The organism is Xanthomonas arboricola pv. guizotiae, assembly GCF_002940205.1.
GTDB lineage: Bacteria > Pseudomonadota > Gammaproteobacteria > Xanthomonadales > Xanthomonadaceae > Xanthomonas > Xanthomonas arboricola_C.
The window spans coordinates 1-56,711 of the sequence record NZ_MDSK01000007.1 but is presented as its reverse complement, the minus strand read 5'-3'; the positions used below and the strand labels follow the sequence as shown (position 1 = coordinate 56,711).

At 65.3% G+C, this 56,711-nt stretch carries 49 protein-coding genes, 1 tRNA gene and 2 pseudogenes (1 of these 52 running past the window's edge); 27 read left to right on the top strand and 25 right to left on the bottom strand.

Annotated features, from left to right (window positions below):
- The 8 genes from XarbCFBP7408_RS06035 to asnS form a co-directional block, all read right to left on the bottom strand.
- A protein-coding gene (locus XarbCFBP7408_RS06035) for an FUSC family protein (protein ID WP_104562174.1) crosses the window boundary here: on the bottom strand, positions 1-691 show its 5' end (the start). The gene continues 1,451 nt to the left of window position 1, outside the view; the window shows 691 of its 2,142 coding nt (coding positions 1-691); its start codon is at positions 689-691; its stop codon lies beyond the left edge, outside the window.
- Between the two features lie 199 nt (positions 692-890).
- A complete protein-coding gene (locus XarbCFBP7408_RS06025) occupies positions 891-1,421 on the bottom strand; it encodes a 3-hydroxyanthranilate 3,4-dioxygenase (RefSeq protein ID WP_104562172.1) in 531 nt (176 codons plus the stop codon).
- 85 nt (positions 1,422-1,506) lie between these two features.
- Positions 1,507-2,169, bottom strand: a complete 663-nt coding sequence (gene can, locus XarbCFBP7408_RS06020) for a carbonate dehydratase (RefSeq protein WP_016902447.1) — start codon at positions 2,167-2,169, stop codon at positions 1,507-1,509.
- Between the two features lie 91 nt (positions 2,170-2,260).
- Positions 2,261-2,899, bottom strand: coding sequence for an FMN-binding negative transcriptional regulator (locus XarbCFBP7408_RS06015; protein WP_104562171.1), 639 nt, complete (start codon positions 2,897-2,899; stop codon positions 2,261-2,263).
- Position 2,900: 1 nt separating this feature from the next.
- Complete coding sequence (locus tag XarbCFBP7408_RS06010; RefSeq protein WP_104562170.1) at positions 2,901-3,227, bottom strand: hypothetical protein; 327 nt, start codon at positions 3,225-3,227, stop codon at positions 2,901-2,903.
- On the bottom strand, positions 3,224-3,529 hold the full coding sequence (locus XarbCFBP7408_RS06005; RefSeq protein WP_104562169.1) for a hypothetical protein: 306 nt from the start codon (positions 3,527-3,529) through the stop codon (positions 3,224-3,226). Before XarbCFBP7408_RS06005 ends, XarbCFBP7408_RS06010 begins: the two co-directional genes overlap by 4 nt.
- The gene (locus XarbCFBP7408_RS06000) at positions 3,526-3,948 is read right to left on the bottom strand and encodes an ADP-ribosylation/crystallin J1 (protein ID WP_104562168.1); all 423 of its coding nucleotides are present in this window, start codon (positions 3,946-3,948) and stop codon (positions 3,526-3,528) included. The genes XarbCFBP7408_RS06005 and XarbCFBP7408_RS06000 overlap by 4 nt, the downstream gene beginning before the upstream one ends.
- A complete protein-coding gene (gene asnS, locus XarbCFBP7408_RS05995) occupies positions 3,905-5,299 on the bottom strand; it encodes an asparagine--tRNA ligase (RefSeq protein ID WP_104562167.1) in 1,395 nt (464 codons plus the stop codon). Before asnS ends, XarbCFBP7408_RS06000 begins: the two co-directional genes overlap by 44 nt.
- Positions 5,300-5,503: 204 nt before the next feature.
- Here asnS and XarbCFBP7408_RS05985 point away from each other — a divergent pair, with 204 nt between their 5' ends.
- The 7 genes from XarbCFBP7408_RS05985 (at position 5,504) to XarbCFBP7408_RS05955 (ending at position 12,522) form a co-directional block, all read left to right on the top strand.
- Positions 5,504-5,842 carry a HesB/IscA family protein gene (locus XarbCFBP7408_RS05985; RefSeq protein ID WP_104562165.1) on the top strand — a complete coding sequence of 113 codons (339 nt, stop codon included), beginning with the start codon at positions 5,504-5,506 and terminating at the stop codon, positions 5,840-5,842.
- A 393-nt stretch (positions 5,843-6,235) separates the two neighbouring features.
- Positions 6,236-6,670 (top strand): 30S ribosomal protein S6, encoded by a 435-nt coding sequence (gene rpsF, locus XarbCFBP7408_RS05980; protein ID WP_006451585.1) that lies wholly within the window; start codon positions 6,236-6,238, stop codon positions 6,668-6,670.
- 11 nt (positions 6,671-6,681) lie between these two features.
- Entirely contained in the window at positions 6,682-6,912 is a 231-nt protein-coding gene (rpsR, locus tag XarbCFBP7408_RS05975; protein ID WP_005991243.1) for a 30S ribosomal protein S18, read from the top strand.
- 270 nt (positions 6,913-7,182) lie between these two features.
- A complete protein-coding gene (gene rplI, locus XarbCFBP7408_RS05970) occupies positions 7,183-7,632 on the top strand; it encodes a 50S ribosomal protein L9 (RefSeq protein WP_104562164.1) in 450 nt (149 codons plus the stop codon).
- Between the two features lie 208 nt (positions 7,633-7,840).
- A complete protein-coding gene (gene smc, locus XarbCFBP7408_RS05965; protein WP_104562163.1) occupies positions 7,841-11,344 on the top strand; it encodes a chromosome segregation protein SMC in 3,504 nt (1,167 codons plus the stop codon).
- Between the two features lie 56 nt (positions 11,345-11,400).
- Positions 11,401-12,132, top strand: coding sequence for a cell division protein ZipA (gene zipA, locus XarbCFBP7408_RS05960; RefSeq protein ID WP_104562162.1), 732 nt, complete (start codon positions 11,401-11,403; stop codon positions 12,130-12,132).
- A 6-nt stretch (positions 12,133-12,138) separates the two neighbouring features.
- On the top strand, positions 12,139-12,522 hold the full coding sequence (locus XarbCFBP7408_RS05955; RefSeq protein ID WP_104562161.1) for a hypothetical protein: 384 nt from the start codon (positions 12,139-12,141) through the stop codon (positions 12,520-12,522).
- Positions 12,523-12,905: 383 nt separating this feature from the next.
- Here XarbCFBP7408_RS05955 and XarbCFBP7408_RS05945 read toward each other — a convergent pair whose 3' ends face one another.
- Entirely contained in the window at positions 12,906-14,030 is a 1,125-nt protein-coding gene (locus XarbCFBP7408_RS05945; protein ID WP_104562160.1) for a pyridoxal phosphate-dependent aminotransferase, read from the bottom strand.
- A gap of 178 nt (positions 14,031-14,208) precedes the next feature.
- Here XarbCFBP7408_RS05945 and ligA point away from each other — a divergent pair, with 178 nt between their 5' ends.
- The 6 genes and pseudogenes from ligA to XarbCFBP7408_RS05915 all read left to right on the top strand — a co-directional run bounded on the left by ligA (position 14,209) and on the right by XarbCFBP7408_RS05915 (position 25,485).
- A complete protein-coding gene (gene ligA, locus XarbCFBP7408_RS05940; protein WP_104562159.1) occupies positions 14,209-16,710 on the top strand; it encodes an NAD-dependent DNA ligase LigA in 2,502 nt (833 codons plus the stop codon).
- Positions 16,707-17,669, top strand: a complete 963-nt coding sequence (gene epmA / locus XarbCFBP7408_RS05935) for an EF-P lysine aminoacylase EpmA (protein ID WP_104562158.1) — start codon at positions 16,707-16,709, stop codon at positions 17,667-17,669. Before ligA ends, epmA begins: the two co-directional genes overlap by 4 nt.
- A 156-nt stretch (positions 17,670-17,825) precedes the next feature.
- A complete protein-coding gene (locus XarbCFBP7408_RS05930; RefSeq protein ID WP_104562157.1) occupies positions 17,826-18,512 on the top strand; it encodes a DUF3011 domain-containing protein in 687 nt (228 codons plus the stop codon).
- A 287-nt stretch (positions 18,513-18,799) separates the two neighbouring features.
- A complete protein-coding gene (gene mtnA, locus XarbCFBP7408_RS05925) occupies positions 18,800-19,864 on the top strand; it encodes an S-methyl-5-thioribose-1-phosphate isomerase (protein WP_104562156.1) in 1,065 nt (354 codons plus the stop codon).
- A 209-nt stretch (positions 19,865-20,073) separates the two neighbouring features.
- Positions 20,074-22,773 carry a DNA gyrase subunit A gene (gyrA, locus tag XarbCFBP7408_RS05920; RefSeq protein WP_104562155.1) on the top strand — a complete coding sequence of 900 codons (2,700 nt, stop codon included), beginning with the start codon at positions 20,074-20,076 and terminating at the stop codon, positions 22,771-22,773.
- Positions 22,774-22,998: 225 nt separating this feature from the next.
- Positions 22,999-25,485: pseudogene (locus XarbCFBP7408_RS05915) on the top strand (membrane-bound PQQ-dependent dehydrogenase, glucose/quinate/shikimate family).
- A gap of 254 nt (positions 25,486-25,739) precedes the next feature.
- On the opposite strand, the gene XarbCFBP7408_RS05910 reads toward XarbCFBP7408_RS05915, so the two are convergent.
- Positions 25,740-26,468 (bottom strand): hypothetical protein, encoded by a 729-nt coding sequence (locus XarbCFBP7408_RS05910; protein ID WP_104562154.1) that lies wholly within the window; start codon positions 26,466-26,468, stop codon positions 25,740-25,742.
- Here XarbCFBP7408_RS05910 and XarbCFBP7408_RS05905 point away from each other — a divergent pair.
- On the top strand, positions 26,467-26,793 hold the full coding sequence (locus tag XarbCFBP7408_RS05905) for a hypothetical protein (RefSeq protein WP_104562153.1): 327 nt from the start codon (positions 26,467-26,469) through the stop codon (positions 26,791-26,793). The genes XarbCFBP7408_RS05910 and XarbCFBP7408_RS05905 overlap by 2 nt on opposite strands.
- A 151-nt stretch (positions 26,794-26,944) precedes the next feature.
- Here the strand turns inward: XarbCFBP7408_RS05905 and hutU are convergent, their stop codons facing one another.
- The 4 genes from hutU to hutI form a co-directional block, all read right to left on the bottom strand.
- A complete protein-coding gene (hutU, locus tag XarbCFBP7408_RS05900) occupies positions 26,945-28,612 on the bottom strand; it encodes a urocanate hydratase (protein ID WP_104562152.1) in 1,668 nt (555 codons plus the stop codon).
- Positions 28,613-28,628: 16 nt separating this feature from the next.
- The gene (gene hutG, locus XarbCFBP7408_RS05895; RefSeq protein ID WP_104562151.1) at positions 28,629-29,489 is read right to left on the bottom strand and encodes an N-formylglutamate deformylase; all 861 of its coding nucleotides are present in this window, start codon (positions 29,487-29,489) and stop codon (positions 28,629-28,631) included.
- A 232-nt stretch (positions 29,490-29,721) separates the two neighbouring features.
- The gene (gene hutH, locus XarbCFBP7408_RS05890; protein WP_104562150.1) at positions 29,722-31,263 is read right to left on the bottom strand and encodes a histidine ammonia-lyase; all 1,542 of its coding nucleotides are present in this window, start codon (positions 31,261-31,263) and stop codon (positions 29,722-29,724) included.
- Between the two features lie 13 nt (positions 31,264-31,276).
- Entirely contained in the window at positions 31,277-32,482 is a 1,206-nt protein-coding gene (hutI, locus tag XarbCFBP7408_RS05885) for an imidazolonepropionase (protein ID WP_104562149.1), read from the bottom strand.
- A 60-nt stretch (positions 32,483-32,542) separates the two neighbouring features.
- Here hutI and XarbCFBP7408_RS05880 point away from each other — a divergent pair, with 60 nt between their 5' ends.
- Together XarbCFBP7408_RS05880 and hutC are read left to right on the top strand one after the other, a co-directional pair.
- Positions 32,543-33,913 (top strand): formimidoylglutamate deiminase, encoded by a 1,371-nt coding sequence (locus tag XarbCFBP7408_RS05880; RefSeq protein ID WP_181106306.1) that lies wholly within the window; start codon positions 32,543-32,545, stop codon positions 33,911-33,913.
- Between the two features lie 40 nt (positions 33,914-33,953).
- Positions 33,954-34,691: a histidine utilization repressor gene (gene hutC, locus XarbCFBP7408_RS05875; protein ID WP_429001374.1), complete on the top strand. Its 738-nt coding sequence runs from the start codon at positions 33,954-33,956 to the stop codon at positions 34,689-34,691.
- A 41-nt stretch (positions 34,692-34,732) separates the two neighbouring features.
- Here the strand turns inward: hutC and XarbCFBP7408_RS05870 are convergent, their stop codons facing one another.
- From XarbCFBP7408_RS05870 to XarbCFBP7408_RS05860, 3 genes are all read right to left on the bottom strand, one after another.
- A complete protein-coding gene (locus tag XarbCFBP7408_RS05870) occupies positions 34,733-35,737 on the bottom strand; it encodes a restriction endonuclease (RefSeq protein ID WP_181106302.1) in 1,005 nt (334 codons plus the stop codon).
- 232 nt (positions 35,738-35,969) lie between these two features.
- Positions 35,970-36,524 carry a phasin family protein gene (locus tag XarbCFBP7408_RS05865; RefSeq protein WP_104562148.1) on the bottom strand — a complete coding sequence of 185 codons (555 nt, stop codon included), beginning with the start codon at positions 36,522-36,524 and terminating at the stop codon, positions 35,970-35,972.
- Positions 36,525-36,705: 181 nt separating this feature from the next.
- The gene (locus XarbCFBP7408_RS05860; RefSeq protein WP_104562260.1) at positions 36,706-36,981 is read right to left on the bottom strand and encodes a polyhydroxyalkanoic acid system family protein; all 276 of its coding nucleotides are present in this window, start codon (positions 36,979-36,981) and stop codon (positions 36,706-36,708) included.
- A 171-nt stretch (positions 36,982-37,152) separates the two neighbouring features.
- Here XarbCFBP7408_RS05860 and XarbCFBP7408_RS05855 point away from each other — a divergent pair, with 171 nt between their 5' ends.
- Entirely contained in the window at positions 37,153-37,962 is an 810-nt protein-coding gene (locus tag XarbCFBP7408_RS05855) for an FHA domain-containing protein (protein WP_104562147.1), read from the top strand.
- Here the strand turns inward: XarbCFBP7408_RS05855 and msrQ are convergent.
- Together msrQ and msrP are read right to left on the bottom strand one after the other, a co-directional pair.
- A complete protein-coding gene (gene msrQ, locus XarbCFBP7408_RS05850) occupies positions 37,904-38,560 on the bottom strand; it encodes a protein-methionine-sulfoxide reductase heme-binding subunit MsrQ (RefSeq protein WP_104562146.1) in 657 nt (218 codons plus the stop codon). The genes XarbCFBP7408_RS05855 and msrQ overlap by 59 nt on opposite strands.
- A 131-nt stretch (positions 38,561-38,691) precedes the next feature.
- Positions 38,692-39,660, bottom strand: coding sequence for a protein-methionine-sulfoxide reductase catalytic subunit MsrP (gene msrP / locus XarbCFBP7408_RS05845; protein WP_104562145.1), 969 nt, complete (start codon positions 39,658-39,660; stop codon positions 38,692-38,694).
- A gap of 178 nt (positions 39,661-39,838) precedes the next feature.
- Here msrP and serC point away from each other — a divergent pair, with 178 nt between their 5' ends.
- From serC to aroA, 3 genes are all read left to right on the top strand, one after another.
- Entirely contained in the window at positions 39,839-40,924 is a 1,086-nt protein-coding gene (serC, locus tag XarbCFBP7408_RS05840; protein ID WP_104562144.1) for a 3-phosphoserine/phosphohydroxythreonine transaminase, read from the top strand.
- 67 nt (positions 40,925-40,991) lie between these two features.
- Entirely contained in the window at positions 40,992-42,194 is a 1,203-nt protein-coding gene (gene pheA, locus XarbCFBP7408_RS05835; protein WP_104562259.1) for a prephenate dehydratase, read from the top strand.
- 127 nt (positions 42,195-42,321) lie between these two features.
- The gene (aroA, locus tag XarbCFBP7408_RS05830) at positions 42,322-43,635 is read left to right on the top strand and encodes a 3-phosphoshikimate 1-carboxyvinyltransferase (protein ID WP_104562143.1); all 1,314 of its coding nucleotides are present in this window, start codon (positions 42,322-42,324) and stop codon (positions 43,633-43,635) included.
- A gap of 171 nt (positions 43,636-43,806) precedes the next feature.
- Here aroA and XarbCFBP7408_RS05825 read toward each other — a convergent pair whose 3' ends face one another.
- Both XarbCFBP7408_RS05825 and XarbCFBP7408_RS05820 read right to left on the bottom strand, forming a co-directional pair.
- Positions 43,807-44,274, bottom strand: coding sequence for an energy transducer TonB (locus XarbCFBP7408_RS05825; RefSeq protein WP_104562258.1), 468 nt, complete (start codon positions 44,272-44,274; stop codon positions 43,807-43,809).
- Positions 44,275-44,622: 348 nt separating this feature from the next.
- Positions 44,623-45,285, bottom strand: a complete 663-nt coding sequence (locus tag XarbCFBP7408_RS05820; RefSeq protein WP_181106300.1) for an energy transducer TonB — start codon at positions 45,283-45,285, stop codon at positions 44,623-44,625.
- A gap of 111 nt (positions 45,286-45,396) precedes the next feature.
- Between XarbCFBP7408_RS05820 and serS the strand changes: the two genes are divergently transcribed.
- The 6 genes and pseudogenes from serS (at position 45,397) to XarbCFBP7408_RS22315 (ending at position 51,991) form a co-directional block, all read left to right on the top strand.
- Entirely contained in the window at positions 45,397-46,677 is a 1,281-nt protein-coding gene (gene serS, locus XarbCFBP7408_RS05815) for a serine--tRNA ligase (RefSeq protein ID WP_104562141.1), read from the top strand.
- A 471-nt stretch (positions 46,678-47,148) separates the two neighbouring features.
- Complete coding sequence (locus XarbCFBP7408_RS05810) at positions 47,149-48,165, top strand: LysR family transcriptional regulator (protein ID WP_016903391.1); 1,017 nt, start codon at positions 47,149-47,151, stop codon at positions 48,163-48,165.
- A 313-nt stretch (positions 48,166-48,478) separates the two neighbouring features.
- Positions 48,479-48,568 (top strand) — tRNA-Ser (locus tag XarbCFBP7408_RS05805).
- Positions 48,569-48,652: 84 nt separating this feature from the next.
- Complete coding sequence (locus XarbCFBP7408_RS05800; RefSeq protein WP_181106298.1) at positions 48,653-50,122, top strand: site-specific integrase; 1,470 nt, start codon at positions 48,653-48,655, stop codon at positions 50,120-50,122.
- Between the two features lie 5 nt (positions 50,123-50,127).
- Positions 50,128-50,922: pseudogene (locus XarbCFBP7408_RS05795) on the top strand (site-specific integrase); the annotation flags it as partial.
- A 79-nt stretch (positions 50,923-51,001) separates the two neighbouring features.
- Positions 51,002-51,991 carry a hypothetical protein gene (locus tag XarbCFBP7408_RS22315; RefSeq protein ID WP_219820259.1) on the top strand — a complete coding sequence of 330 codons (990 nt, stop codon included), beginning with the start codon at positions 51,002-51,004 and terminating at the stop codon, positions 51,989-51,991.
- Between the two features lie 545 nt (positions 51,992-52,536).
- On the opposite strand, the gene XarbCFBP7408_RS05785 is transcribed toward XarbCFBP7408_RS22315, so the two are convergent.
- From XarbCFBP7408_RS05785 to XarbCFBP7408_RS05775, 3 genes are read right to left on the bottom strand one after another with little or no spacing between them, the layout of a single operon-like run.
- Positions 52,537-52,914 carry a hypothetical protein gene (locus tag XarbCFBP7408_RS05785; RefSeq protein WP_181107117.1) on the bottom strand — a complete coding sequence of 126 codons (378 nt, stop codon included), beginning with the start codon at positions 52,912-52,914 and terminating at the stop codon, positions 52,537-52,539.
- Positions 52,911-53,225 carry a hypothetical protein gene (locus XarbCFBP7408_RS05780; protein ID WP_104562138.1) on the bottom strand — a complete coding sequence of 105 codons (315 nt, stop codon included), beginning with the start codon at positions 53,223-53,225 and terminating at the stop codon, positions 52,911-52,913. Before XarbCFBP7408_RS05780 ends, XarbCFBP7408_RS05785 begins: the two co-directional genes overlap by 4 nt.
- Before the next feature lie 54 nt (positions 53,226-53,279).
- Positions 53,280-54,041: a hypothetical protein gene (locus XarbCFBP7408_RS05775; RefSeq protein ID WP_104562256.1), complete on the bottom strand. Its 762-nt coding sequence runs from the start codon at positions 54,039-54,041 to the stop codon at positions 53,280-53,282.
- A gap of 44 nt (positions 54,042-54,085) precedes the next feature.
- On the opposite strand from XarbCFBP7408_RS05775, the gene XarbCFBP7408_RS05770 reads away from it, so the two are divergent.
- Complete coding sequence (locus XarbCFBP7408_RS05770) at positions 54,086-54,490, top strand: helix-turn-helix domain-containing protein (protein ID WP_324292676.1); 405 nt, start codon at positions 54,086-54,088, stop codon at positions 54,488-54,490.
- 115 nt (positions 54,491-54,605) lie between these two features.
- Here the strand turns inward: XarbCFBP7408_RS05770 and XarbCFBP7408_RS05765 are convergent, their stop codons facing one another.
- Positions 54,606-56,456 (bottom strand): UvrD-helicase domain-containing protein, encoded by a 1,851-nt coding sequence (locus XarbCFBP7408_RS05765; RefSeq protein WP_104562137.1) that lies wholly within the window; start codon positions 56,454-56,456, stop codon positions 54,606-54,608.
- Between the last annotated feature and the right edge of the window lie 255 nt (positions 56,457-56,711).

Below are 56,711 nucleotides of genomic sequence, written 5' to 3'. Positions count from 1 at the left end.
CCAGCCGCACGCGCTCGCACAGCTCGGCGATGATGCGGAAGCTCTGCACGGCGATCGCGCGCGAGCGATGCTCGCCATGCAGCATCACCATCGCATCGAGCACCTCCTGGGTGGCCGGTGGCGGGGCGCTGGCTTCCGGACGCTGGCGCGCGATGCCGGCCAGTTGACGCATCAGGTCGGCCAGCGCGAAGCGCTCCGGGCGATAGCGTTGCAGTGGCCAGGCCGCCAGTGCCAGCACCACCTGGAGCAGGCCGCCGGCGAAGATCAACGCCGCCACGCCCGCAGCCTGCTGCACCGGCAGGCGCATGTCGGCGCTGACCACCAGCAGGATCATGCTGGTCAGCCCCACCCGCGCTGCCACCGGGCCCAGTGCCACCAGCAAGCCGCCGCCAAGGCCGAGCAGCAGCCCGGCGATCACCAATGCCGGCGTATTGTGGCCGACCCAGATGCCGAGCAACGCGGCCAGGCCCGCTGCCAGCGCGGCCATCAGCATGCGCTGCAGGCGCGCGCGGTACGGGCCGGGCTGGTCGGTGAACATGGTGTTGAGCGCGCCGGTACACACGGCCAGACCGGCGGCGACATGCCCGGTGGCCACGCCGACCGCCAGCGGCAGCACCACCGCGGCGGTGTTGCGCAACGCAACGCGCAATGGCACGTCGCGCGGCTTGAGGTCGATCAGCGTGCGCAGCATGGCATGGAGTTCAACGCGGGCGCACAGCGCAGCTGCGGCGCGTGCACACGCTCGACACACGGCGCGCTGCGCACAGCTGCATCGTCATTGCGTTGCGCGGCATTGCGAGGGCGCGGCGGCGCGCCGATGGCCACCGCCAAGCGAATGCGCTCGAAGACCTGCGCGACGCGTGCCTGGAATTGCCTCGGCCATCGCCCACTCATGCCTCGACAGTGGCATAGCGCTCCGGCGCAGGGTGCAGATGCCCGCACTGGCTGCAGGTGCGCAGCGCGAGCGAACGATAGAAATGATCGAACACCGGCGGAAAATCGGTTTCGATGTCCTGCAGCGGAAACATCGCCTCGTACAGTTTGTGATTGCACTGCGGGCAATACCACTGCAGCCCGTCCTGCTCGTTGGGCAAGCGTTCGCGTTCGATCACCAGGCCGATCGAGCCGGCCGCGCGTTGCGGCGAATGCGGCACCTTCGGCGGCAGCAGGAAGATCTCGCCGGCGCGGATCGGGATGTCGCGTGCCACGCCTTCTTCCTGCACCTTCAGCACCATCTCGCCTTCGAGCTGGAAGAACCACTCCGGGCCTTCGTCGTAGTGATAGTCGGTGCGCGCATTCGGCCCACCGACGATCATGATGATGAAGCCGTCCTGCTGGATGCATTTGTTGCCCACCGGTGGCTTGAGCAGGTGGCGGTGTTGCTCGATCCAGGCTTGCAGGTTGATCGGCGGGACCAGCATCGACGTTCCTCGGCAAAGAAGACGTCCAGCATAGCCAACCGACGGCGCCGATGGGCGCCGCGGCTGGATGGCGTGCGGGTACGGCTCAGCGTTCGGCGTGATCGGCCTGGATGCGCGCCAGTGCGGCGTCGTAGCGTTCCTGCAGCAGCTCCGGGCGGTCGATCGACATGCCCAGGTCGTGCGCACGTCCGTCGCGCAGGCTGTAGACCCAGCCATGCACCTGCAGTGCCTGGCCGCGGTCCCAGGCGTCGCGCACGATGGTGGTGCGGCACACATTGACCACCTGCTCGAGCACGTTGAGCTCGCACAGGCGCGCGTGCTGCACCGGCAGGTCGCCCGCGTCGTGCAGGCAGGCCTCGTGCTTGTCGGCCACATCGGTGACGTGGCGGATCCAGTTGTCGACCAGGCCCATGCGCTTCTGGGTCAGGCTGGCGAACACGCCGCCGCAGCCGTAATGGCCGACCACCAGGATGTGCTTGACCTTGAGCACGTCGACGGCGAACTGGATCACCGACAGGCAGTTCAGGTCGGTATGCACCACCACGTTGGCGATGTTGCGGTGGACGAACACCTCGCCCGGGGCCATGTCGATGATCTGGTTGGCCGGCACGCGCGAGTCCGAGCAGCCGATCCACAGGTACTCGGGCGTCTGCTGGGTGGACAGCTTGGAGAAGAATTCCGGGTCCTCGCGGCGGATGCGCTCGGACCAGGCACGGTTGTTTTCAAGCAAATGGTTGAGCTCGTTCATGCGCGCAGTATTCCAGAGGGAGGAGAACAGTGTGTGATCGACAGATGAGCGATCACGCGGTGTTGCGGAAATCGATGCCGTACCGCACCGCTCAGACCGCGCGGTCGCGTGCAAGCAGGGCATCGCGCATCAGCGACGCCACCTCGCGGGAGTCGGCCGACGCCCGTCGTTGTAGTGCATCGCTCACCGCGGTCACATTAGCGGCCGGGTGGTTCTGGCTGAGCTTGAAGCTCAGCTCGATGCGGCTGGGAACGAAGCGGAAGCCGACCAGGCCGCGTAACTGGTGGCGGTGGCTGTCGCGCTGCATCTCGAACAGCCAGTCGCTGCCGACGCGCTGTTCGAAGTGCGTGCTCATGCGGCCGATCAACTCGCCCAGCGCCGCTTCGTCGCTTACATGCTCGCAGCGTCCATGCAGATGCGCCACGGCGTAGTTCCAGGTCGGCACGCGTGCGGCCGCTTCCTTGTCCGGATACCAGCTCGGCGACACATAGGCGTGCGGACCCTGCACCACCAGGACCGCATCGCCTGGGCTGCGTGCCTGCGGATTGGGGCGCGCCCAGTGGCCTTCGATGACCACGGATTGCGCATCGCGTCGGTACAGCACCGGCAGATGCGAGATTGCCGGCTGCCCGTCCTCGCCATGGCTGATCAGGGTAACGAACGGGTCGCGCGCGATCAGCCAGTCCAGCAGTGCCAGATCGGTCTGCGCGAACGCGCGTGGGGCGTACATGTCAGGCGCGACCGCCCAGGGTCAGCACCATGCGTTCTCGCAGGTCCGCATCGTCGTCGCCACGCGGCGGCGACACCTCATCGAGCGAGAAGCCACGCATCAGCGCGTCTTCTTCGTCGAGGCCGTCGAGCGCGACGAATTCGGCATCGAACAAGGCCGCGCGGGCGCTGTCTTCGCTGTCGTAGGGCAGGATCTTGCCGTCGCTGTCCAGGACCTCGGCGGTACCGGCCTGCTTGACGCGCAGGCGCGCCCAGATCAGCGTGCGGCCGATCGTGGCCAGCCACCACGAATCGTGGTCGTCATGGGGGGGGGGTTGCGGTGTATTCATGGCATTACCCTGGAAAGCAGGCCGAGCAGGGCCGCCATGCCCAGGCCGAAAAAGATGGTGAGCAGCGATAGCCAGGCGGGGGTGGCCAGGCCGGACAGCGCGCTGTCGCGGTGGCTGCGGTAACGGCGCGCCAGCAGCCAGCGCAACGCTACGGGACTGATGAAGGCCGGCTCGCCGAAGCTGGCCAGCGCGTCCGGGTGGCGGTCGCGCAGATGCACCAGGGTCAGCGGCCAGAAGATCAGCAGCGCAGTCAGACCGGCAACGGCGACACCGACAAAACACAGTGCGAAGAACAGCGTCATGCCTCGTGCTCCGTGGGCGGGGCATCGAACCGGCCGATGATGTCGATCAGGCCAACGATATTGTCGTTCAACGCATCCAACTCTTCGGCAGGGATCCACCACTCGGTGTGGTGCGCGCCGCCGACTTTTTGGATGGCGTAGTCTTCGACGAACGCTGCGCGCACCTCGAACTGCGCAACATAGCCAACCCCGCTGTCCTTGACGTTCCAGCGTGACGCGATGTCCTCGGCGTAGCGCTGATTGGTGACCGGGTAAAAGATCGGTTGCTCCGGCAACCGTGGCGGCCAGCGGCGTAAGCCGGCCTCGCGCACCAACGCGTATTGCTCCGGCCCCAGCGGGCGGTACATGGTGACCGTGGCCGCCGCGGTCGTCACCTCAGAACTCCGCGCTGCCCGGCGCGCGCGGGTAGGGAATCGCATCGCGGATGTTGCTCAGCCCGCACACGTACACCACCAGGCGCTCGAACCCCAGGCCGAAGCCGGCATGCGGCACCGAGCCGTAGCGACGGAAATCGCGGTACCAGCTGTAGTGCTCCTTATCCAGGCCGAACTGGGCCATGCGCGCGTCCAGCACATCCAGGCGCTCTTCGCGCTGGCTGCCGCCGATGATTTCGCCGATGCCCGGTGCCAGCACGTCCATCGCCGCGACGGTCTTGCCGTCGTCGTTCAGGCGCATGTAAAAGGCCTTGATGTGCTCGGGGTAGTTGGTCACCACCACCGGGCGGCCGATGTGTTCTTCGGTCAGCCAGCGCTCGTGCTCGGTCTGCAGGTCCAGGCCCCATTCGACCGGGAAGTCGAAGGTCTTGCCCGAGTTCTGCAACAGTTTCACCGCCTCGCTGTAGTCGATCTGCTCGAACGGTGCGTTGATGAAGGCTTCGAGCTTGGCGATCGCATTCTTGTCCACGCGCTCGGCCAGGAACGCCAGGTCGTCGCCACGCTCGTCCAGCACCGCGCGGAACAGGTACTTGAGGAACTGCTCGGCCAGGCGCGCGTCTTCGGCCAGATCGGCAAAGGCGATTTCCGGTTCGATCATCCAGAATTCGGCCAGGTGGCGCGTGGTGTGGCTGTTCTCGGCGCGGAAGGTCGGGCCGAAGGTGTAGACCTTGCTCAGCGCCAGGCAGTAGGCCTCCACGTTGAGCTGGCCGGACACGGTCAGGAAGGTTTCCTTGCCGAAGAAGTCGCGGCTGAAATCCACGTTGCCCTTGGCATCGCGCGGCAGGTTGACCATGTCCAGCGTGGAGACGCGGAACATCTGCCCGGCGCCTTCGGCGTCGGAGGTGGTGATGATCGGGGTGCTGATCCAGTTGAAGCCATTCTGGTGGAAGAAGCGGTGCACCGCCTGCGCCAGGCAGTTGCGGATGCGGGTGACCGCGCCGAACAGGTTGGTGCGCGGGCGCAGGTGCGCCACTTCGCGCAGGAACTCCGGCGACATCGGCTTGGGCTGGATCGGGTAGGTCAGCGGGTCCTCGACCCAGCCGACGATCTCCACGCCGCTGGCCTGGATCTCGAACGACTGGCCCTTGCCCTGCGACTTCACCAGCACGCCCTTGGCGATCATCGAACAACCGCTGGTCAGGCGCTTGATCTCGTCGAAGTTGGGCAGGGTGTCGTTGGCCACCACCTGGATCGGAGCGAAGCAGGAGCCATCGGTCACGTTGATGAAGGCCAGTCCGGCAGATCCGCGCAGCGTGCGCACCCACCCCCGTACCGTGACTTCGCCGCCTTCCGGGAGCTTCCCCGCAAGCGCATGTGCAACGCTGACCACCGTCATGACTGTTCCTCGCCGTAGCGACCTTGAATGGCCTGCGAGTTTACTGGCTGCGACCGCGCCGGCGCGAGCATCTGAACAGCTTGCCCACTGCTGCGCTTGTCGCCGGCGTGCGCTGCCCCCATCTGTTGCAAGCACCGCCGCACAGCGTGCCGCCTGCTTGTTGCGGCATCGCTATACTTGCCACCACTGTTTTGGAGTGCCCTCATGGCCGTCAGCCTCACCCCCGCCGCGCTGGAGCGCGTGCAGCGTTTCGTGCAGCAGACCCCGGGTGCGTTGGGTCTGCGCTTTGGCGTGACCAAGACCGGGTGTTCCGGCTGGGGCCACATCACCGACCTGGCGCGCGAGGCGCGCGACGACGACGCGGTTTTCGAGCAGGGCGGGGTGCGCATCTTCGTCGACCCCACCAGCCTGCCGCTGGTGGATGGCACCTGCATCGACTTCGGCAAGCACGGCCTCAGCGAGACCTTCACCTTCAGCAATCCCAACGCGACCGCCGAATGCGGCTGCGGGGAGAGCTTCACCACGGCGGACAAGCATCGGTGATTCCTTCTCCCCCTCGGGAGAAGGTGGCCCGAAGGGCGGATGAGGGTACGGGGCGAAGCCTCGCGCGGTTGAACGACACGATAGTTGAACGACACGAGTGGCTTTGCCCCGGACCCTCACCCCAACCCCCGCTCTGCGCCCCAGCCCGCGCTTGCGGCGCGGGCGCTCCAATTCACGCGCGCCAGTGGCGCGCAGATCGCGTCTTGGAGCCCCGGCAGGAGAGGGGCTTCAGATGTCCTTGCTGGACGGCCGGTTGCGGCCAAACGCCTGAACTGCCATACTTTCTTGCTTCCTGCCCGGTTCCGGGCGGGACTCCTTGCTCCACCGGCCGCCTTGCGCGGGGTACCGGGGAGCTGTCCGGCCCACGCGGCCACATCCGAAAGGTAATACAACATGAGTCGTCATTACGAAGTCGTGTTCCTGGTCCACCCGGATCAGAGCGAACAGGTCCCGGCCATGATCGAGCGCTACAAGTCGCTGATCGAGGGCGGTAACGGCACCATCCACCGTCTGGAAGACTGGGGCCGTCGTCAGCTGGCCTACCCGATCCAGAACCTGGTGAAGGCGCACTACGTGCTGCTCAACATCGAAGTCGACCAGGCCGTGCTGAGCGAGCTGGTGGAAAGCTTCCGCTTCAACGATGCGGTGCTGCGTCACCTGGTCGTCAAGCGCGACGGCCCGGACACCGAGCAGTCGCTGATCATGAAGAGCAAGGACGAGAAGGGCGACAAGCCCGAGCGTAGCGAGCGTCGTCGTCGCGATGACGATGAGGGCGATGCTGCACCTGCCGCCACCGATACCGACGGCGACAACGCCGAAGCCGCTTAAGGAGCGCTGTCATGTCCAAGTTCTTCCGTCGTCGCAAGTTCTGCAAATTCACCGCCGAGGGCGTCAAGGAGATCGATTACAAGGATCTCAACACCCTGCGCCAGTACCTCACCGAGAACGGCAAGATCGTGCCGAGCCGCGTGACCGGTACCAAGTCCAAGTACCAGCGTCAGCTGGCGACGGCCGTCAAGCGCTCGCGTTTCCTGGCGCTGATCCCGTACACGGACAATCACGACGTTTAATCCGTCGTTAGTTGCGGGGCGCTCAAAGCGGCCCACACGAATGAAGTGAGTCCTCGCAATAGGCCATGCGGCCGCATGTGAGTCCTCACAACGGCCCGCACATCACTGTGCGGGCTCTTGACTTGATAGAAGTCCGGTAATTAAAGGTGCGGTGCCGGTCGGGCTCTTACGATTCCCGATTCCCCAATCCCGATTCCCGGCTTCTCCTATTCGGACAGCAAACGTTGCGTCGGCCAAAGCGCCGGCGCTAACGAATAACGGAGCACCACCATGGATCTGATTCTTCTGCAGAAAGTGACCAACCTCGGCGGCCTGGGCGACAAGGTCAGCGTCAAGCCGGGTTACGGCCGCAACTTCCTCGTGCCGCAGGGCAAGGCCGTGCCGGCCACCGCTGCCAACGTCGAAGCGTTTGAAGCCAAGCGTGCCGACTACGAAGCCAAGGCCAACAGCATCCTGGCCGATGCACAGAACCGCGCCGGCAAGTTCGAAGGCGCCAGCGTCACCATCGGTGCGCATGCGTCGACCGAAGGCAAGCTGTACGGTTCGGTCGGCCCGCGCGACATCGCCGAGGCGTTCACCGCCGCCGGCCTGCCGCTGGAAAAGAGCGAAGTGATCCTGGGCGAAGGCGCATTCCGCAATGTCGGCGAGTACGACGTTGTGCTGCACCTGCACGCCGATGTGGAAACCTCGGTCAAGGTCATCGTCGAATCCGACGCCTGATCCACGCTGCACGCCGTACCCGAAGGGCGCCTGGTTAGGCGCCCTTCGTCTTTCTGCGGCCACGCCAGCGATGCCCGGCCCGCTATACTCATGCTCCATCGCCGGTTCCACGGCCCATGGATCTTGTGGATCAAGGGCTTAGGAGCGGCTTCACAGGAAAAAAGCGCCTGCCGGCTTCGCCCGTGCGGTGCCCGGAACCTTCAGTCCCATGCGCCTGTCCACGATCAAGCTGTCCGGTTTCAAGTCGTTCGTCGACCCGACCACGTTGCACCTGCCCACCAACATGACCGGCATCGTCGGTCCCAACGGCTGCGGCAAGTCCAACATCATCGACGCGGTGCGCTGGGTGATGGGCGAAAGTTCGGCCAGCCGCCTGCGCGGCGACTCGCTGACCGACGTGATCTTTTCCGGCTCCTCGGCGCGCAAGCCGGTGTCGCAGGCGACGGTGGAGCTGATCTTCGACAACTCCGATCACACCATCAGCGGCGAGTTCGCCTCGTTCAACGAGATCTCGGTCAAGCGCCTGGTCAGCCGCGACGGCAATAGCGCCTACTACCTCAACGGCACCAAATGCCGGCGCCGCGACATCACCGACCTGTTCCTGGGCACCGGCCTGGGACCGCGCAGCTACTCGATCATCGAGCAGGGCATGATCAGCCAGATCATCGAGGCGCGCCCGGAAGACCTGCGCGTCTATCTGGAAGAAGCCGCCGGCATTTCCAAGTACAAGGAGCGCCGCAAGGAGACCGAAACGCGCATCCGGCATACCCGCGAAAACCTCGACCGCCTGGGCGATCTGCGCGAAGAGATCACCAAGCAGCTGGCGCATCTGCAGCGCCAGGCGCGCCAGGCCGAGCAGTATCAGGCCTTGCAGGAAGAGCGCCGGATCAAGGACGCCGAGTGGAAGGCGCTGGAATACCGCGGCCTGGATGGCCGCCTGCAGGGCCTGCGCGAAAAACTGAATCAGGAAGAGACCCGCCTGCAGCAGTTGATCGCCGAACAACGCGATGCCGAAGCGCGCATCGAAACCGGCCGCGTGCGTCGCGAGGAGGCCGCCGAAGCGGTGGCCAAGGCGCAGGCCGATGTCTATCAGGTCGGTGGCGCGCTGGCGCGCATCGAGCAGCAGATCCAGCACCAGCGCGAGCTCTCGCAGCGCCTGCACAAGGCGCGCGATGAGGCGCAGAGCCAGCTGCAGGAACTGACCCAGCACATCAGCGGCGACTCGGCCAAATTGAGCGTGCTGCGCGAGGCGGTGGACGCTGCCGAACCGCAACTGGAACAGCTGCGCGAAGACCACGAATTCCGCCAGGAGGCGCTACGCGAAGCCGAAGCGCGGCTGGCCGACTGGCAGCAGCGCTGGGAAACCCACAACCGCGATACCGGCGAAGCCTCGCGTGCCGGCGAAGTGGAGCGCACGCGTGTCGATTACCTGGATCGCCAGTCGCTCGAAGCCGACCGCCGCCGCGAAGCGCTGGTCAACGAACGCGCCGGGCTGGACCTGGATGCGCTGGCCGAGGCGTTCGAGCAGATCGAGCTGCGCCACGAAACCCAGAAGACCTCGCTGGACGGGCTAACCGAGCAGGTCGAGGCGCGCAAGCACGCACTCGGCGGGCTGCAGGAACAACAGCGCGCCAGCCAGGGCGAACTGGCCGACGTCCGCAAGCAGGCGCAGGCCGCGCGTGGCCGGCTGTCGTCGCTGGAAACCCTGCAGCAGGCCGCACTCGGCCAGGAGCAGGGCGCGGCAGTGGCGTGGCTGAAGTCGCGCGGGCTGGATTCTGCCGCACGTGTCGGCGAGCGCATCACGGTCGAAAGCGGCTGGGAAAACGCGGTGGAAGGCGCGTTGGGGCAGTTGATCGAAGGCGTGCTGGTGGAGGCGCCGGAACAACTGGTCGATGCGCTGGGCGAGTTGGGCGATGGCCGCATCGCGCTGGTGTCCGGCGCTACCGACACTGCGAGCTTCGCGCCGACCTCGCTGGCGGCCAAGGTGCAGGGGCCGATCGCGATCCGTCGCTTGCTCGCACGTTTGCACACCGCCGAGGATCTGGACGCCGCGCGCACGCTGCAGCGCAGCCTGCCCGAGGGTGATTCGGTCATCACCCGCAGCGGCGAGCGGCTGGGCGAGGGCTGGGTGCGGGTGTCGCGCTCCGGTGCCGCCAAGCAGGGCGCCCTGCTGCGCGAGCGCGAGATCCAGGAGCTGCGTGCGCAGATCGAAACGCTGCAGGAGCGCGAGGCCGAACTCGAGCAGCGCCTGGGCAGCTTCCGCGAACAACTGCTGGCGGCCGAACAGCAACGCGAAGATGCGCAGCGCCAGTTGTACATGGCGCACCGCAGCGTGTCCGAGCTGGCCGGTCAGCTGCAGAGTCAGCAGGGCAAGGTCGATGCCGCGCGCGCGCGCATCGAACGCATCGAAACCGAGCTGTCGCAGCTACTGGAAACCTTGGACACCAGCCGCGAGCAGGCACGCGAGGCACGCGCCAAGCTCGAAGACGCGGTGACCCTGATGGGCGACCTGCAAGGCACGCGCGAGGCGCTGGAGAACGAACGCCGTCAGCTCACCGATGCACGCGATCAAGCGCGCGATGCCGCGCGCGGCGTGCGCGATGCGATGCATGCGCTGGCGCTGACGCTGGAGTCGCAACGCACCCAGATTGCTTCGCTGAGTCAGACCCTGGAGCGCATGGATAGCCAGCGCGGCCAGCTCGACACGCGACTGGAAGATCTGGTCGCCCAGCTCAGCGACGGCGATTCGCCGGTGGAAACGCTGGAGCACGAGCACCAGGCCGCCCTGAGCGAGCGCGTGCGCACCGAGCGCGCGCTGGGCGAAGCACGCACCATGCTCGACAGCATCGACAGCGAGCTGCGCAGCTTCGAACAGACCCGTCAGCAGCGCGACGAACAGGCGCTGGCGCAGCGCGAACGCATTTCGCAACGCAAGCTCGATCAACAGGCGCTGGTGCTCAACGCCGAGCAACTGGCGGCGGCGGTGGTCAAGTCAGGCTTCGTGCTTGAAGACGTGGTCAATGGATTGCCCGAGTCGGCCAATCCTGCCGAGTGGGAGGCGGCGGTCGGCCAGATCGACGGCCGCATGCGGCGGCTGGAACCGGTCAACCTGGCCGCGATCCAGGAGTACGGCGAAGCGGCGCAGCGTTCGGAATATCTGGACGCGCAGAATCTGGATCTCAACACCGCACTGGAGACGCTGGAAGAGGCGATCCGCAAGATCGACCGCGAAACCCGCGGCCGCTTCAAGGACACCTTCGACCGCGTCAATTCCGGCGTGCAGGCGTTGTATCCGCGGCTGTTCGGCGGTGGCCATGCGTATCTGGAGCTCACCGGCGAAGACCTGCTCGACACCGGCGTGACCATCATGGCGCGCCCGCCGGGCAAGCGCGTGTCCAGCATTTCGCTGCTGTCCGGCGGCGAAAAGGCGATGACGGCGGTGGCGCTGGTGTTTGCGATCTTCCAGCTCAATCCCGCGCCGTTCTGCCTGCTCGACGAGGTGGACGCGCCGCTGGACGAAGCCAATGTCGGCCGCCTCGCCAACATGGTGCGGGAAATGAGCGAGAAGGTGCAGTTCCTGTTCGTCAGCCACAACAAGGCGACGATGGAGGCTGCGCGGCAGCTCTCCGGCGTGACCATGCGCGAGCCCGGCGTCAGCCGCCTGGTCAGCGTGGACCTGGAAGAGGCCGCACGTTTGGCGGGTGCGGCATGACGTGCCATGCTTGTCGGAATATCGACACCTGTCACTCTTATGCGGAGGCACGCTGAATGTCCGACATGGCCATGATCCGGATCGGGATCCTGATCGCTGGACTGCTGCTGGTCGCGGCCATCTTCCTGTTTGGTCGCCCGAAAAAATCGCCGCAAGGGCGCCGGGTCGACAAGGACGAGGGCCAGCCGCGCGAGCGCCGTGAGCCGGTGATTTCCGGCGAGCCCGGCGTGGACGGCGATCCGTTCGAGCGCAATGAAGGCGCCGAGCAGAGCGAACTGAACCTGGACGATGCCGATGCCGCCGGCGGCAACGATGTCGGCAAGCGGCCCAACCAGGATTTCGACAAGATCGTCTCGCTGTTCGTGGCCGCCAAGGCCGGCCAGGTGCTGCGTGGCGAAGACGTGGTGGTCGCTGCGGAGAAGACCGGGCTGGTGTTCGGTCACATGAATGTCTTCCACCGCCTGGTGGAGGGGCATCCGGAGCGCGGGCCGATCTTCAGCATGGCCAGCATCCTCAAGCCCGGCAGCTTCGACATGGCCAACATCCGCGAGATGCAGACCCCGGCGATTGCGTTCTTCCTCACCTTGCCGGCGCCGATGACCGCGCTGGATGCCTGGGAAAAGATGCTGCCCACCGTGCAGCGCATGGCCGAACTGCTCGACGGCGTGGTGCTGGACGACAGCCGCAATGCGCTGGGCCGCCAGCGCGTGGCGCATATCCGCGACGAATTGCGCGCCTACGATCGCCAGCACCAGGCACCGCCGCTGACCAAGTCGCCGCGCTGGTGAGTTGAGATGTTGAGCCTGCAGGGCGTGTTGGCGGTGGCGTTGCTGCTGGTCTTGTGGGCAATCTTGGCGATGCCGTTGTTGTGGGTCTTTACCAGGATCGCCGCGCGGCTGCGCAAACGCCCACGGCATTCGCCGTGGCTGGTGGGCGGCTTTGCGGCCGCGATCACCTTGCTGGTCGCGCCGGTGCCGACGCCCTTCGTCAGCGTGTTCATGCCGCACGCCATTGCGCTACTGGATCGCCGCTACTACATGCACATCCTGCAAGGGCCGCCGATGTTGCGCGAACTGCTGCTGTGGAACGCCGGCTCGATGGCAGTGACTTTCGTCATCAGTTATTTCTGGATCAGGCGTACGCTGCGCGCGCCGGAGCCTGAGGCGTTCGATCAGTAGAACTCCAGAGCCCCTCTCCCCACGGGAGAGGGGTTGGGATGAGGGTACGGGTGAAGCACTCGTGCAGTTGAACAACGTCAGGCTTCGCTCGCACCCTCATCCGCCCCTACGGGGCACCTTCTCCCCCACGAAGGAGGACAATGTCCCGAGGGGAGAAGGGAGTCGCAAGCGCAGAGTCAGTCGAGGCGACGGATCTAGAGCCCCTCTCCCCACGGGAGAGGGGTTGGGGTGAGGGTACGGGCGAAGCACTCGTGCAGTTGAACAACGTCAGGCTTCGCTCGCACCCTCATCCGCCCCTACGGGGCACCTTCTCACCCATAAAGGAGGGGGCAATGTCCCGAGGGGGAGGGGTTCGCGGTTCGCTTGATCGAAGGCTTCGCGGGTTAGCGCTTGGCCTTACCGAACGCCTCGCGGAAGCGCAGCATTTCCGCCTCGGTGCCGACGCTCACGCGCACCCGCTTGGGCCAGATCGGCCAGCTGCGGCCGACGACGAGGCCCTGCTTCTGCATCGAATCGGCGAACGCGCCGGCATCGCGCTTGACGTCGAGCAGGAAGCAGTTCGCCTGCGTGGGCAGGCAGGTGTAGCCCTTGCTCTTGAGCCAGGCGATGGTGTCGTCGCGCACGCGGGCGTTCTCCGCGCGGCGGGTCTGCACCAGTTGCGGGTCGCGCAGGCTGGCGATGCCGGCGGCCATTGCCGGTACCGACAACGGGTTGCTGCCCAGGCTGGCGAGCTTGGTCTGCAGCCCCGGCGGCGCCAGCGCGGCGCCCAGGCGCAGGCCGGCCATGCCGTAGAGCTTGGAGAAGCTGCGCAGCACGATCAGGTCCTGGCGCTGACGCACCAGGTCCGCCACGGACGGCTCGTTGCTGTAGTGGATATACGCTTCGTCGACCACCAGCACTGCGCTGGCGGGCTTGTTGGCCAGCAGCCACTCGATGTCGGCGCGCGGGGTGATGGCGCCGCTGGCGTTGCCGGGGTTGCACAGGTAGATCAGGCCGGCGGTCGGGTCGGCCTTGGCCATCGCCTTGACGTCGTGCGCGCCATCGGCCCGCAGCGGCAGCTTGCGCACCGGCACGCCGCGGGCGGTGGCGCTTTCGATCAGTGGGTCGAAGCTTGGGTCGGCCACCACCAGCCCGGCACGCGCGGAGGTGAACAGGCTGCCGGCCCGGTTCAGCGCGTCGCGCGCGCCGGGGAACAGCGACAGGTGATCGTTCGGCAGCTGCAGCTCGCCGGTCATCAAATTGCGCAGGTCCTGCTCCATCTCGAACAGGTAGCGGCCCGAGCGCGCCAGCGAACGCGTGGCAGCGTCAACGGCCGCGGGGGCAGGCCCGAGCGGGTGCTCGTTGAGGTTGAGGTAGACCGTGCCGGCCGCTGCCGCCACGCCTGGCGTTGCCGGCGCCGCGGCGCGTTTGCGGGCCGCCTCGGCCGCGGGTACCAGCCCCAGTGCGGAAACCGCCACGCCGGTGGTGGCGAGGCGGAGAAACGAACGGCGCGAGACGGGCAACGACACGGGTGAACTCCAGAGGCGGCGGGCAAAGAGGGCGCCACGCTAGCCGGTTTGTGCCTGTCTGCCTATCGGGAAATCGCTGCCGGGCTCGCTGTCGCGCGGTTTGGTCGGATGTCGTGCATCGCTTGCACACCGGCACGGCCCGTTAGAATGGGCGGCCCAGAGCCAGCCCAGCGATCGTATGACTGTCAGCCCGGATCCCGCTCAGCGCATCGACGCCCTGCGTCGTCGTATCGAGGACGCCAACTACCGCTATCACGTGCTCGACGAGCCGCAGATGGCCGACGTCGACTACGACCGCCTGATGCGCGAACTGGAAGCCCTGGAGGCTGCGCACCCGGAGCTGGCCAGCGCCGATTCGCCGACCCAGCGCGTCGGCCACCTGGCTGCGTCGCGCTTTGCCGAAGTGCGGCATGCCTTGCCGATGCTGTCGTTGGGCAATGCCTTCAGCGACGAGGAGGTGACCGAGTTCGTACGCCGCATCAGCGAGCGGCTCGAGGTCAAACAACCGCTGTTTTCGGCCGAACCCAAGCTCGATGGCCTGGCGATCAGCCTGCGCTACGAAAACGGCGAGTTCGTGCAGGGCGCAACGCGCGGCGACGGCGCCACCGGTGAGGATGTCAGTGCCAACCTGCGCACCGTCAAGGCGATTCCGCTGCGTTTGCGCGGCGAGGGCTGGCCGCAGGTGCTGGAAGTGCGCGGCGAGGTGTACATGCCGCGCGCCGCCTTCGAAACCTACAACGCGCAGATGCGCGCGCAGGGCGGCAAGGTACTGGCCAATCCGCGCAATGGCGCGGCCGGCTCGCTGCGCCAGCTGGATGCGCGCATCACTGCGCAGCGCCCGCTGAGTTTCTATGCGTATGGCGTGGGCGAAGTGAGCGAAGGCGCACTGCCGCAGACGCATTCGGCGATCCTGGCACAGTTGCGTGCGTGGGGCTTTCCGGTCAGCGCGCTGGTCGAGGTCGTGCAGGGCAGCGACGGTCTGCTGGCGTACTACCAGCGTATCGGTGAGGTGCGCGACGGGCTGGCCTTCGATATCGACGGCGTGGTCTACAAGCTCGACGATCTGGCCGGACAGCGCGAGATGGGCTTTGTCGCGCGCGCGCCGCGCTGGGCGATCGCGCACAAGTTCCCGGCGCAGGAACAGTCCACCACGGTGGAGGCGATCGAGATCCAGATCGGCCGCACCGGTGCGGCCACGCCGGTGGCGCGGCTGAAGCCGGTGCACGTGGCCGGGGTGATCGTCACCAACGCCACGCTGCACAACGCCGACCAGATCGCGCGGCTGGATGTGCGCGTGGGCGACACGGTGATCGTGCGGCGTGCCGGCGACGTGATTCCGGAAGTGGCCGGCGTGGTTGCCGAGCAACGGCCGCCCGGCACCCAGCCATGGCAGATGCCCACGCAATGCCCGGTCTGCGGGTCGGAGATCGTGCGCGAGGAAGGCGAGGCGGTGTGGCGCTGCTCCGGCGAGCTGACCTGCCCGGCGCAGCGCAAGGAAGCGTTCCGGCATTTCGTCTCGCGCCGCGCGATGGATGTCGATGGCCTGGGCGAAAAATTCATCGAGGTGCTGGTCGACAGCGGCGTGGTGCAGGGGGTGGCCGATCTGTATCTGCTCAACGTGGACCAGCTGCTGCAATTGCGCATGATCAGCACCGCCGAAAGCCCGCACGCGTTCCTGCGCGAGGCGCGCGAGCATCTGGCCAGCGGTGCGTACGGTCAGCTGGAAGACACCGTGGTCGGCATCGGTGTGGACCTGGCCGGCGCGCGCGAGGTGCCGCAAACCTGGCAGGCGGATCTGTTGCGCGCCGGGCTGCCGGCGTTCGACTGGAACCGCAAGAAGATCGCCACCAAGTGGGCGGAAAACCTGATCGAGGCGATCGAGCAATCGCGCGATACCACGCTGGAGCGTTTCCTGTTCGCGCTCGGCATCGAGCATGTCGGCGAGAGCACCGCGAAGGCCTTGTCGGCGTGGTTCGGCGATCTGGCGTTGATCCGCGATCTGCCGTGGCCGCTGTTCAAGCGCGTGCCCGACATCGGTGGCGAGGTGGCGCGCTCGCTCGGGCACTTCTTCGACCAGCCCGGCAATCAGCAGGCCATCGACGACCTGCTGCAACGTGGCGTGCGCATCGGCGATGCGCATCCGCCATCGCCCAGGCTGCGCGAGGCGCTGAGTTTTGCCAATTTGCTAGAGGACCTGGAGATTCCCAAGGTCACGCCGATCCGCGCCGTCCAGATTGCGACCGCGTTCGGTTCGATCGATGCCCTGCGCAACGGCGGCCCCGAGCCGCTCCTCGAAGCGGGCGTGCCGCAGGCGGTAGCCGAATCGCTCGCCGCCTGGCTGTTGGTGCCGGCCAACGACGCGCTCGCGGTCAAGGCACAAAAAATGCTTGCCGAGCTGCTGTCGCGTCTGCCCGACGCCGACGCGCTGCAAACCGGCCCGCTCGACGGCCAGACCGTGGTCATCACCGGGACCCTGGCCGCGCTCACCCGCGATGCGGCCAAGCAACGGCTGGAAGCGCTGGGCGCCAAGGTCGCCGGCAGCGTCTCCAAGAAAACCGCGTTTCTGGTGGCCGGCGAAGAAGCCGGGTCCAAGCTGGACAAGGCGCAGTCGCTGGGCGTGGAGATCTGGGACGAGGCGCGCTTGCTGGCTTTCCTCGGCGAGCACGGCCAGCAACCATGACTGCGACGCAGGTCGATCTGGACGCGTTGCGGTTGCGCGCGCGGCTCAACGCGCTGATCCGCGATTTCTTCGCCGAGCGCGACGTGCTGGAAGTGGAGACGCCGGTGCTGTCGGAGGCCGGCAACACCGAGCCGAATATCGAGAGCTTCAGCACGCGCTTCAGCGGCCATGTCGATGCCGGCGCGCCGGTGCGCTGGTTGCGCACCTCGCCGGAATATCCGCTCAAGCGGCTGCTGGCGGCCGGGGTGGGCGACTGCTACGAGCTGGGGCGGGTGTTCCGCAATGGCGAGGCCGGCGGCCGCCACAATCCCGAGTTCAGCATGCTCGAGTGGTACCGGGTGGGCTGGGACGATCGCGCCCTGGCGCAGGAGACCGTTGAGTTGGTGCGTCGCGCGCTTGCGCTGCTCGGGCGCCAGGCGCAGGTGCAGGTGCTGAGCTATCGCGCGCTGTTCGTGCAGGCGCTGGGCATCGACCCGTTGCGCGATCCGATCGAAACGCTGCGCGCACCGCTGCACGACATCGCCATCGATCCGGATGGCCTGACCCGCGACGACTGGCTGGATCTGCTGATGACCCATCGCCTCCAGCCGGGCTTTGCCAGCGACACGCTGACCGTGGTGCACGACTGGCCTGCCAGCCAATGCGCGTTGGCGCGCATCCGCCCCGGGGAGGCGCCGGTGGCCGAGCGCTTCGAGCTGTATCTGGGCGCCTACGAGGTCGCCAACGGGTACCACGAGCTCAACGATGCGCAGGAGCAGCGTGCGCGTTTCATGCGCGACAACGCGGTGCGTGCGGCGCGCGGATTGCCGCAGCTGCCGGTGGATGAGCGGCTGCTGGCGGTGTTGTCGCAACTACCCGATTGCGCCGGGGTGGCGGTCGGTGTGGACCGGCTGTTGATGGCCATGCGTGGCACCACGCAGATTGCCGATGTGCTGGCCTTCGCTTTCGCCCGCGCCTGACCCGCGGCGGTGTGCAGTGCCTGCGCGGCACAGGGCGCGCGCCGGTTGCCATCCCGCTGTCATCGCCACCGTATTGCTATCTTCACATCGATGATGCTCTCATCGTGGCGTCCACGGGGGCGCGGCGCAGAGTGTGTTTGGGTGAGGATTGTCGGCATGAAGTGGCTGATCAGCTTATGCGGTTTGTGGTGCTTGCCGCTGCTGATGCTGGCCGATGCGCGTGCGGCGGATCGCGCCTCCGGCGTGGTGCGCTGCGAGTCCAGGGACATGGCGCGCGTGCATTGTGCGATGGAGACCGCGCACGGCGTCCAGCTGGTACGCCAGCTGTCCGAGACCAGTTGCATCCGTGGCAGCGAGTGGGACATCGAACGCAATGGCGTATGGGTCGAACAGGGCTGCCGTGCGGAGTTTGCGAGTGCGCGAGCGCCGGGCGCTCCGCAGATGCGCCGCGTGGTGCGCTGCGATTCCAACGGCGGCAAGGTGGTGTGCCCGGTGGTGCTGCGTGGTGCGCCGGTGCGGCTGCTGCGCCAGCGCTCGGTGTGGCCGTGCAAGGAAGGTCGCAGCTGGGGCGCGCGCCGTAACGAAATCTGGGTCTCGCGTGGCTGCGATGGCGAATTCGAAGTCGCTGCCGAGGATGGTTCCGGCTTCGTGGCGATGCCACGCATGGTGACCTGCGAATCGAAGAAGGGCGCGCGCCGCACCTGCGGGGTCTCGGTGGAGCGCCAGGTGCGTGTGGGCCGGCAGATCTCCAAGAAGGAATGCGTGGAAGGCCAGACCTGGGGCTGGAGCCGCGACGGCGTGTGGGTCAACGACGGCTGCCGCGCCGAGTTCATCGTCGACTGAGAAGCTCAAGCTTTCGGTTGTCTTGAGATGTGATTGAACGGGGTGCGGATGCGTCGGGCGTGGAGCGGACGATCTGCGGCCTGTTTGCAGGGCCCTTGCCCGCCCGCCATCGCAGGACATGCCGCAAGTACGTCCTCATAGGCGCTTACGCTGCAGCCATGCCGCACAAAGGTCCTGCGACGGTGAGCAGCGGGCAAGGGCCAGCCGGGATGGCCGGTGCTCGCGAGGCCAGCGGGCTGAGCGATGCGGCCACTGACTGGGCTGCCCGGGCGCCTTACAATGTCCGGATGAACGACAGCGCCCATATCGATTACGCCCGCTACGACCATATCCGCCCGCTGCTGTGGACGGGCGATGCCCTGGAACTGCTCGACCAGCGCAAGCTGCCGTTCGTGGTCGAACATGTGCGTTGCGACACCAGCGACGCAGTGGCCGGGGCAATCCATTCGCTGGCGGTGCGCGGCGCGCCGGCGATCGGCATTGCGGCCGGGTGGGGCGTGGTGCTGGCGGCGCGCGACATCGTTGCCGACGACGGCAGTGCGGCCTTGCAGAAGCTCGAACCGGCGCTGTTGCGGCTCAATGCCGCGCGTCCGACCGCGGTCAACCTGGCCTGGGCGCTGATGCGCATGCGTCGCGTGCTGGGCGCTGCCGGCGCCGACTGGCGCGAGGTGATCGCGCGCGAGGCGCAGGCCATCGCCGATGAAGACCTGGCGGCCAACCGGCATATGGGCGCGCTGGGTGCGTCGTTGATCGATGCCGGCAGCGGCGTGTTGACCCATTGCAATACCGGTTCGCTGGCCACCGCCGGCTTCGGTACCGCGCTGGGCGTGATCCGCGCCGGGGTGGCGCAGCAGCGCATCGCCAAGGTGTTTGCCGGCGAGACCCGGCCGTGGCTGCAGGGCGCGCGCCTGACCGTGTGGGAGCTGCAGCAGGACGGCATCGACGCGACCCTGATCGCCGATTCGGCCGCCGCGCATCTGATGAAGTCCGGGCTGGTGCAGTGGGTCATCGTCGGTGCCGACCGCATCTGCGCCAACGGCGATACCGCCAACAAGATCGGCACCTATCAGCTGGCGATCGCCGCGCGCCACCACGGCGTCAAGTTCATGGTGGTGGCACCGTCGTCCACCGTGGACATGGACACCGCCAGCGGCGAGCAGATCGAGATCGAGCAGCGCGACCCGGGCGAATTGTTCGGGGTCGGCGGCGTGCGCACGGTGGCCGATGGCATCAACGCCTGGAACCCGGTGTTCGATGTCACCCCCGGCAGCCTGATCGATGCGATCGTCACCGAACGCGGGGTGATTGCGCAGCCGGACCTGGCGCGCATGCAGGCGGCGTTCGGCGGCTGAGGTCAGTGCGGCGCGCGATCGCCGCATCGCCCCGCCAAAAGCCTGCAAGTGCTTGTTTCTGGCCGGTAAACCGGCGGCATCGTGGTGCCCCTTCGTGATACAATCCGGGGCTTGAATCGATCGGCGGGAGCGTGGGGTCGGCAGCCTGTTGTCAGGGCGCCCCCGACGCGGCTTTCCGGCTCGCCCGCCACCTCACTTACGGAACCCGAATGGCAGAAACCGCCAAGGAAATCATCCAGGTCAATCTGGAAGACGAGATGCGCAAGAGCTATCTCGATTACGCGATGAGCGTGATCGTGGGCCGCGCACTCCCCGATGCCCGTGATGGCCTCAAACCCGTGCACCGTCGCGTCCTGTACGCCATGCACGAGCTGGGCGCACACAGCAACAAGGCCTACTTTAAGTCGGCGCGTATCGTCGGCGACGTCATCGGTAAATACCACCCGCACGGCGACCAGTCGGTGTACGACACGCTGGTGCGCATGGCGCAGCCGTTCTCGCTGCGCTACATGATGGTGGACGGCCAGGGTAACTTCGGTTCGGTCGATGGCGACTCCGCCGCGGCGATGCGTTACACCGAGTCGCGCATGTCGCGGCTGGCGCATGAGCTGATGGCCGACATCGACAAGGAAACCGTCGATTTCCAGCCCAATTACGACGAAAAGGAACAGGAACCGACGGTCATGCCGACCCGGTTCCCGAGCCTGCTGGTCAACGGCTCGGCCGGTATCGCGGTGGGCATGGCCACCAATATCCCGCCGCATAATCTGACCGAAGCGATCAACGCCTGCATCGCCTTGATCGACACGCCGGAGCTGGATGTCGAAGGCCTGATGGAATACATCCCCGGCCCGGATTTCCCCACCGCCGGCATCATCAATGGCACCGCCGGCATCGCTGCCGGTTACCGCACCGGCCGTGGCCGCGTGCGCATGCGCGCCAAGGCCGATGTGGAAGTGGCCGACAACGGCCGCGAAGCGATCATCGTCACCGAGATTCCGTATCAGGTGAACAAGGCGCGGCTGATCGAGAAGATCGCCGAGCTGGTCAAGGAAAAGAAGCTCGAAGGCATCAGCGAGCTGCGCGACGAGTCCGACAAGGACGGCATGCGTATCTACATCGAGGTCAAGCGCGGCGAGTCGGCCGAGGTTGTGCTCAACAACCTGTATCAGCAGACCCAGATGGAGTCAGTGTTCGGCATCAACATGGTGGCGCTGATCGACGGCCGCCCGCAGTTGATGAACCTCAAGCAGATGCTGCAGGCGTTCATCCGCCACCGCCGCGAAGTGGTCACCCGCCGCACCATCTTTGAACTGCGCAAGGCGCGTGCGCGTGCGCATGTGCTGGAAGGCCTGACCGTCGCGTTGGCCAACATCGACGAGATGATCGAGCTGATCAAGACCTCGGCCAACCCGCAGGAAGCGCGCGAGCGCATGCTGGCCAAGACCTGGGAACCGGGTCTGGTCGGTGCGCTGCTGGGCGCCGCCGGTGCCGAAGCCTCCAAGCCGGAAGATCTGGCGCCGGGCGTGGGCCTGGCCAACGGCTTCTATCAGCTCAGTGAAGTGCAGGCCTCGCAGATCCTGGAAATGCGCCTGCATCGCCTGACCGGGTTGGAGCAGGAAAAGCTGACCGACGAGTACAAGCAGTTGCTCGAGGTCATCCAGGGCCTGATCCGCATCCTGGAAAACCCCGACGTGCTGCTGCAGGTGATCCGCGACGAGCTGATCAACATCCGCGAGGAGTACGGCGACGAACGCCGCACCGAGATCCGTCACAGCGAAGAAGATCTGGACATCCTGGACCTGATTTCGCCGGAAGACGTGGTGGTGACGCTCTCGCATGCCGGCTATGCCAAGCGCCAGCCGGTCAGCGCGTATCGTGCGCAGCGCCGTGGTGGCCGCGGCCGGTCTGCGGCGGCGACCAAGGAAGAGGATTTCATCGACCAGCTGTGGCTGGTCAATACGCACGACACGCTGCTGACCTTCACCAGCAGCGGCAAGGTGTTCTGGCTGCCGGTGTACCAGTTGCCGGAGGCCGGCTCCAATGCGCGTGGCCGTCCGATCATCAACTGGATTCCGCTGGAACCCGGCGAGCGTGTGCAGGCGGTGCTGCCGGTGCGCGAATACGCCGACAACCGTTATGTGTTCTTTGCCACGCGCAACGGCACGGTCAAGAAGACGCCGTTGAGCGAATTCGCCTTCCGTCTGGCGCGCGGCAAGATCGCCATCAATCTCGACGAGGGCGATGCGCTGGTCGGTGTGGCGTTGACCGATGGCGACCGCGATGTGTTGCTGTTCGCCTCCAACGGCAAGACCGTGCGCTTCGGCGAATCCACCGTGCGTTCGATGGGCCGTACCGCCACCGGCGTGCGCGGCATCCGTCTGACCAAGGGCGAAGAGGTGGTCAGCCTGATCGTGGCCGAGCGTGCCGGCGGTGTCGAAGGCGATGTCGAGGACGAGGGTGTCGAGGACGTGGTGGAGAGCACGGACGGTGTCGAAGCGGAAGTGATCGACGTCGCCGAGAGCGACGGCATGGCCTACATCCTTACCGCCACCGAGAACGGCTACGGCAAGCGCACCCCGCTGACCGAGTACCCGCGCAAGGGCCGCGGTACGCAGGGCGTGATCGGCATCCAGACCACCGAGCGCAACGGCAAGCTGGTGCGTGCGGTGCTGTTGGGCGCCACCGACGAAGTGCTGCTGATTTCCGATGGCGGTACGCTGGTGCGCACCCGCGGTTCGGAGATCTCGCGCGTGGGTCGCAATACCCAGGGCGTGACCTTGATCCGCTTGTCCAAGGGCGAGAAGTTGCAGGCAGTGGAACGCCTGGATGCCTCGCTGGACGAAGTGGAAGATGTGGTGGACGAGGCGGGCGCAAGCGTGAGCGATGCGCCACCGACGGACGCGTGAGCACGGCAGATCAGCGCGCGCAGTAGATGAAAAACGCCGGTGAAAACCGGCGTTTTTTATTGCGCATCGTTTCTGGCGTGAGGGTTTGTGGCGGGCGCTGACATCTGCAACGCAGTGTCTTTGTGTGTTCGCTGCAAAGAACGCGGCTCTTTCACCACGGCAGGTCGAAGGTTGTTGGCGGTGCGGCGGCGTTGCGTCGCCGCTGAAGTCGAAAAGGAACAACTGATGACGATTCTGGATCGTCCTTCCGGTCGCGGCCATTGGGCGCTGGCGACCTTGGGAGGCGTGATTGCATTACTGGGCGCTGTGCTGCTTGCCGGCGGCGTGTGGCTGGCTGCACTGGGCGGCTCCTGGTACTACGCACCGGCCGGTGCAGCGATGCTCATTGCCGGTGTGCTGTTGTTTCGCGGTCGCAATGCGGGTGCCTGGTGGTTTGCCGGCGTGGTGGTGGTCTCGCTGCTGTGGACATGGTGGGAATCAGGCAGCGAATACTGGCGCTGGGTGCCGCGTCTGGGCCTGATTATCGGCCTGGCATTCGTGCTCGCGTTGTTGCTGCCGAGATTGCAACGCCCGGTGTCGCGCGCTGTCTCGCGCGGTCTGGCCGGTGCGCTCGCGGCGGTATTCGTGGTGGCGTTCGTATTGGCCTTCCTGCCGCACGGCGTCACCGAAGCCGATGGCGCGCTGGCGCATGCGACCGGCATGGTCGGAGGCCTGGTCAACCGCACTGCATCCTCCTCGGATGCGGCGTCTGGCGCGCAGCCGGCCAACGCGCCTGCCGACGGCGATTGGGCCGCCTACGGGCGCAGCCAGGCCGGCCAGCGCTATTCGCCGCTGCAGCTGATCAATCGCGATAACGTCGCGCAGTTGCAGCAGGCCTGGCTCTTTCATACCGGCGATCTGCCGAGCAAGCGCTGGGGCGCGGAAACCACGCCGCTGAAGGTGGGCGACAGCCTGTACCTGTGCACTGCGCGCAATCAGGTGATCGCGCTGGATGCCGCCAGTGGCAAGCAGCGCTGGCGCTACGATCCCAAGGTCAAGGACGAGGCGATTCCGTATACCGCGGCATGCCGCGGTGTGTCGTATTACGCAGTGCCGCAGATCGCCAGCACTGCGGATGCTGGCGCAACTGCATCCGCACCTCCATCTGCAGCGCTATGCAGCACGCGCGTGATCGAAGGCACGCTGGACGGGCGCCTGATCGCATTGGACGCACGCAGTGGCACGCCGTGCCCGGACTTCGGCCACAACGGTCAGGTCGATATCACCGTCGGCATGGGGCAGACGCCGCCGGGTTATGTGTCGATCAATTCGCCGCCCGCCATCGTGCGCGGGGTGGTGGTCACCGGCCATCAAGTACTCGATGGGCAGAAGCGTTACGAGCCCTCCGGTGTGATCGAGGGCTTCGACGCGGTGACCGGCCAATTGCGCTGGGCCTGGGACATGACCCATCCGGACTGGAACGGCGCACCGCCGCCGGGCCAGACCTGGACGCGTGGCACGCCGAACATGTGGACCACCGCCGCGGCCGATGAGCAGCTGGGCTAAGTGTACCTGCCGATGGGCAACTCCACCGCCGATTACTGGAGCAGCTCGCGCACGCCGCAGGAAAATCGCTATGCGACCTCGCTGGTGGCGCTGGATGTCACCACCGGCAAGCCGGTGTGGAATTTCCAGACCACGCATATCGATGCCTGGGATTACGACCTGGGCTCGCAGCCGAGCCTGATCGATTTCCCCAAGGACGGCGTCAACGTGCCGGCGGTGTTGTTGCCGAGCAAGCAGGGCGAGTTGTACGTGCTGGATCGGCGTACCGGCAAGCCGCTGGTGGGCGTGGAAGAACGCGCAGTGCCAGGCGGTGGCGTGGAGCCGCAGATGCGTGCCAAGACGCAGCCGTTTTCGCTGTACCACACGCTGCGCAAGCCGGATCTGAGCGAGCGCGACATGTGGGGAATGACGCCGATCGATCAGCTGGTCTGCCGCATCCAGTTCCGCAAGGCCAGCTACAAGGGCATCTACACGCCGCCGGAAGCCGACCGCCATTCGATCGAATATCCCGGCTACAACGGCGGTTCGGACTGGGGCAGCGTGTCGGTGGATCCGCAGCGTGGCGTGATCGTGGCCAACTACAACGACATGCCCAACTACAACCTGCTGGTGCCGCGCGCCAAGGCCGACAAACTGGGCTGGGCACCGCGCGATGAAGTGCGCGGCGATGTCGGCGGCGCGGAAGGTGCGGGCGACCCGCAGGCTGGCACCCCGTATGCGATCAACGTCAACGCTGGTTGGCGGCTGCCGTTTACCAAATTGCTGTGCAAGCAGCCGCCGTATGGCGGCATCCGCGCCATCGATCTGGCCAGCGGCAAGACGTTATGGGACCGCCCGTTCGGCAGTGCGCGCGGCAATGGCCCGTTCGGCATCCGCTCCGGTCTGCCGATCGAGATCGGCACGCCCAACAACGGCGGTTCGGTGGTGACGGCCAGTGGCCTGATCTTCATTGCCGCAGCCACCGACGACCTGATCCGCGCCATCGATCTGGCCACCGGCAAGGAGCTGTGGCACGCTAAGCTGCCGGCCGGCGGCCAGGCCAACCCGATGGTCTACGCCTACAACGGCCGCGAGTATCTGGTGATCATGGCCGGCGGCCACCACTTCATGGAAACCCCCGCAGGCGATGCCGTGGTGGCCTACGCGCTGCCGCAGCAGGCACCATGACGCAGGCAGCGATCAAACCCGCCAAACAACGCAGGCCGGCCATTCCCGAGGCCTGAAACGAAAAAAGCGCACCGCAAGCGGTGCGCTTTTTTTTACGGGCAATCGCATCACAGCAGTCGCCAAACACCCTGCATCGAGAAGCGGTCAACTACCTGTTGACCAACAGAACCCCGCACCCACGCTCTTACGATTCCCGATTCCCGATTCCCGATTCCCGATTCCCGATTCCCGACTCCCGACTCCCGACTCCCGACTCACCCAACGTTAGCCGCAACCGCATCCTCCATCACCGCATCGCGCACATCCTGCGCCAGCGTGGCCTTGACGATGATCGAGCGGATGGCATCGGTGGCATCGGACAGCGGCACATCGCTGCTCAGGCGCTGGAAGGTGTCGCGGCTGTTGTAGCCGGACCCGTCCTTCAGATAATGGTCGTACATCGACAGCAGGTCCTGGCAGGCGGTGATCAGCGCCGCGACGTTGCCGCGCAACAAGGCATGGCCGATCTGGTCGAAGCTGTGCAGGCAATCGGCCAGCCAATGCAGGTCGTAGCGGGCGGTGGCCGGTTCCGGCGCAGTGTGGCCGCGGCTGTAGGCGCTGTAGCGGCGCAGGCTGCGTGCCACCCGTGCGACGTGTGCGAACAACGTGCCGATCTCGTTGGCGATATCCAGCCGCTGCACCATCACCATCGGAATCACCTGGCTGTCGGCAGCCGGCGCCTGTTCGGCGGCGGTCTGTTCCTGCTGCTCCAGCGATTGCTTGAGGACGGTATAGCTGCGCTGCAGCGATTCCAGTTCCAGCACGCTGGCGGCCGCGCGCGCCTTCGCCTGCGAGAGCGCAGCCTGGTAGCGGGCTAGGCTGTCCTGGGTGCTGGCGAGCTGGCCGGATTCGGCGCGCAGCTGGCGGCCACGCACGAACGCCAGCACGGTGGCAATCAGTGCCCAGAGCGCGAATGCAGGCACCAGGTAGATCAAGATGCCCATGGAGATCCCTCGAAACGTTGCATACCTTGTCGGCCTGCACGCGGCGGACTTGAGGGCAATCGTCGAGAATGTGATGGGCAACGATGTCTTCGCTTGCAACCTGAAGCCGGAAGCTCTCGCGCCCACTGACGAGAGGCACGTGGCGGGCGGTATCCCGGCATGCTCGAATCAGCGCACTCGCCAGCCCGGAGTCTTGCATGCGCAGATGGATCGATCCCTGGCCGCCGCGGCGAAGGCGATCGCAGCGGCCTATCCAGCAAGCGGGGCGGCACCGGTGCTCGATGACGGCGCATTGCTGGCCGCTGCTGCATCGGCCTGCAAGTAGACCGTCATGGAGCTGGAAGCCGCCGGCAGAACGCAGCGGATCGTCGTCGCCTGCTGCGGACGCTGCGCCCACAACCGGTGATGCCCGCGTGCTGGATGCCGATGGCGTACGGCGTGCACGCGGTCGGCGAAACAGCCGGGGCCGAGCATCCTCAGCCGAGAATGCCCGGCAAATCCAGGCCTTTTTGCTTCGCGCAGTCGGTGGCGATGGCGTAGCCGGCATCGGCGTGGCGCATCACGCCGGTGGCCGGGTCGTTCCAGAGCACGCGCTCCAGACGCTTGTCGGCGGCCTCGCTACCGTCGCAGACGATGACCATGCCGGCGTGCTGCGAGAAGCCCATGCCGACGCCGCCGCCGTGATGCAGCGACACCCAGGTCGCACCGGACGCGGTGTTGAGCAGGGCATTGAGCAGCGGCCAGTCGGAGACCGCATCCGAGCCGTCGGCCATGGCTTCGGTTTCGCGGTTGGGCGAGGCGACGCTGCCCGAATCCAGATGATCGCGACCGATCACCACCGGCGCCTTCAATTCACCACTGCGTACCATCGCATTGAAGGCCAGGCCGAGCCGGTGGCGGTCGCCCAGGCCGACCCAGCAGATCCGCGCAGGCAGGCCCTGGAAGGCGATCCTTTCGGCGGCCATGTCCAGCCAGCGGTGCAGATGCGCATCGTCGGGAATGAGCTCCTTGACCTTGGCATCGGTCTTGGCGATGTCGTCGGGATCGCCACTGAGCGCGACCCAGCGGAACGGGCCGATCCCGCGGCAGAACAGCGGCCGGATGTAGGCGGGCACGAAGCCAGGGAAGTCGAACGCGTTGTCGACGCCTGCTTCCAGTGCCATCTGGCGCAGGTTGTTGCCGTAATCCACGGTGGGCACGCCGAGTGCGTGGAAGGTGAGCATGGCGCGGATGTGATTGGCCATCGAATCGCGCGCGGTCGCTTCCACTTCCTTCGGCGCGCTCACGCGTTTTGCGTCCCACTCTTCCACGCTCCAGCCCTGCGGCAGGTAGCCGTTGATCGGGTCGTGCGCGGAGGTCTGGTCGGTCAGCAGGTCCGGTTTGATCCCGCGTAGCAGCAGTTCGTCCAGCACGTCTGCGACATTGCCGAGCAGGCCGACCGACAGCGGCTTCTTCGCCGTGCACGATTCCTCGATCAGGCGCAGCGCTTCGTCCAGGTCGTCGGTCCAGGTGTCCAGGTAGCCGGTGCGCAGGCGCATGTCGATGCTGGAACGGCGGCACTCCACCGCCAGGCACGAGGCGCCGGCCATCACCGCGGCCAGCGGCTGCGCGCCGCCCATGCCGCCCAGGCCGCCGGTGAACAGCCACTTGCCGGCCAGGCTGCCGCCGTAATGCTGGCGGCCCATCTCCACGAAGGTTTCGTAGGTGCCTTGCACGATGCCTTGCGCGCCGATGTAGATCCAGCTGCCGGCGGTCATCTGGCCGTACATCGCCAGACCCTTGCGATCGAGTTCGTTGAAATGCTCCCAGCTGGCCCAGCGCGGCACCAGGTTGGAGTTGGCGATCAGCACGCGCGGCGCATCGGCGTGCGTGCGGAACACCCCGACCGGCTTGCCGGACTGCACCAGCAGGGTCTGGTCGTCGTCCAGGCGGGTCAGCGCGGCGACGATCGCATCGAAGGATTCCCAGTCGCGCGCGGCGCGGCCGATGCCGCCATAGACCACCAGTTCCTGCGGGCGCTCGGCCACGTCCGGGTCGAGGTTGTTCATCAGCATGCGCAGCGGCGCTTCGGTGAGCCAGCTCCTGGCGGTGAGCGTGGTGCCGGTGGCGGCGCGGATGACGCGGGTTGCATCGTGACGGGTCATGCCGGTTTCCTTGCAATCAACGGTGCGCCGCAGGCGGCGTGGTGATGGTGGACTGAGCGGTGGCGTCGGCAAACTGCAGGCAGGCTCGCAGCACGTGGCGCAGCACCGCGCGCAGTGCGGCCGCATGTGCGGGGAGCCAGGGCGTGGGCCAGTTCCGCGGGGTGATGGTGTCCGGCTCGCGCATATAGCCGCGGCACGCCAGCTCCATCTGCAGCGTATGCACGCCATGCCCCGGCTGCGCGTAATGGCGGGTGATCCAGCCGCCCTTGAAGCGCCCGTTGCGCACGGTGCTCGAGCCGCTGCTGCGGCACAGCTGCTCCACCGCATCGGCCAGGGCCGGATCGCAACTGCGGTCGTCGTTGCTGCCGATGTTGAACTGCGGCAACTCGCCATCGAACAGGTGCGGAATATGCGAGCGGATCGAATGCGCGTCGTAGACCACGATGCTGGCGTGCTGCGTGCGCAGGCGCGCGATCTCGGCAGCGAGCGCAGCGTGATAGGGGTCGAACCACTGCGTGCGGCGCCAGGCGATCTGCGCTTGGTCGGGTTCGGCGCCGTCTGCATACAGCGGCTGATTGTCGAAGGTGGTCAGCGGGCACAGGCCGGTGGTGTTCTGGCCCGGGTACAGGGACGCTCCGCTGGGGTCGCGGTTGACGTCGATCACAGAGCGCGAGATCGCGGTGCGCACGGTGGTGGCGCCCAGCGATTGCGCGAAGTCGTACAGCTGATGCACCCACCAATCGGCGTCGCGGCGCGCCAGCCAGGGCGAGACGAACTGGTCGACCACCTCGTCGGGCAGCTCGGTGCCGGTATGCGGAAAGCTGAGGATCAACGGCGCATCGCCGCGATGGATCTCGAGCCAGGGCAGGGCGCTCATCGCGGTGCGCCTTGTGCTGGTGCGATCGTCAAGACGCGACGATGTCGCGCCTGCGTCCGGTCGGCGCGCGGCGCGCAAGCGCGCACCACGGCCTGACGCGCAAGCAGTCCGCGCGCGCGGATCGCCCGCAGTGCATTGCCGTCGCGCATCTGCGCGCCTGGCGATGCCCCGAGACCTTGCACGCGCGAACACCGCTTTGCCGAGGTCATTCCAGCAGCTGCGAGGTGGCGCGTCATGCGTGCTGCTCCACGCCTGGCAGGGCAATGACGACCGCCTGCGCGAGTGCACCCGAACGCACCAACGCACTGGCCGCGAGCATGTCCGGATGGAAATAGCGGTCGTCCTGCAGGGTCGGCACCTGCGCGCGCAGCAGGGCGCGTGCCGCTTCCAATGCGGCGCTGGAGCGCAGCGGGGCATGGAAGTCGCAGCCTTGCACGGCCGCCAGCAGTTCGATGCCGATCACGTGCGCGGCGTTCTCGGCCATCGCCAGCAGACGCCGCGCGCCATGCGCGGCCATCGACACATGATCTTCCTGATTGGCCGAGGTGGGAATCGAATCGACACTGGCCGGATACGCACGCTGCTTGTTTTCCGACACCAGGGCCGCAGCGGTGACCTGCGGAATCATGAAACCGGAATTCAGGCCCGGGCGCGGGGTGAGGAACGCCGGCAGGCCCGACAAGGCCGGGTCGACCAGCATCGCGGTGCGGCGTTCGCTGATCGAGCCGATTTCGCAGACCGCTATCGCCAGCATGTCGGCCGCGAAGGCCACCGGCTCGGCGTGGAAGTTGCCGCCGGACAAGGCCTCGCCGGTATCGCTGAACACCAGTGGGTTATCCGAGACGCCATTGGCCTCGATCTCCAGCGTGCGTGCGGCCTGACGCATGATGTCCAGCGCCGCGCCCATCACCTGCGGCTGGCAGCGCAGGCAGTACGGATCCTGCACCCGCACATCGCCCAGCCGATGCGATTCGCGGATGCTCGAATCGGCCATCAGCGCGCGCAGCGCGGCAGCGGTGGCGATCTGCCCCGGCTGGCCGCGCAAGGCATGGATGCGCGCGTCGAACGGCGTGTCCGAGCCCTTGGCTGCTTCCACCGACAGCGCGCCGGTGACCAGCGCGGCCTGCAACACGGTTTCGATCTCGAACAGCCCGGCCAAGGCGCAGGCGGTGGAGAACTGGGTGCCGTTGAGCAGCGCCAGGCCTTCCTTGGCGCCCAGCATGCGCGGCTGCAGCTGCGCCTGCGCCAGCGCGTCGGCGGCAGGCAGGCGTTGCCCGCCGACGAAGGCTTCGCCGACGCCGATCATCACCGCGGCCAGGTGCGACAGCGGTGCCAGATCGCCGGAGGCACCGACCGAGCCCTGGCACGGCACCACCGGCGTGATGCCCAGGCGCAGCATCGCGTCCAGCAACGCCAGCGTCTGCGGCTGCACGCCGGAGGCACCCTGGGCCAGGCTGCTGAGCTTGAGCGCCATCATCAGCCGCACCACCGGCACCGGGGTGGGCTCGCCGACCCCGGCCGCGTGCGAGAGCACGATATTGCGCTGCAGGGTCTGCAGGTCCGCGCGCTCGATGCGCACGCTGGCCAGCTTGCCGAAGCCGGTATTGACGCCATACACCGGCTCGCCGCGCGCCACGATGGCCTCCACCGTCTGCGCGCTGCGCAGCACCGCGGCCGCGCAGGCGTCGTCCAGCACGACGTCGGCGCCGCGATACAGCGCACGCCACTGCGCCAGCGTGACCTGGCCCGGCTGCAAGACAATAGAAGCACTCATGACGACTCCGGATTCAGCAGGAATGCCCGCGCCAGACGCGGGCATGAAGAGGGTTGAAGCCCATGCGGTAGACCAGGTCGGCCGGTGCATCGATGTCCCAGATCGCCAGGTCGCAGTGCAGGCCGGCGCGCAGCCGGCCCAGTCGCTCGCCGCGCCCGAGCGCGCGTGCGGCTTCGCGGGTGAACCCGGCGATGCATTCGTCCACGGTCATGCGGAATAGCGTGGCGGCCATGTTCATCGCCAGCAGCGGGCTGGTCAGCGGCGAGGTGCCCGGGTTGCAGTCGGTGGCCAGGGCCAGCGGCACGCCGGCGGCGCGCAACGCCGCGATCGGCGGCAGCTGGGTGTCGCGGGTAAAATAGAACGCGCCCGGCAACAGCACCGCGACGGTGCCGGCGCCGGCCATTGCGGCAATGCCGGCGTCATCCAGGTACTCGATGTGGTCGGCCGACAACGCGCCATGGCGTGCGGCCAGTTGCGCGCCATGCTGATTGCTCAGTTGCTCGGCATGGATCTTGATGTCCAGGCCATGTGCCTGCGCGGAACGGAAGACCTGTTCGGCCTGCGCGGGCGAGAACGCCAGATGCTCGCAGAACACGTCCACCGCCTCGGCAAGCCCTTGCGCGGCGATCGCCGGAATCATCTGCGTGCAGACGGCGTCGATATAAGTTTGTGCATCGCCGCCCGGCGGCACCGCATGCGCACCGAGGAAGGTCGGCACCACTTCGACCTTGCGCAGTGCCGCGAGCTGGCGTGCCACGCGCAGCTGCTTGGTTTCGTCCTCCAGCGTCAGCCCGTAGCCGGATTTGATTTCCAGCGTGGTCACGCCTTCGGCGAGCATGGCGTCCAGGCGCGGCAGGCTGGCGGCCAGCAGCGCTGCGTCGTCGGCGGCGCGGGTGGCGCGCACCGTGGCCACGATGCCGCCGCCGGCTGCGGCAATCTCGGCATAACTGGCACCGCGCAGGCGTTGCTCGAATTCGTTGGCGCGATTGCCTGCATACACCAGATGGGTATGGCAATCGATCAGGCCGGGGCTGATCCAGCGACGCTGGCAATCGTGCGCAACGTCCGGCTTTAGCGCCGGGGCCTGCGCGGCCGGGCCGGCATAGCTGATGCGGCCGTCCTGGCAGGCCAGTACGCCATCGTCCACGATGCCAAGGCCACCATCTGCTGCGTCCAGGGTCATCAGCTGTGCGTTGTGCCAGAGGACGTCGCAATGCATGGCGCAGGCTCGTGGTGTCTGATATGTATATACAATAGAACCGGCAATCGAGGGTGTCCAGTGGCAGACCAACAGGTGCAGGCATTGTGGGCGGCGCGGGCTCTCTTGCCCGATGGCTGGGCGGGCGACGTGCGGATCACCCTGGCGCAGGGGCGCATCGCCTCGGTGCAGCCCGGCACCGCACCCGCTGCCGCCGACACCCAGGTCGAGCGGCTGCTGCCCGGGCTGGGCAACCTGCATAGCCACGCATTCCAGCGCGGCATGGCCGGGCTGACCGAAGTGGGCGGGCGCAGCGGCGACAGTTTCTGGAGCTGGCGCGAGTTGATGTACCGCTTCGTCGACCGGCTCGATCCGGACAGCCTGCAGGCGATCGCCGAACAGGCCTATGTGGAGATGCTCGAAAGCGGCTTCACCCGCGTTGGCGAATTCCATTACCTGCACCACAGCCCCGGCGGCGCGGCGTACGCGCAGGCCGGCGAAATGTCCGGGCGCATCGCTGCTGCCGCCGCCAACACCGGCATCGGGCTGACGCTGTTGCCGGTGTTCTATGCGCATGCGGATTTCGGTGGCATGGCGCCCAGCGCAGCGCAGCGTCGTTTGATCCACGACATCGACGGTTTCGCGCGGTTGCTGGACGACTGCAAGGGCAGCCTGAAAACATTGCCGGATGCCGTGCTCGGGCTTGCTCCACACAGCCTGCGCGCGGTCACGCCGGAGCAGTTGGCTGCGCTGGTGCCGCTCACCGGTGGCCCGATCCACATCCATATCGCCGAGCAGCAGCGCGAGGTCCAGGCCTGCCTGGCCTGGTCCGGCCAGCGCCCGCTGCAATGGCTGCTGGCCAACGCGCCGGTGGATGCACGCTGGTGCCTGGTGCATGCCACGCATGTGGACGCGAGCGAGCTGCAGGGTATCGCCGACAGCGGCGCGGTGGTCGGGCTGTGCCCGATCACCGAGGCGAATCTGGGCGACGGCCTGTTCCCGATGCAGGCATTTGCCGCTGCGGGCGGGCGCTTTGGTGTCGGCTCGGATTCGAATGTGTTGATCGACGCGGCCGAAGAACTGCGCCTGCTCGAATACGGCCAGCGTCTGCAGCTGCAGGCGCGCAATGTGCTGGCGCAGGCGGGCGCCTCCAGCGGGCGTTGGCTGTTCGAGCAGGCGGGCGAGGGTGCGGCGCAGGCCCTGGGCATTGCGCGCAGCGGCATCCGGGTCGGCGCATCGGCCGATCTGCTCGAACTGGACCCGACCCATCCGGCGCTGCTGGCACGAAACGACGATGCGCTGCTGGACAGTTGGCTGTTCGCCGCGCGCGGCGGTGCGGTGCGCACCGTCTGGCGCGCCGGGCGAGCGGTGGTGCGCGACGGGCGCCATGTGGATCGCGCACGGATTGCCGCGCGTTTTGCCGGGGTTCTGCGATCGCTGCTGAGCAAATGAGCGGATGCGCGCACAATGCGGGTCTGACCGGAGACCTGTTTTGACCGCCACCCCCACCGCCGCGCCCGGCACCCTGCATCAACGCATCCGGCAGGATCTGGAACGCCGCATCCACAGTGGCGACTGGCCGCCCGGTCACCGCGTGCCGCCCGAGCACGAGCTGATGGCGCAATACGGCTGCTCGCGCATGACCGTGAACAAGGTACTCGGCCTGCTCGCCGATGCCGGCATGATCGAACGCCGGCGCCGCACCGGCTCGTTCGTGGCGCGCCCGCATCCGCATCTGGAGCAGGTCGCGTTGTCGATTCCCGACATCGAAGTGGAGATGACCGCGCGCGGCCACCTCTACCGGTTCGCGCTGTTGTCGCGCCGACTGCGCAGCCCGCGCCTGCGCGTGCCGCAGGAGCGTGCCCTGGGCAGCAGCGGCAAGGTGCTCGCGCTGGAAAGCGTGCACCTGGCAGACGGCCGCCCGTTCGCGCTGGAACAGCGGGTGATCGACATCACCACCGTGCCCGAGGCATTGCTGCAGCCGTTCACCGACGTGGCGCCGGGTAGTTGGTTGTTGCGCAACGTGTCGTGGACGCGCGCCGAGCACCGCATCAGCGCCGTCAGTGCGGACGCCGCACAAGCCGAACGCCTGCAGGTGGACGATGGCGCGGCCTGCCTGGTCATCGATCGCCACACCTGGCGCGGCGACCAGCCGGTCACCTATGTACGTCAGCTGTTCCTGGGCGGATCCTACGACCTGGTGGCGCGGTTCGCACCGGGAATGCGCTGACCCTCAAACCTCGCGCGCAGGCGCATGGCGCGATGCATGAATCAGATCGTCGTGCACTGCCGCCAGCGCACCACTTCGTCCACGCCGGGGCGCGGATTGAGTTGCACGCGCACGGTACGCAGATAGGGGTAGCGCTGCAGTTCGCGGCAGATCAACGGCCACGCCGCCGCATCGTCAACCGAGCGATCCACCGCCAGCGTTGCCCGGGTGATCCAGATGCCGCGCACCAGGCCGGGCGTCCGTGCCAGCGCTTTGGACACCTCGCGCTGATAGCCCTGCATGGTTGCCGCATCCGGTTCGGCATCGCCTGCCAGTGGCGTCGATGCGGGCGGTGCGGCTGATGGCGGCGCGGCCTGCGGCGAGCTTGTGCCCTGCGGTGGAGGTGTTGCAGCGACCGCTGCGGCAGCGCGTGGGGCGGCCACCACCGCCGCCTGCTGCGTGGGCGCAGGCGGCGCCACCGGTTGCAAGGCCAGCACCGCGACCAGCGCCAGGGTCGCCAGCGCTGCACCGGCAATGAGGCTGTGACGGATCGCGCGACGGCGCGCCATGCCGACCACGCCGGTTTCCACATCGCCAGGCAGATACGGTTTGAGCAAGGGCCACAGGCGCACCCCATCCAGCACTTCGATGGACTGCTTCTCGGCGGCCGCCAGGCCTTCGCGTTCCATGCGGCCCTCGGTCACCATCACGCCGCCGCCCGTGCCGGCCAGCCGCGCCATCGCACCCAGCTCGTTCACCGCTGCCACGCCGATGCGGTAGCCGCGCCCGTGCTTGCAGGCCACCAGGCGCGTGCCGTGCTCGGTCTGCATCATGAAGTCGGCCGTCGGCAGGCCGTCCTGCGGCACCTGCGTGGGTTGCCAGCCGCGTTGCTCCCGCAGCATGCGCAGCACCACGGCGGAAAAGTCGCGCCAGTGCATCGCCGCCAGCGCACGCACGCCCTCGCTGGTTTCATTGGCGCGCCGGCGCACCAGCCACACATAGGCGCACACACCCAGCCACAGCAGCAGGGAAGCCACAAGCGGCACAGTCCAGTAAGGCATGAGCATCAAGCGAAGGTATGGCGCGTATGACGAAGTAGTGTGCCTAGAAGAATCCTTCGCCGCAAATTCGTCAATGGATCGCGGGCGGCGATACCACGCACCGTGATCCAGGCAGCGAAAGACCCGCCAGTCCGAAGCCGTGAGGGGAGGGGAGCAAACGGACTTCGTAGTGCAGGACTGGCGGGTCGTTCCCGATTGTCTGAAAAATCATGCTGCTTTGCAACATCGTTGGGCCGGCTTATTCACCATCGAACGCAGCGCTGCCGGGGTTGGAGTTGCCGCTGGTCGAGCCTGCGCCGGTGGTGTCGCTGCTGGCGGCCTGTGCTGCCTGATTGGCGGTGCGGTTGGCGCGCTTGGTCGCGGCAGTATTGGCGCGCACCTGGGCCTTGAGCGATTCCACCTCGCGGCGCAGGTTTTCCAGTTCGTCCTGTTCGGGGATGTTGAGCGTGCGCAGCACGCCCTTGACGCGTTCGTCGAAGGCCTTGCCCAGCTTGTCCCAACCGCGTACGGCGGTGTCGCGTGCCTGCTCGAACTGGGTTTCCACCTCTTCGCGCAACTCATCGACGCTTTCGGCTGCCTTGCGCTGGCCGCTGCGTTCGTAGGCTGCGCCTTCGCGCACCAGCGAATCGAACAACTTGCCACCCTCGCTCTGTACTCGGCCCAGTGCACCGAGCCCGGCCAGCCACACCGTCTGCGCCGATTCGCCGAGCCGGCGCGAGATCTGTTCCGCCTGCGCCTGGAAGCCGTGCGCGGCATCGTCGCGCTTGCCGTTCTGATCGTATCCGGTCGTCATGGAATGCTCCTGTGGGTTGCCAAAGTGACGTTGCCTTCACCCTAGTCCCGGCACTGCATCGAGCAGGTGAAGCACGTTCGCAGCATCCGCCTGCAACGCGCCGCGCGGGTGACTTGTCGCTGAAGCACCGTGCGGTCAGGCCCAGGCCAGACGATCGGCCCCGAGCAACGGCACCGCACGCTCAGGCGAGTTTTTCGGCCAGCAGGCGACGGATCTCCGATTCCACCATCGGCTGCATCGCCGACAGCAGGAAGCCGAGCTCTGCGGTGACATGCACCTGCTGCGGCAGCAGGGCGATCGCCCCGTCCACGCCGGCCCGCGCAATGCGCAAGGTATCGCCTTCCCAATGCGAGGCGACGCCGTAGCGATCGGCCAACTTGCGCGCCGCCGCGTCGATCGCTGCGCGGGCCTGGGCCGGCGGCAAGGCATGGTCGTGGCGGATATCGATGCTGGACATGGGTTCCATGGGAAAGACGAAAGAAGCGTGCATTGTGCGCATGCGCGGGCCAGGCTCCAAGTGCGGCGCGTGCGTGGCCGTGCAGGACGACGCCACGGCGGTAGGTGCGTCTACCGGACGCCGGTCACGTTGTTGGCCGCGGCGCGGGGCAAACCTGCTAGGCTGCGGCGGGTGCGCGACCTGCAAGTTCATTTCACCCACCGGCAGCAGCCGGATCATTCCCTCAAGCCCGGCGTCCACCGGATCGTCCGCCATGCCTCCGGCAGCGTGCGGGTGGTTGCCGATGCGCAGGGTGCGTTGCTGTTGGCGCAGTTCTGCCTGGACCAGCGCGGGCTGTGGCTGCAGGTCGCCAACGGGATCCGCGGCATCCACGTCAACGGGCGCCCGGTGCGGCGCATGGCGCTGTTGCGCCCCGGCGATGCGATCTACGCCGACGGCGTGGAGATGCTGCTGCGCAGTGCGCCATCGAGCGCGCCGGCCAACGACGTTGCAGACGACGATGCCGGCCTGAGCGAGGTCTGCCTGCTGTTGCGCGGGCTGGGTGGTCGTCATCACGGGCGCAGCTTCACCCTGGACCGCTCACGCCTGGTCGGCAGCGACCCGGCGGCGGACATCGTCATCGACGACCCGGCCTTCGCCGCGCAGCACGCGCGCCTGGAACGCCACGGCGACCGCGTGCTGATCCGCGATCTCGGTTCGGAAGAAGGCAGCTGGATCAACGGCGTGCAGGTGCGCCACGGCTGGCTGCAGGCCGGCGACCAGGTCGTGTTCGATGCCCGCCACCGCTTTGTCGTGGAGGTGCCGCGGATCCATCACGGCACCACCTGGGATATTCCCGAGTCGGAGCCGTTGCCGCCCCCACGCGCCCCCGGCGAACCGGTGCGTGCGCCGGTCAAGGTCGCGCGCTGGCCGTGGCTGCTGCTCAGCGCGGTGTTGCTGGCGGCGGCGCTGAGCGCCTTGTTGTGGTTCGGCGCGCGCTGAGTTTCTTCCAGATCCGCCAGCCCAGCAGCACCGCCAGGATGCCGGCATACAGCGCAGGTTCGCGGATGTCGGATTTCACCAGCCACCAGAAATGCAGGACCGCCAGCAAGCCGATCGGGTAGATCAGCATGTGCAGGCGGCCCCAGTTGCGCTTGAGCCGCCGCATCCAGCCCTGGGTGGAGGTGATCGCCAGCGGCACCAGCAGCAGCCATGCCGCAAAGCCGACCGTGATGTAGGGGCGCTTGAGGATCTCCTCGAAGATCTGCGTCCAGTAGCCGCGCAGATCCAGGCTCAGGTAGGCCGCCAGATGCACGCTGGCGTAGAAGAATGCGTACAGCCCGAGCATGCGCCGGAATCGGATCAGCGTCGCCTGGCCGGTGAGCTGGCGCAACGGCGTGATCGCCAGGGTGATCAACAGGAAGCGCAGCGCCCACAGCCCGGTGCGGTGCTCGATCTCGGCCACCGGATCGGCGCCCAGCGCATCGCTGCCGGTTTGCCATACCTGCCAGAACTGCCAGCCGAGCAAGGCGATCGGCGTCAGCGCGGCGACATGCACCAGGGTCTTGGCGGCGATCAGGGATGCGGAGGTCTTGGCCATGCGATCTCGAAGAAGGAAACGATGCCGCGCGGGCATCAACATGCATCGTAGGAGCGCACCCGGGCGCGACGGGCATTCCTGGTAACGCCCGTCGCGCCCGGGTGCGCTCCTACGCGGGGGGCATCACTGCCTTAGAACCACTTCTTCAGATCCATCCCCGCGTACAACGAGGCGACCTGATCCGCATAGCCGTTGAACGGCTTGGTCGCGATGCGCTCGGCGAACAGCTTGCTGGCGGTGCCGGCGATACGGCGCTCGGTCTTCTGGCTCCAGCGTGGATGATCCACCGCCGGATTGACGTTGGAAAAGAAGCCATATTCGGACGGCTGCAGATCGTGCCACGCGGTCTCGGGCATCTTCTCGACAAAGCGGATTTCCACGATCGACTTGATGCTCTTGAAGCCATACTTCCACGGCACCACCAGCCGCAGCGGCGCGCCGTTCTGCTGCGGCAGCGGCTTGCCGTACAGGCCGGTGGCCAGCAGGGTCAGCGGATGCATCGCTTCGTCGATGCGCAGGCCTTCGCGATACGGCCAGTTGATCGAGCGGTAGCGCACACCCGGCATCTGCTGCGGATCGGCCAGCGTGGTGAATGCCACGTACTTGGCCTTGGAGGTCGGTGCGAAGCGCTTGAGCACCTCGCCGAGCGGCACGCCCGTCCACGGGATCACCATCGACCAGCCTTCCACGCAGCGCAGCCGGTAGATGCGTTCCTCCGCGCTGATGCCCTTGAGCAACTCGTCCAGCGACAGGCTGCCGGGCTTTTCGCATTCGCCGCCGACCTTTACCGACCACGGCGACAGCTTCAGGGTCTTGGCGGCCTTGGACGGGTCGGTCTTGTCGGTGCCGAATTCGTAGAAGTTGTTGTAGCTGGTGACGTCTTCCAGCCGGGTCAGTTCCTCGGCGGTACGGAAGCCGCTGCGCGCCTGCGCCGGGGTCACCACGGTCTTGGGCGGAGGCGGCGGATCGGCCTCGGCGCAGCCGGCCACGCCCAGTGCCGGCGTCAGCGCAAACAGCTGCAGCAGCCGGCGTCGGTCGCGGTAGACGGCCTCATCGGTGATCTCGCTGGACGGCGTCTTCAAGACATCGCGAAGGGACATGGCTCGCTCCTGACAGTGGCTGCTGATGAGAATACCGGACCATGGTGATGACGCTGCCGATGGCCTACGCAAACCATACGTCGCCATGGGTGAGAAGGATGCACATGCAACTTTTCTGCAACGCTGCCAAGGCCGGTGCGCTGCGGCATACTAGAAGGCTAGCTCGACAAGGTGTGCCATGACACGCGCGTTCAATTTCAGTGCCGGCCCTGCGACATTGCCGGAATCGGTCCTGCGCCAGGCGCAGGAAGAGATGGTCGAGTGGAACGGCGTCGGCGCCTCGATCGTGGAAATCAGCCACCGCAGCGCCGATTTCATGGCCGTGGCGGCTGCGGCCGAAGCCGATCTGCGCACCCTGCTGTCGATTCCCGACGATTACGCGGTGCTGTTCACTGCCGGTGGCGCCACCACCATCCAGGCGCTGCTGCCGCTGAATTTTGCCGCACCCGGCCAGGCCGCCGACTACGTGATCACCGGCCACTGGGGCAACACCGCGATCAAGCAGGCGGCCACCTATGTGGATGCGCGCATTGCCGCCGACGGCCAGGCGGGCGGCTTCACCGACATTCCGCCAGTGGCCAGCTGGACCTTGTCGCCGCACTCGGCCTACGTGCACATCACCGCCAACGAAACCATCCACGGCGTCGAGTTCCGCGACACGCCGGACGTGGGTACCTTGCCGCTGTTTGCCGATTTCAGTTCGTCGATCGCCTCCGAGCCGCTGGATGTGTCGCGCTACGGGCTGATCTATGCCGGCGCCCAGAAGAATCTGGGACCGGTCGGCATCTCGGTGCTGATCGTGCGGCGCGAGTTGCTCGAACGCGCCGGCCAGCCGCGCGCGGACATCTTCAACTACGCCTCGCATGCCGCCCGCGATTCGATGCTCAACACGCCGCCGACCTGGAACTGGTATCTGCTCGGACTCACCGTGAAGTGGATGCTGGAACAGGGCGGGGTGGACGAGTTCGCCCGCCGCAACGCCGAAAAGGCCGCGCTGGTGTATGGCGCGATCGATGGTTCCGGCGGGTTCTATCGCAATCTGGTCACCCCGGCGGTGCGCTCGCGCATGAACATCCCGTTCTTCCTGGCCGACGAGCAGCTGGATGCGTTGCTCGTCAGCGAATCCAAGGCAGCCGGTCTGCTGGCGCTGAAGGGGCACAAGGCGGTCGGCGGCATTCGCGCCTCGCTCTACAACGCGATGCCGGTGGCGGGCGCGCAGGCGCTGGCGAGCTTCATGCACGACTTCCAGCAGCGTCACGGCTGAGTCTTTCATTCGACCGCGGCGTATGCCGCGCAGGCGCATGCGCCGCAATTTCAAGGAATGCCGAGCGATGGCTCCCAAGTCCAGCAAGCCCAGTGCCGCCACCGGCGGCAAGACCAAACCGGCAGGCAAGTCCACCGCCAGGTCCGCGGCCAACGCCTCAGACCAGCGCGCGATCAAGCCGGCCACCGCTGCGCCGGTGCTGGCCGACGTGCGTGCCAAGATCGACGAGATCGACCGCACCATCCAGGCGTTGATCGCCGAACGCGCCAACTTCGCCCATCAGGTCGGCAAGGCCAAGGGCAAGCTCGCCGCAGCGGTGGATTACTACCGGCCCGAGCGCGAGGCGCAGGTGCTGCGCATGGTGGTGGACCGCAACGAAGGCCCGCTCAGCGATGAAGTGCTGGTGCACGTGTACCGCGAAATCATGTCCGCGTGCCTGGCCCAGCAGGAGCCGTTGAAGATCGGCTATCTCGGCCCGGAAGGCACCTTCAGCCAGCAGGCGGTGCTCAAGCACTTCGGCCGTTCGGCAGTTGGCCTGCCGATGGCGACCATCGAGGAAGTGTTCCAGGAAGTGGAAGCCGGCAATGCCGATTTCGGCGTGGTGCCGGTGGAAAATTCCGGCCAGGGCACCATCCAGGTCACCCTGGACATGTTCCTGACCTCCAACCTGAAAATCTGCGGCGAAGTCGAACTGCGCGTGCACCAGTACCTGCTCTCGCGCAACGGCCGGCTGGAAGACATCGAGCGCATCTACGCGCATTCGCAGTCGTTTGCGCAGACCGCCGGTTGGCTGCGTTCGCACCTGCCCAAGGTCGAGAAGATCGCCGTCTCCAGCAATGCCGAAGGCGCACGCCGCGCCCGCAATGCCGAGGACGCCGCGGCGATCGGCGGCGAGAGCGCCGCGCATGTGTATGGCCTGAAGAAAGTCATCATGAAGTCGATCGAAGACGACGACGACAACACCACGCGTTTTCTGGTGATCGGCCGGCAGATCTTCCCCACCTCCGGGCATGACCGCACCTCGGTGCTGGTGTTCATCCACGACAAGCCGGGTGCGTTGTTCGACGTGCTCAGCCCGTTCGCGCGGCATGGCATCAGCATGAACCGCATCGAGTCGCGTCCCTCGCACCAGGCCAAGTGGGAGTACGGCTTCTTCATCGACCTGGCCGGCCACGTGGAAGACGAGGCGATGAAGCAGGCGCTGGCCGAACTGGAAGCGCACTCGGCGCAGATCAAGGTGCTGGGCTCGTACCCGGTCGCCATTCCCTGAGCGCCGGGCGTCACGCCAGCGCCGTCCTGACGGGCGCGCCGTCACCGGTCGAGGTGACGGCAGCGCCGCAACATTCTCTAACGCGCATCGCCGCACACGGCGATGCCGCAGCAATCGGATCACACGCATGAGCAGCAGCACGCACCACTGGATCGCCCGGCAGGGCAGCGCCTTGCAGGGCAGCCTGGCCATCCCCGGCGACAAGTCGGTCTCGCATCGCGCAGTGATGTTCGCCGCGCTGGCCGATGGCGTCTCGCAGATCGACGGCTTTCTCGAAGGCGAGGACACGCGCTCCACCGCGGCCATTTTCGCCCAGCTCGGTGTGCGCATCGACACGCCGTCGGCGTCGCAGCGCATCGTGCACGGCGTCGGCGTGGATGGCCTGCAGCCGCCGAGCCAGGCGCTGGACTGTGGCAACGCCGGCACCGGCATGCGTCTGCTCGCCGGCCTGCTGGCCGCGCAGCGTTTCGATAGCACGCTGGTCGGCGATGCGTCGCTGTCCAAGCGCCCGATGCGGCGCGTGACCGGCCCGCTGGCACAGATGGGCGCGCGCATCGACACCGAGGACGACGGTACCCCGCCGCTGCGTGTGCACGGCGGCCAGACCCTGCATGGCATCGACTTCGTCTCGCCGGTGGCCAGCGCGCAGGTCAAATCCGCGGTGTTGCTGGCAGGCCTGTATGCGCAGGGGGAGACGTCGGTCAGCGAGCCGCATCCCACCCGCGATTACACCGAGCGCATGCTGTCCGCGTTTGGTGTGGAGATCGACTTCTCGCCCGGCAAGGCGCGGTTGCGCGGTGGTCAGCGGCTGCGCGCGACCGATATCGCCGTGCCTGCCGATTTCTCGTCGGCGGCATTCTTCATCGTGGCGGCCAGCATCATTCCCGGTTCGGACGTGCTGCTGCGTGCGGTGGGCCTGAATCCACGTCGCACCGGGTTGCTCGCGGCACTGCGGCTGATGGGCGCGCATATCGCCGAAGAACGGCATGCCGAACATGGCGGCGAACCGGTGGCCGATCTGCGCGTGCGCTACGCGCCGTTGCGGGGCGCGCAGATTCCCGAAGCGCTGGTGCCGGACATGATCGACGAATTCCCGGCCCTGTTCGTGGCCGCCGCTGCGGCAACCGGGCAGACCGTGGTCACCGGCGCTGCCGAACTGCGGGTCAAGGAGTCCGACCGCCTTGCGGCCATGGCCACCGGGCTGCGCGCGCTGGGCGTGCAGGTGGACGAAACCCCGGATGGCGCCACCATTCACGGCGGCAGCATCGGTAGCGGCGTGATCGAAAGCCACGGCGACCACCGCATCGCGATGGCGTTTGCCATTGCCGGGCAGCTGTCCACCGGCAGCGTGCGGGTCAACGACGTGGCCAATGTCGCAACCTCGTTCCCGGATTTCGACACTCTGGCGCGGGGCGCCGGTTTCGGGCTTGAATTGGCCTGAGTAGCGACACGGCTTCGGTAGGAAAGGCGGGCAGTTCTCTTGTTGGTTGAGGGCTGCTCGCCGGATGAGGACCGCTCGATCGAAAGCGTCGTAACGCCGGTCGGTCGACGCTCGGATATCGCATGACAGCCAGCACGGCGCTAGCGCGTCCAACTCGGTTGATGATCCCGCTCAGCGCTCTGCGCTGAACTCCACCGGCACCTGCACGCTGCTGACGACGGCATGGCCATCGCGGGTGGCTGGCTCGAACCGCCACTGACGCAAGCTGTCCATCACCGCTGCATCCAGACGCGGGTCGTTGCTGCCGCTGCGATCGACGATGCTCACATTGCTCACCTGGCCTTGCACATCCAGTTGCAGGCGCGCGGTGCGGCTACCCTCGATCCCGGCCTGCGCGATGTCCGACGGATAGCTCGGCATCGCATTGCCCGGCAGCGGAATCGCCTCTTCGGCGCTGATCGGCGCGCGCGCGGGTTGGTGCGCGATCATGGTCATCGCACGCGGGCCCTCCGAGGTCGGCAGGATCTGGCGACTGGCCGCAGGCGCAGGGCGCGTGTCGGTCGCGAACGATTCGTCGCTATGGCGGCTCCACCACCAGGTCGGCACCACCACCAGCAGCGCCAGCAGGGTCGCCCACAGCCATGGCGAGGCGCCGTCGGCCGTGTCGTCGCCCACGCGGTCTTCCGCATGCACGGTGCGCTGCGGCAATTCCTGCGTGGGATGTGACGAGGGATTGGAGATGAAGGACATGGCCGGCCTCCTGGCGCATCTTTGGGATGACGTGGCCAGTCTGGTCGGCCTTGCCTGAGGCCCAGCTAAGGCAGAGCGCTCAGAAAGATTTAAACGGCGGTGGACATTCAGCTTGATCAAGCCGAGTCAGGGTCTGGTTCGACCCGCTTTGTCCGGTTAACACGCTGTGATGTTCGTCGATTGCGGCAGTCCGGCCGTCATCGGTCTGCGGTGTACGCGACGCAGCTATCGGCGGGCTTACTGCGCCGGCTTGAACTCGAACGGGATATCCAGACTGCCGGCAATCGGCTGGCCGTTGCGCTGGGCCGGATGGAAGCGCCAGTGACGCACCGCTTCCATCGCGGCGCGGTCCAGATCGCGCGAGCCGCTGCGTTGCACCAGCGTCACCCCGCCCGGGTTGCCCGCCGCATCCACGTCCACCCGCACCACCACGTCGCCGGCATCGCCGCGACGCAGGGCAGCCGAGGGATAGCGCGGCGGCGGCATCTGGCCCTGCATCGGCACCGGGCGATCTCCGCCTGCGGCCGCCGCGGCGTTTGCCGGTGCTGCGCCCGGTGCGCCGGGAACCGCGTCCTCCGGCAAGGGCGACGGCGCGGGTGGGGCTGGCGGCGCAGTTTCCACCAATGTCGGGGCTTCCTCCGGTGGCTTGGCCTGCGGCATGTCGCTGGCGCCGTCCTGGGCCGGCAGCGGCGCGGGCAGCGGCTGGATGTTGTCGTCGGCCTGCGCACCTGCAGCCGGTTGCGCCGGCGAGGCCTTGTAGAAGTCGTCCTTGCGGCCGGTGGCCCACACCAGCAGGAACAGCAGCAGGCCAGCAACGAAGGCGATACCGGCAATTTTCAGGGTGTGGCGGGGCAGTCGCAGGACGATCTGACGATCGGACGCAGGGCGGGGCGCGGGCATAGGACTCACCTGAAGGATCGGGCCAATTCTGGCATAGCGGCGGTGAATCGATCGCAGCAGGTGGCGGAACAGGCGATAATCTCGCGCTTCCCACCGACACACAGACTCCCGATGCTAGACCCGGCCCTGCTTCGCCAACACCCCGCCGACCTTGCCGAGCGCCTGCGCAGCACGCGCAGTTTCTCCCTGGACACCGCGGAACTGGAGTCGCTGGAAAGCGAGCGCAAGCGCCTCCAGGTGCGCACGCAGGAGCTGCAGAGCCAGCGCAATTCCAAGTCCAAGGCGATCGGGCAGGCCAAGGCCAGGGGCGAGGATGTCACTGCGCTGATGGCCGAAGTGGCCGGTTTCGGCGATGAGCTCAAGGCCTCCGAAGAAGCGCTGGAGGTGATTCGCGCCAAGCTGGAGGCCATTGCGCTGGGTCTGCCCAATCTGCCGGCCGACGATGTACCGCAGGGCAAGGACGAGAGCGAGAATGTCGAGCAGTCGCGCTGGGGCACGCCGCGCCAGTTCGACTTCCCGGTCAAGGACCATGTGGAACTCGGCGCGCCGCACGGCTGGCTGGACGGCGAGACCGCCGCCAAACTGTCGGGCGCGCGCTTCACCGTGCTGCGCGGGCCGGTCGCGCGGCTGCACCGCGCGCTGGCGCAATTCATGCTCGACCTGCATGTCGGCGAGCATGGCTACGAAGAAACCAACGTGCCGCTGCTGGTCAATGCCGAATCGATGCGCGGCACCGGGCAACTGCCCAAGTTCGAGGACGACCTGTTTCAGACCGAAGTGGGCGAGTCGCGCCGCTATCTGATCCCCACCTCGGAAGTACCGCTGACCAATATCGTGCGCGACGACATCGTCGATGCCGAGCGTCTGCCGCTGCGCATGACCGCACACTCGATGTGCTTCCGCGCCGAAGCCGGCAGCGGCGGCCGCGACACGCGCGGCATGATCCGCCAGCACCAGTTCGAAAAGGTCGAACTGGTCACCGCCTGCGCGCCGGAACACAGCGATGCCGAGCATCAGCGCATGACCCGCTGCGCCGAAGTGGTGCTGGAAAAACTCGGCCTGCCGTATCGCAAGGTGCTGCTGTGCACCGGCGACATGGGCTTTTCCGCGATCAAGACCTACGATCTTGAAGTGTGGCTGCCGTCGCAGGACACCTACCGCGAGATTTCGTCGTGCTCGAACTGCGGCGATTTCCAGGCGCGGCGCATGCAGGCGCGCTGGCGCAACCCGGCCAGCGGCAAGCCGGAGCTGCTGCACACGCTCAACGGCTCCGGCACCGCCGTGGGCCGCGCGATGATCGCGGTGATGGAGAACTACCAGAACGCCGACGGCTCGATCGATGTGCCCGAGGTGCTGCGTCCGTATATGGGCGGGCTCGAGCGGATCGGGTAAGAGCGGTCAAGGCACCGGCTGCGCAGCCGTCAGGCGGGCACGACCGATGCCTGGAGTGGGAGTGCATGCATCTTCATTTTCGATTCCGGGCGGGCAGGCAGCCTCGACTGGCGACTGCCTGCTCCGACTAGGCTCGTCAGCCTTCTTGAACGCTGTTGCTGGCGCGGCCGCTCAGCTGGCAAAGCCGCGATGGCGTAGCTGCTGAAAATAGTGATCAAGAACGGGGCCGTCACTGGCCCCGTTTTCATTTCCATTGTGGACGGCTTGTCGCATCGCCTGGACGAACAAGGCGGATCTGGCGAGCGCTACCTGCCGGCATCTGCGCTGGGTGCTGCGCGTAGCCGCGGCGAAAACGATGGAGCTCAGGGCGCAAGTGTTCGATGTTCTGGCTGCAAGGAACTACATTTCTGATGTACCAGGTCGTTGCTCTGTTGGGATAAAAGTGATTAAATACCGCTTATCGTTCTATCCATGGATGCCTGCGCCATGCACGACCTGAATGACCTGTACTACTTCGCGATGGTGGTGGACCACGGCGGCTTCGCCGCGGCCGAGCGTGCGCTCGGGATCCCCAAATCGCGCCTGAGCCGCCGTATCAGCCAGCTCGAAACCGACCTGGGCGTGCGCCTGCTGCAGCGCTCCACGCGCCGCTTTGCGGTCACCGACGTCGGCACCAGCGTGCATCGGCACGCGCAGACCATGCTGGCCGAAGCCCAGGCCGCGCGCGAGGTGGTGGATCGTCTCAGCGCCGAGCCGCGTGGTCTTGTACGCGTGAGCGTTCCGGTCTCGCTGGCGCAGATCCAGTTGCCCAAGCTGCTGCCGGAATTCCTGGCCAAGTATCCCAAGGTGCGGCTGCAGCTCAACATCAGCAATCGCCGCGTCGACGTCATCAACGAGGGCTACGACATCGCACTGCGCGTGCGCTCGCGCCTGGACGACGACGGCAGCCTGGTGATGCGCAGCTTCGGCCAGGTGCAGGAATTGCTGGTGGCCAGCCCCAAATACCTGGACCGCGCCGGGCGCCCCAAGGACCCCAGCGAGCTGGCCAACCACACCACCATGAGCACCAGCGAGGACGAAGCGCACCAGCGCTGGGAACTGCACGGCCCCAACGGCGAGATGCGCCGCGTGGACCTGCAGCCGCGTCTGGCCGGTTTCGATTTCCCGCTGCTGCAGTCGATGGCGCGCGATGGCTTCGGCATCACCATGCTGCCGGAAACCGTGTGCGCCCAGGCAGTGCGCAGCGGCGAGCTGGAAGTGGTGCTGCCGCACTGGTCGCTGCCGCAAGGCATCTGCCACGCGGTATTCGCCTCGCGCCGCGGCCTGCTGCCGGCGGTGCGGGTGTTCATCGACTTCCTGGCCGAGCACCTGCCGCAGGAAATCGAGCGCTCGCGCCTGGATTGCGGCGGCAACTGCGCCGAGCTGGCCGAAAAACTCAAGCGTGCGGCCGCGACCGCGCCGCGCCTGGCTGTGGCGGAAGCCGGCTGAGCGCCGTGCCTGTTCGTCGACCTGCTGGTTGTCCTGGTTGTCGACGTCGGCACATCAGCGCTGCGTTGCCTGGCAGCGCTACGTAATCGGGAACGCTGCACAATCTGGCAAGCGGAACCGCTTTGCAAAGCATTGCAGCTCGGCAAGACGCGGCGTTTAGCAAAGCGCGTCCGGGCATGCGAGAATGCCGTCCGGGAGCAATCCCGGGCCGATGGCGCCGTGCAACGCAGCGTCCATCGACACACGTCACCCGCATCGCGCGTGGCGCAAGCGTGATCACCCGACACCTTCGGCGATCACGCGAAGCAGCATCGGAGAGATGGCCGAGCGGTTTAAGGCACCGGTCTTGAAAACCGGCGAAGGGTCAAACCTTCCGTGGGTTCGAATCCCACTCTCTCCGCCAGTCACTTCTAAGTCATTGATTTTTAATATAAAAATCTGACTTGGTTGGATTGGAAGGCAGGAAGCATGCGGAGGAAACACTCGCATGCGCATCCCTCATCATTTGAGCCGGTCGTCCACCGGCCGCTGGTCATTCGTCCAACGTGTTCCCGTTGATTTGCAAACCGTGATGGGCTGCCGGCTTATCAAACGCACCCTGCAAACGAAGGACTTGGCGCAGGCGCATGTGCGTGCGGTGGTGCTTGGAGCGGGCTATGCTCGGCTCTTCGCACAGCTGACGGATCAACGTGTGTCCAAGATCAGCAAATCGGACGCTGACCTGCTTATTACTCGACTGACGAGCGCCGAGAACCTCCAGGAGCTGACGCTCAACCGCACCCGCCAACCGGATGGGACGGTGACCGAGCAATGGCAGATCGACAGCCCAAAAGACCTGAAGTTGTATCGGCAGTTGATGGAGCTGGAAGCCAGGGGTGCGGCGACCGCCCAACCGCGTCTCCCAGTGGCCGCTTACGCCACATTCGGAGCGTCGCATCCGGTGACCCCGGTTCGCCATGGCTCCGCGCCGGCCATCGAAACGATGACGCTGGGCAAGGCCCGGGACGCATTTCTGGCGACTCTCAAGGGCTCAACGTTGCCCAAGACCTACACGATCAAAAAAACAGCCATCGAGGCGCTGTTGGCATTCCTGGGCCCGAAGGCCAAGGTCCATGCCATCACCCGATCAGATTTGGCGCGTTGGTATCAAGACATGCGCGAGAAGGGCGCTTCGACCCCGACCCTCACGAACAAGCAGTCGTATATCGGTGGACGGGGAGGCTTTTTTGAGTGGGCCATGGCCTCGGGCCACTACCCGAAGGGCGACAATCCTGCCTCCGGCCATGTCACTTATTCCCAGCGCGAAAAGCGGGCCCGAAAGAAGCTCGGGTTCAAAGCCTACGACAGGACACAGATCCAGGCATTGTTTGCGCCCGAAGCCTTGGCCAAGCTGTCAGAGTCCGCTCGCTGGGCGTCGCTGCTTGGACTTTACACGGGGGCGAGGGCATCTGAGGTCGGCCAGCTTCTGGTCAAGGATGTGTTTGAAGAGGACGGCATCCCGTGCATCCGCATCTCAGACGAAGGCGAGCACCAGAAAGTAAAGACCGAGGTCAGCCTTCGGACGGTGCCGCTCCACCCTGAGCTCCTCAAAATGGGCTTCCTGGATTGGATCGATGGCAAGCGCGTGGCCGGTGAGAGTAGGCTTTTTCCAGCTGCCAAAGCCACCGCGGTGAACGGGCAAGGCAATTGGATCACGAAGGCTTTCAGTCGGCATCTTGCCGAGGTGGGTAAGGACTGGGAGCCCGCCAAGCGCGGGTTCCATTCGCTCAGGAAGACTTTTATTCAGGGGTTGCAGGGCGCTGGCGTGGTGTCCGAGTTGAGGGCGCAAATCGTCGGTCACGAGCTCGATGACGAGCATCACTCCACCTATAGCAGGGAGTTCACGGTGCTCGAGAAACTCAGCGGGCTCGGGACGTATTCGCCAGGTTTAGCCTCCCTTGTTTGGGGCTTGCAGTGACATCGGCTGCCTGCACAATGGCGAGGCATTGGCGACGCTTGAGAGTGTCCCAAGCCTCCTTGGTCGGTGCAGGCACTTGACCGCGAACCCATTGGCAGGCATCCGGTCTATCGCTACGCCAGACTCGGAAGACACAGGCTCGCCTCTCACCGACGCCGAGTTGAAGGTGATTTTCGATCCGGTCGAGTTCCCAAAATGGGCGTCGAAATACCCCCGTCGGTGGTTTGGGCCGATCCTCGGGCTCTACTCGGGAGCACCCGTCAATGAGGTTGCTCAGCTCAGGTTGGAGGACATCGAGACCAACGATGGCATCCCAAGGTTCTGCGTGCGGAAAACTGACAAGAAGCAGAGCATCAAAAACAAGCAAATCCGACGGTTCATTCCGCTGGCCCAGCCGGTGATCGATTGCGGCTTCCTGACCTACGTGGAAGAGGCCCGACAGGCTGGAGTGGAGCGGCTATTCCCGGACCTGCCCAACTCGACAGGGCTGGGTTACGGACGGCAGCTGAGCCGCCACTTCTCCGTCTACATCAAGCGGCAAGGGGGTCGGAGAAGGGGCAAGGTTTCCACGGGTTACGCCATACCATCGCTTCAAAGCTCGACGAGGCGGGGGTGTCTGCTTCAGCGATTGGGGCCCTCACGGAGCATGGAACCGGGCAGACGGTGTTAGAGAAGTTCTACATTGACCGTAGGAGCTTGCCGGACAGGGTGGCAACGCTTGCGAATTAAATCTGCTTGTCTCGCTTCCCGTCTACAGCCAATGGCAATTTGAAAACAATCTAAGGGACTCTCTAACTTAGCGCCAACGAATGGGATGCATCTCTAGTGGCTCTATGCTGGCGACGTAATAATCGTTAACTAATCTTTGAGGGGCTTTTGATGGGAACATTGCAAGTATGCTGTTATCCGACAACAATTGCTCTTAACTTGGCCGATCACACCTATGTTTCTTGTGGGAGCGGTGCCTTTGCATGGGGATGTTGGGGAGGCAAGCAGGGCGGGACAGTAGTAGACGTTGGGAGCGGGAGCACACTGCGTGCAGAAAAAATTGCAGAGCCAGATGAAAGAGCGGGTATCACCCATTATCTTGTTAATGGGGTTTGCCATCAGGCTGCAAACAGGATTCTTAAGCCGGCTGACATCGTTGCGGAAAATGCTAGAGGCTATCTACTATCTGTAGCGCTATTCCATATTTATGGTCGTGAATCTGCTGGCTTGGGCCTTTTTAAAGCTCCATTCTTTGAGCACGCTGACGTTTCAGGGGACATAGGTCAATGTCTGTCCTCACCTTATGCTTACAGTATCGGTAACACACCCGTTGGGTCTGCGGCGGGCAGGCACAGTCGAGCATTCATGCGCGAAAGTCTTGTGCTACATGAATTGGAGAAGAAATGGCTTGAGAGCATCCAAGGTGAAATTAGTCTTGATGAATTTACATCTCCTGACGTTCTCGAAAAAAATTTGAGGAAGCTTTGGGATGAACGGGCACAACAGGCGCTGGCCTTTGAGTTAAAGCATTTCGGCTTGCTATTGCGCTATAGAAGCCGCGTGCGGGAAGAAGGGGAATTTGACAGGTCGATTTATATGGAAATGATAAGCATTCGTAGAAAATTTGAGCTGAATAGGCTTCGTCTTGAGTTGTCATTAGCAGTGGACCCCGTTAACAGATGGGTAGCGTTTGTGAAGGCATTTGACGATTTGGTCATTGATTTTCAGGTGGAGCTCCAGCATCTCCTAAGCGATAGGGACTACACGTCCTTGCTTGACATTTCCCCAAACGAACGCATTGTTCTCTCAGACCCAGAGATTGTAAAGAATGCGTACTCCCCCGGATCATCCCCCAATCGCCCCCGGCCGCCCGGACTCTAGCTATGGACGCCGGCTTAGTCGCGCTGAATACATCGCTGCGGCGGTCCGAATCCGGAGCGAATATCCGCCGATTATCAAGAGGGCTCAGCAGCGTGAAATCATGCGTCGCGAGTTGGACTTAGCAATTGACTATCGGCTCGGAGTTGATTTTCCGAGTGGACGGCGAGAAGCTCTCTGGAGGAGCCACCGCCGTCTCGATAGTTTGATTTTGGCCAGGCTTGCATTTGGTTTTATAATGAATCCAAGGGACCCAGCCAGCTATTTGCTCAGAACGCAGGCCAAGGCATACTCCGGAGTCCTTAGTGTGACCGAAGCATCGCTCATGCTTGGAATTGAAGAGCATAATTTTCGAAAAGTTTTGAACGGGTAGATTTTCGTATAACTGTCGGCACTTGCGAATCAAGTATGTAGCGATTCAAAGGTGACATTGCTCTTGGATGCTTAGCATCCAGGCAGACATTACGCCGGTTTTACCCTCATGGAGAAGAAGCCGATAAAGCGAGCGCGCGCGTCCTTGCGCTTTTGAGGCATTTAGCTAAAAAGTTTTATTGTGTGAGCTGCACCCAAAGCACCAGCAGCACCATGGGCAGCCCGCTGAGCACCGAGGTGACCCAGAACGCTCCCATCACGGTCAGCGGCGTCATGATCCACCACTGCCACCAGCTGAAGCCGCGATCACGTTGACGTGCCATATGAGCCTCGAAAGCGTAAAGGCGCTGCGCCTTCCGCAGGCCTCGGCGAGCCATCAGGGGCCCAACAATGAAGCCAAACGGGCCCAAGAAGAGCAGACTCAGCGAGAACCACCAGAAGAAGCGGTTGTGCGGAGTCATGACCTTCCTGGGAACAGCACGCAGCGCGGCGTCCCCGCCAGCCCCCAGGGCGTCGACGGACGTTCCTGCCACCGAATCGGTCTTCATGCTCATTTGGCGTAGGCCCTCCAGTTACCGTCGGCCTTCGCATAGCGAAGATTTTTGCTGACGGGGACGGGAACCTGCCGACCAGCGATTTCCAAAACCACGTGCCCGCGGGTGTCACACCGGTATCCCTCGGCGCCTTCCGCTTCCACGCAGCCCGAAAGCTCGAAGTTTTGGATGTCGGTGACCTGGCCGGCGCCGCTCTGCTGGAGCAGGGTAACCAGTGCCTGCCTGGCGTTGCTGTTCGACGGCTTGCCGCTGCAGGCGGTCAGGCCCAGGGCTACGATCGATGCGACCAGGCCGATCCATGCGTTTTTCATGTGGTTCCTTTGCTGAGGGATGGTGATGAGGGAAGCGGTCGGGGGCAGTGCTTACTACTTGTCGCGATTCCCGTCGGGCTTGAACCCCGCGATCCACAGTCGCGAATCCTTGAAGGGCGTCAGCATCCCCGAGGGGCCCGGCTGCAGATCGGCGGTCTGGAGAAAGCCCGAGACCCAAGCAATGCGCAGCGACACGTCCACGGCCCGGTCAGCAACGCCAGGACGGCTCACGCTGACCACGAAGGGCTGAGCCGGCGGGTTGGGACCCGTGGAGCGCTGAGCGCCTGTGTTGGGCTTGCTGGGCATCACTCGGATCCCGCTCAACGTGTCCCGGCCCTTCCAGAGCGCAGCGCTGTTGAGCTCAGCGGTGTCGCCCAGGTCGTCGGTCTCCACCACCGCGGCATCGAAGCAAGTCCGGAAGGTTTCGGTCGTCGACGCTGTCGGACTGGTCCAGATGCGGGCCTCTGCCGTCCAGCAGGGCAGGGATGCACCCCACTCGGTAAAGGTCAACGCGACTCGGGGCCAATCCAGCTTCCCCAGCTGGGCCTGCTGGTGGTTATCGCCCTTGAAGAGGTTGGGCAATTTTCCGGCGCCACTGATGGGCGCGTAGATCGAGCCAGTTCCCTGGCTGCCGGCTTTGCTGCCCGAGTTTGGCTTGATGCCGACCATCTGCTTGCCGGTGTCGGCCAACCCCTTTCCGAGTTGACGGAAGAAGCCGGACTTCTGCTCCGGCGCCTCTTGGGCTTGAACACTGAGTGGAGAGACGAGCGTCAACGCCACGAGCGCAGCGAACGCTCCTTGTCCTGCATGCTTCATCGAAAACCCCTGCAATACCGCCCGTTTGGCGGGTGTTTGCAAATATGGCAAATGCAGCGCAGGATTGGAAGCGGCAGACTTGGGGGTCAATTCATCCTTCGTTGGTCTTCATGCCTGCTCCGCTGCCTCCCGCATCCACCTTTGGCCGTCGTCTTCGAGAGGCCAGGCTTGCGCGAGGCATGAACCAAGCCGCCTTAGGGGCTGTTCTCGGGCTGGAGGAACAGAACTCGGCAGCTCCCAGGATTTCGCGCTACGAGCGAGGGGACCGCATGCCTGACAACGAAAGCATGGCAAAGCTGGCGGAGGCGTTGGAGCTGCCCGTGGCCTATTTCCACGCTGTCAGCGACACGATGGCTGAGGCCATTTTGGTAATGGCGCAACTCCCTCCCGAGAAGCAGGGAGAACTAGTCAAGCTCATGAAAGATTTCAGCAGCTCTGAAAAAAGCTAAGTGGCTGAGATTACTCAGCGCGGACTTTCATCTCGGCCAACTGCTGTTGGCCGGTTCATTGAGTCAGTAGTAACGGCTCTGACAGATTTAGCAGCTAGCTACTTCAGATTCCCAGCTATTGAATAGCCGTGATCACCTCTTCATCGCAGAACCAGTCGTTGTCCAGCATGAACTTCCTAACGCGCATAACGTCTTCCGTATAGGCAACGAGCGCCAGGCTTTCCGTCGCGCGGCTAGCTGTTACGTAAAAAAGCCGCCTGGTTGCTTCTAGAGTTTTCCCTTCTGTCTTTCCCCCGAAGAGATCTTCATATTTGAACATGAAGCCCCGCGCGTCATGGTCATCCATGATCACCATGACGCGTTCAAACTCCAATCCTTTCACCCCTTGGTGTGTGTCAAAGCGCGCTTTTCGAGAAAGATACTCAGCCAGAGGACCCACTTGCGAAAATGGAGTGGCTAGTAACTCTCCAATGCGTTTCTGACGCTCACTGTCGATGCTTTCCTCTTCTTGGCCCGGAGGCTTTTGGACGGGAAGAACGCCATCAGAAGGTGACACCCAAGCCAAAAGACGCTCAGGAATTTCGAGCAAGTGGCGATCGGAAACACACACGAGAACTTGTTGAAGCGAAGGGTCTTGACCATCCGCCCAAAGACCAAGCAGCTCGTCCACTGCCGACTGCGCATTTCTAAGGTTCGACTGACCAGGAGAGCCTTTAAGCTTCTCCGCCGTCAACAGAGGTGAAAACGACTTCAGTAGCCGCATCACGGCAAATCTATCTTTGCGCTGGTGCGCATTGACCAGTGGCAGAACTTGGTCCGTAAAAAACGTGGCCAAAGGCTGGGTGCCATTTAGCAGGCTCGTTGAGTCAATTTCATACAGCGCGACGAACACTTCCAAGCATCCGAGCCTAGCGGCTGCCATCCTGTGCTCAAGAGTCAGCGTTTTTACCGCGTCGGGTCGCCGCCAGTTCGCATCTTCTGTCAAATTAGCCATCAAGTCCGCAATTCGTTCCTCTACCCCTGGCTTGTCTTGGACGGCGGAAGGAACTACGAAGAGTCTAACAACGCCTTCGCTAGCATCAGTTCTGGCTCGCTGCTGATGAGTGTCAACAGAACCTCGAACTTTGTTCAACAGACTTACGACGCGCTTCGGGCAGCGATGGTTCATGTGCTTGCCCGGCGTGGCCCAAGTGGGGGGCAGGTCGGTTCCCAAGCCCTCTTTCCCATCAGCATAAATCTGCTGCATCGTGTCACCAATTAAGCCCAGCGAGAATGAACCTGTCTGCTGCGCTTCCACTTCAAACAGTGCGTCAACCAGATGCTTATTCGTGTCTTGGCTCTCATCGACAAGAAGAATTGGGTAGCGCCCAGCAAAAATGCTTTGCATCCGCGGCTTGGACTGCAAGAAGTGAGCAGCAATGCGGATTACTTCGGCATGGTTCAGTGCATCGCGTGTCCGATTGGTTCCAGTCGGGCTGTAGATAAAGCGCTTTATCCCGGGGAGGGATTCTAGCCTTTTGGTGTTTGCTGCGATTCTTAACTTGCGATCATCTGAGGCCTTTCCAGCGCGGCCCTTGGCTTCTTTTTCACGTAGGTCAACAAGGTCATCAGCGATTTTTTCTCTTAGCCAATGTCGTATGTCTTGGTTAAGACCTTCGATCAATGACCAAGCAAAGCTATGGATTGTGCGCACGTCGAAAAGGGAATCGAATTGAATCCTTCGCTTGATCTCATCGGATGCTGCATTGGTGAAGGTGATAACCCCAACTCGCTTGCCTTGGCGGCGCAGCTGCTCACCCCAGTTGACTTGGACGTGCTCCAACGCAGCCACGAGCGAACGAGTTTTCCCGGACCCAGCACCAGCGAAAAGGAAGAAGCTTTTTGGGTTGGTTGGATCGAGACATTGGGCAATCAGGATGTCAGCCGGCTGATCAATATCGTTGTCAGAGTGTTGAGCTTGCGTCACTGCTTCACCTCACTTGTTGCCGGTGCCGCATCGTCGGGAGAGGTTGTTGTAAGTGGAAATTTGCCAGCCACATCATTTTCTTTACGCTTGAGCTGAGCAATGAGCCATAGAAGGCCCTTGTCGATATAGTCTGGGAGAGCCACTTCGTCCAGATCGCTGCTCTCTAAGAGCGGCTAACAAAACCCAGGAAGAAGGCGTAAGCAGATGATGGAGGATGCGAGCGAAAGCAACGCCAAGTGGAGATCGATGCGACGT

Bases quoted from the DNA above. Each gene is read 5' to 3' on its own strand.
- XarbCFBP7408_RS06025 (WP_104562172.1), bottom strand. From the start codon at position 1,421: ATGCTGGTCCCGCCGATCAACCTGCAAGCCTGGATCGAGCAACACCGC.
- can (WP_016902447.1), bottom strand. From the start codon at position 2,169: ATGAACGAGCTCAACCATTTGCTTGAAAACAACCGTGCCTGGTCCGAG.
- XarbCFBP7408_RS06015 (WP_104562171.1), bottom strand. From the start codon at position 2,899: ATGTACGCCCCACGCGCGTTCGCGCAGACCGATCTGGCACTGCTGGAC.
- XarbCFBP7408_RS06010 (WP_104562170.1), bottom strand. From the start codon at position 3,227: ATGAATACACCGCAACCCCCCCCCCATGACGACCACGATTCGTGGTGG.
- XarbCFBP7408_RS06005 (WP_104562169.1), bottom strand. From the start codon at position 3,529: ATGACGCTGTTCTTCGCACTGTGTTTTGTCGGTGTCGCCGTTGCCGGT.
- XarbCFBP7408_RS06000 (WP_104562168.1), bottom strand. From the start codon at position 3,948: ATGCGATTCCCTACCCGCGCGCGCCGGGCAGCGCGGAGTTCTGAGGTG.
- asnS (WP_104562167.1), bottom strand. From the start codon at position 5,299: ATGACGGTGGTCAGCGTTGCACATGCGCTTGCGGGGAAGCTCCCGGAA.
- XarbCFBP7408_RS05985 (WP_104562165.1), top strand. From the start codon at position 5,504: ATGGCCGTCAGCCTCACCCCCGCCGCGCTGGAGCGCGTGCAGCGTTTC.
- rpsF (WP_006451585.1), top strand. From the start codon at position 6,236: ATGAGTCGTCATTACGAAGTCGTGTTCCTGGTCCACCCGGATCAGAGC.
- rpsR (WP_005991243.1), top strand. From the start codon at position 6,682: ATGTCCAAGTTCTTCCGTCGTCGCAAGTTCTGCAAATTCACCGCCGAG.
- rplI (WP_104562164.1), top strand. From the start codon at position 7,183: ATGGATCTGATTCTTCTGCAGAAAGTGACCAACCTCGGCGGCCTGGGC.
- smc (WP_104562163.1), top strand. From the start codon at position 7,841: ATGCGCCTGTCCACGATCAAGCTGTCCGGTTTCAAGTCGTTCGTCGAC.
- zipA (WP_104562162.1), top strand. From the start codon at position 11,401: ATGTCCGACATGGCCATGATCCGGATCGGGATCCTGATCGCTGGACTG.
- XarbCFBP7408_RS05955 (WP_104562161.1), top strand. From the start codon at position 12,139: ATGTTGAGCCTGCAGGGCGTGTTGGCGGTGGCGTTGCTGCTGGTCTTG.
- ligA (WP_104562159.1), top strand. From the start codon at position 14,209: ATGACTGTCAGCCCGGATCCCGCTCAGCGCATCGACGCCCTGCGTCGT.
- epmA (WP_104562158.1), top strand. From the start codon at position 16,707: ATGACTGCGACGCAGGTCGATCTGGACGCGTTGCGGTTGCGCGCGCGG.
- XarbCFBP7408_RS05930 (WP_104562157.1), top strand. From the start codon at position 17,826: ATGAAGTGGCTGATCAGCTTATGCGGTTTGTGGTGCTTGCCGCTGCTG.
- mtnA (WP_104562156.1), top strand. From the start codon at position 18,800: ATGAACGACAGCGCCCATATCGATTACGCCCGCTACGACCATATCCGC.
- gyrA (WP_104562155.1), top strand. From the start codon at position 20,074: ATGGCAGAAACCGCCAAGGAAATCATCCAGGTCAATCTGGAAGACGAG.
- XarbCFBP7408_RS05905 (WP_104562153.1), top strand. From the start codon at position 26,467: ATGGAGATCCCTCGAAACGTTGCATACCTTGTCGGCCTGCACGCGGCG.
- XarbCFBP7408_RS05910 (WP_104562154.1), bottom strand. From the start codon at position 26,468: ATGGGCATCTTGATCTACCTGGTGCCTGCATTCGCGCTCTGGGCACTG.
- hutU (WP_104562152.1), bottom strand. From the start codon at position 28,612: ATGACCCGTCACGATGCAACCCGCGTCATCCGCGCCGCCACCGGCACC.
- hutG (WP_104562151.1), bottom strand. From the start codon at position 29,489: ATGAGCGCCCTGCCCTGGCTCGAGATCCATCGCGGCGATGCGCCGTTG.
- hutH (WP_104562150.1), bottom strand. From the start codon at position 31,263: ATGAGTGCTTCTATTGTCTTGCAGCCGGGCCAGGTCACGCTGGCGCAG.
- hutI (WP_104562149.1), bottom strand. From the start codon at position 32,482: ATGCATTGCGACGTCCTCTGGCACAACGCACAGCTGATGACCCTGGAC.
- XarbCFBP7408_RS05870 (WP_181106302.1), bottom strand. From the start codon at position 35,737: ATGCTCATGCCTTACTGGACTGTGCCGCTTGTGGCTTCCCTGCTGCTG.
- XarbCFBP7408_RS05865 (WP_104562148.1), bottom strand. From the start codon at position 36,524: ATGACGACCGGATACGATCAGAACGGCAAGCGCGACGATGCCGCGCAC.
- XarbCFBP7408_RS05860 (WP_104562260.1), bottom strand. From the start codon at position 36,981: ATGTCCAGCATCGATATCCGCCACGACCATGCCTTGCCGCCGGCCCAG.
- msrQ (WP_104562146.1), bottom strand. From the start codon at position 38,560: ATGGCCAAGACCTCCGCATCCCTGATCGCCGCCAAGACCCTGGTGCAT.
- msrP (WP_104562145.1), bottom strand. From the start codon at position 39,660: ATGTCCCTTCGCGATGTCTTGAAGACGCCGTCCAGCGAGATCACCGAT.
- serC (WP_104562144.1), top strand. From the start codon at position 39,839: ATGACACGCGCGTTCAATTTCAGTGCCGGCCCTGCGACATTGCCGGAA.
- pheA (WP_104562259.1), top strand. From the start codon at position 40,992: ATGGCTCCCAAGTCCAGCAAGCCCAGTGCCGCCACCGGCGGCAAGACC.
- aroA (WP_104562143.1), top strand. From the start codon at position 42,322: ATGAGCAGCAGCACGCACCACTGGATCGCCCGGCAGGGCAGCGCCTTG.
- XarbCFBP7408_RS05820 (WP_181106300.1), bottom strand. From the start codon at position 45,285: ATGCCCGCGCCCCGCCCTGCGTCCGATCGTCAGATCGTCCTGCGACTG.
- serS (WP_104562141.1), top strand. From the start codon at position 45,397: ATGCTAGACCCGGCCCTGCTTCGCCAACACCCCGCCGACCTTGCCGAG.
- XarbCFBP7408_RS05810 (WP_016903391.1), top strand. From the start codon at position 47,149: ATGGATGCCTGCGCCATGCACGACCTGAATGACCTGTACTACTTCGCG.
- XarbCFBP7408_RS05800 (WP_181106298.1), top strand. From the start codon at position 48,653: ATGCGCATCCCTCATCATTTGAGCCGGTCGTCCACCGGCCGCTGGTCA.
- XarbCFBP7408_RS22315 (WP_219820259.1), top strand. From the start codon at position 51,002: ATGGGAACATTGCAAGTATGCTGTTATCCGACAACAATTGCTCTTAAC.
- XarbCFBP7408_RS05785 (WP_181107117.1), bottom strand. From the start codon at position 52,914: ATGAGCATGAAGACCGATTCGGTGGCAGGAACGTCCGTCGACGCCCTG.
- XarbCFBP7408_RS05780 (WP_104562138.1), bottom strand. From the start codon at position 53,225: ATGAAAAACGCATGGATCGGCCTGGTCGCATCGATCGTAGCCCTGGGC.
- XarbCFBP7408_RS05775 (WP_104562256.1), bottom strand. From the start codon at position 54,041: ATGAAGCATGCAGGACAAGGAGCGTTCGCTGCGCTCGTGGCGTTGACG.
- XarbCFBP7408_RS05770 (WP_324292676.1), top strand. From the start codon at position 54,086: ATGGCAAATGCAGCGCAGGATTGGAAGCGGCAGACTTGGGGGTCAATT.